Source organism: Capnocytophaga sp. oral taxon 324 str. F0483, assembly GCF_000318315.2.
Classification (GTDB): Bacteria; Bacteroidota; Bacteroidia; order Flavobacteriales; family Flavobacteriaceae; genus Capnocytophaga; species Capnocytophaga ochracea.
The window spans coordinates 1-41720 of the sequence record NZ_KB291499.1; the positions used below are offsets into that span (position 1 = coordinate 1).

Here is a 41720-nt window from a genome sequence, read left to right on the forward strand (position 1 = left end):
AACCGTTAGGTATGTTAAAGGTATCGTCTTGTACTACTAAAGGAGTTACTCCTAAATGAATAGTAGAAGTACCTGTTTTTGTGTTACCAAAAGTGTCTTTGGCTACAAAAGTAACTGTAATAATACCGCCAGGTACTGTACAAAGGTCAGCTGGAGCATTATAGTTATTTGTAATAGTAGCTATTGCACCACAAGCATCGGTGGCGGTAGTTGTGCCGAGCCAATTGTTGATAGCCGTAGTAGCCGTAGTTGAGTTGCACACTATATTTAAAGGAGTAGGTGCTGTGAAAGTAGGAGCAGTAGTATCGTCTACTGTTAAGGTAACGGTTACGATGCCGCTAGTACAGCCCGCAGTGCTAAGAGCGCGTACATAAGCCGTTTGGGTAGTGCGAGTGGTTACGTGAGTATTGATAACAGGTGCCGTAGTGCTTGAAACAGTAGCTGCAGGGGCAGTGTACCAAAGCAAGGTAGTACCCGTAGGGGCAGTTACATAGTTAGCAAACGATACTGTATTGTTAGTTGCTGTTGGACAAAGAGTTTTACTGCCGGTAATAAGGGTAGGTAAGGCTACAGAAGGCAATTTGGTAAGCGTTGCTTCTTGAGAAGTAGCTGTAACTACGATGCCTTGTGCAAACTGGTAACTATACACAACTCTATATTTATAGTTAGTAGTTCCAGCTATTGTTAAAGAGGCAGTTCCTCCACTTGCGATAGATCCCGTAGAAGCAGGGATATCTGTCCAAGTTGTTCCATTACTACTTTGTTGCCATTTGTACTGAATATCACCTGTAGTATCTTTCAATTGAGCTTTAGAAGTGAAAGTAGCCATCTTATCAGCACAAATAGTTTGGCTTTGTGGTTGTGTAGTGATACTAATAGTCTCGGCAGGTGTGATAGAAGCAGGACAAAGTTCTACTAATACCCCTGAAGAACCTGGGTGAATGTCTTCTACTATTAATTGAGTAAAAGGAGTATTAGAGGTTACGCGCACCGCCACATCGGTTATAATACGATCCTGTGAAGTAACTTCTCCAGTATTACTTAAGGTAGCTCCCGCTTGTCCCTTTCCTTCGGCACAATCGTACACTTTAGTAAAAGTAGGTGTACCATTGTTAATTGAAAGTTTTACTTTATCATATTTCGTATTTGAACTACCCATTACCATTAGCCATACCTCTGCGCTGGTAACCGGCTGACTAAAAGTGTAAATTACTTTAGGGCTAAAGTTAGGTTTCGTATGTATAATTGTATAATTGTGATAAGGAGTTCCACTGCAGTAACCATCATTATCTATAGTGCCATATACTAAAATAGTTGCTGAAGGTTTTGAATAGGTACGTGTTACCGTAACACCATTCATTACCGCTGTTCGTCCGTTAGGAGAAGAGGTAGGGAACTGAGGAGCAGGTTTAGTGGTACATTTAGCAGTAGTTGCTAATATACCGCCACTCTTGTCGGTATAGTTTTGCTCACAAGCGCCTAATTTTACTTTGGTAACATTGAGAATGGTTGTTTGGTTTACGGTGCGAGAAGGCAACGTATAGGTACCACTTGAGTTGAGCGTTACCACCTGTGTACCTGTACCATTGATATTGTAGGTTACTTGTGCATTAGGAGTACCTTTGATTGTAAATACTACTGAAGCACTTTCTCCTTGCTTAAATGTTGCAGGAGTTGCTGTGATTTGAGTAACTTCGGGGGGAAAAAGCACTTCTACTTTAGCCACGGTACTTGTAGCTACACCACAACCATTACTTACCACTGCATAATAATACTTAATACCCGCCACTGTAGTTTGTGGTTTATAGGTTTGAGTAGTTGCTACCTGATTGCCACCCGTAGTACTATTTGTAGTATTTTCAAACCATTTATAGGAAAGAGTACCGGTAGTAGTGGTAGCATTTATATTAAGAGCGTTGGCGATAGTTGTATTTTTACAATAAACGACAGAAGCTACCGGTTGAGTAGTGATAGTAGGGGGATTAGGATTTGCCTCTATAGTTATAGGAACTATCTGAGTAAAAGGGCAACTCTTAGAGGTTTGTGTTACTAAAATATTGTCTACACAAAGGTCATTTCCGCCACCTAAGATACGAATTACGAATATCAGTTCTGTATCCGAAGCTCCTAAGTTAGCAGTTACACTCATTTGATGCCAACCATTCAAATTAGTAGTTCTTAGAGCTTGGTATTCATTTGACTTATATGCTGGAGTTTTGGCATTAAATGTAGCTTCTGAACGATAAACTTCAAGTACTAATTTAGGTATATAGCCTGCAAGAGCCGATACAGAAGGATTGATAGGGTTGTATACATAAGCTGAAAACTCCACTGGTAAGCCAGGAGTTACTTTTACTTTGCGTTTATAAACCGTTTTTGTTTCTCCAGGTGATGTTTGAAAAAGGTCTACATTATACCACAGAAACCTACCATTAGCATCTCCATCTTTATCGTTAGGCAATACCCAAGAGCTACTATAAGGAGTAGTACCAGCCATCATATCTGTTCTATTACCTATGGCATAGTAAGAATCCGCTACAGTTTTACTACGTGTAGCCCCATCTGGTCTTACTTGGTCTGCCCCATTCATCGGGTCAAAATAAATATTTTGGTTTACATAGAGACTTTTTACAGATTTAACGTTTCCTGTTTTCTTTCCAAAATCATCATAGAAGATAATAGCTTTGGTAGTAGGAGGTACTGTATAAGTTACTGAAATACTATGAACTCCAGTGGTAAGATTTGAAAAATGTGGATCTGTTTTCGTAACTCCTTTATAAGTATAACTATGCTGATAAGTAGGCTGGTCGTTGGTAAGGGTTACATTTCCTGTTCCATTACAGTTATAAATAATTTTAGAATTATAGGTAGGTGCAGTAGCCTTAGTAGGTACTGTAATAGGTAACGTATGATAATACTCAGTTCCTTTTTTTACTTGAACAGTATAATTCCCTGCTATAAGCCAAGCTTTATTGGTATTTACCCAGCCTCCTCCAAAATTGTATTGGTAACCTGATAGACTTTCGTCTACACTTACAGTTACCTCTGCCTTATTAACATTATTACCTATACCACAGCCTATTAATTGAGTAATTCCCACTTTGGGAGTACTTTGCGCATTCAGGTGGTTTACAGCAAATAAAAATGCTACCACAAAAATAATCCTATAAGCCATTTTCGCTATTAAATTATTCATCTTCTCTGTAAAAAACATCGTTAGTGATTTATTTTGGGTGCAAAATTAGTAAAGATTTTTTACATCTCTCTACACTAAGACAATAATTAACACAGTTTTAACAAACTTAGAGCTAAAAACAACTGTTTTTAATCCTTTTTAAATCTCTTTTTCTTTACACTTCCTACTCTTTACCTTTCTTTACTTGTGTAAAAAATAACACTGTTATATCTTCTGTTTCTGCTGTAATCTGTTTTCTCTTTCAAAGGGAGGTAGGAGCTATAAGAAACGCACCTGCCGAGAGGAAAAAAGATAGCTTCGCTACAAAGAGTCTCGCACAGATTTCACGGAACACACGGATTTTTTCACAGACAAATTTTAGATGCTATTCATTTTATCCACAGAATTTAGCAACAAGTTGCTTAGATTTCACAGAAGTATACTGTAAAAAGGAATTGTAAATCAGAATTATATATTGAACGGACATTAACTCTTAATTTCGTGTGTTTGCTCTATTTGCTAATTGTTTTGCTTGTTGTGTTACGACTTTTTTGTATCTTTGTCCCCTCATTTCACTGTTAAAACTATGTTTCAAGGAGTACTTCAAAAAATGCTTACCGAATGGGCAGACCCCATACGGTATTACTTGCCAATGGAAGGCGATTTTGTACTGATGAACCAACTCATCGGAAAGGATATAACACTCCAATTTGTGCGCTTTCAGTGTATGAATTGTGGGGAAAATAAGCCTATTTTCCGTCAGGGTTATTGCAAAGAGTGCTTTTTTGAAGTCCCTCAAACCGCCGATTGGGTGATGCACCCCGAACTTAGCAAAGCGCATTTAAACATCGAAGAGCGCGATTTGGGTTATGAGCAACAAATGCAGTTGCAACCGCATTATGTGTATCTTGCCAATTCCAGCGACGTAAAAGTGGGGGTAACACGCAAATCACAAGCTCCAACACGCTGGATCGACCAAGGGGCGCACGAAGCCCTTATACTTGCCGAAGTACCCAATCGCTATTTGGCAGGCATCGCCGAAGTCGCTCTTAAAGCTCATATAGCCGATAAAACTAATTGGCGCAAAATGCTCACCAACCAAATAACTCCCGTAGATTTACTGCGAGTAAAATTAGAGGTGCACGACTTTGTACCCGACCAAGTACAGCCCTACATCACCGAAGATATCACCCCTTTGCACATTCATTTTCCCGTAGAAAAATACCCTACCCAAGTACGCTCTCTGCAACTGGTGCAAACCCCTACTTATAGTGGTAAACTAATGGGCATCAAAGGGCAATACCTCATTTTTAGCGACAACACCGTCTTTAATGTGCGAGGTAACGAAGGACTGGTGATTAATTTACAAATTAGCTGATTTTTCAATTAATTTTTATACCTTTGCAAAAAAAGAATAATTATGTGTGTATTAGTATATCCAAAAGATGAAACCCAAAAAGCAGTGCTAACTTCGTTTTTAGAAGAAAAAAATATAGATTTTGACTATAATATTTCAGATAGTGAGACTTCTAATGAGTATTTGCAAGTGCTTTTGAAACGAGCTAATGAAATTACAGAAAATCCTGAACAAGCAGGAAAGGCTTTTGATGAATTTGATAAAAAAATGAGAGCAAGATATGGATTTTGAGCCAATGATTCATCGTCAAGCCGAAATAGACTTGGAAGAAATTGTAGTTTACTACAATAAAATAAGAGAAAATTTAGGATTTGAAGTATATGAGGAGATTTATAGCTATATACAAGAAATAAAAAGTCGCCCCTTTTCTTTTAGAAAAGAAATAGAACAAGTGCGGGTTTGCTTTACCAAAAGATTTCACTTTGGTATTTATTTTCTTATTGTAGAAGAATTGTCAAAAATTTGGATTATAGGAGTTATAAATGCTAAAGAAGACCCTAATAAATTATTGAGAAGACTTACTATTATCAATATTCCCCAAAAATGATTGATATCATAGACTTTGCCAAAGGTTGTAGCACGACGTGCAATTAGAACCTTTGGCAAAGTTTTTTATCTAATAAAAACAAGTGTATTTCCTTCTGAAAACTTTTCTGAGAACGCATATCCATCAGCGTTAAACCCTTTCAAATCTTCTACTGAGCGAATCTCATTTTCTGCCAAAAAGCGTACCATACGACCCCTCGCTTTCTTCGCATAAAAACTAACAACTTTTAGTGTATCTCCTTTATAATCTTTGAAGATAGGTGTAATCACGGGCACTTTTAGCTTTGTGGTATCAATCGCCTTAAAATATTCTTCACTGGCGAGATTGATAAACAATTCTCCTTCTTGCAATTCGTCGTTCAATGCCTGAGTGATTTTGTCTTTCCATAAAGCATATAGATTTGTAGCCTTCCCTATGGGTAGTTTGATGCTCATTTCCAACCGATAAGGTGCAATAAGGTCTAAGGGTTTAAGCAGTCCGTATAATCCCGAGAGAATACGCAAAGACCTTTGTAACTTGTCAATTTGCGTTTCAGAGAGTGAATAGGCATCGAGTCCCTCATACACATCGCCATTGTAAGCAAAGAGCGCCGGACGCGCATTTTGTGGGGTAAAAGGCAATGAGAGCTGTTGGTGTCGTTGCCAATTCAGGTCAGCGAGCTTTTGGGAGATATGCATCAGGTTTATAAGTTGCTTTGGAGAGAGTGCTTTAAGGGCAGTGCTTACCTCGCCAATTTCCTTTGGGAAAATAGCCGAAGAGTGTACGGTAGTAGGTAGGGCTGATGTTTCGTTAATGGTTTTGGCGGGAGAGATAACGATTTTCATAGTGATATATAATTAACGGGGCAAAGTTACAAAACAATTGACAATTCACAATTGATAATTGACAATTGATAATTGACAATTGAATAGGGGAGAGGCATTAGATAGACTTTAAACGGAACTATGATGGCTTTATAGTGGGGCTTCAGTGGGGCTTCAGTGGGTCTTCAGTGGCTCTACAGTGGGTCTACAGTGGGTCTACAGTGGCTCTACAGTGGCTCTACAACGAAGACTAACCAAAGATTAATAGAATACTAATAGAACTTACAATGTTGTTGCAATCAACTGTATCTCTCGTTCTGTGGGGTCGAACTTGCCCGACCTAAAATAATTAACTACTATCTTTTATTGTTATTTAAAAAGAAATGCTTATCTTTGCGCGAATAAACACCCGTGTAACTTACACTATGAAATACATTATTACCCTTATGGGATTATTTACTTTTGGAATGACTCACGCTCAGATTCAGCGTGTAGAACCGCCTTTTTGGTGGGAAGGAATGCACTACAGCCAAGTGCAGGTATTGCTCTATGGCAAAAATATCGCTCAGTACAATGTGGAGAGCGATTTGCCTATTGTAAACATACTGAAAACAGAAAACCCTAACTATCTGTTTGTAACCGTCGATACCAAAGATAAAAAAGCGGGCAACTATACCATTTCGCTATTGCAAAAGAAAAAGAAAGTGGGCAGTGTTCGCTACGAATTAAAAGCGCGTCGTGAGGGCTCGGCTTACCGCAAGAGTTTCGACAGCAGCGATGTGGTTTACCTGATTATGCCCGACCGCTTTGCTAATGGTAAACCCGACAACGATTCGCACCCCGCACTTACTGATAAGCTCAACCGCTCAGATTCTTTCGGTCGTCACGGGGGGGACATTCAGGGGATTATCGACCATTTGGATTATATACAATCCTTAGGTGCTACGGCTATATGGAGTACGCCCTTATGTGAGGACAACGAACCACAACATTCTTATCACACTTATGCCCAAACCGATGTGTACAAAATAGACCCGCGTTATGGTACTAATGAAGAGTACCGACAGCTCTCAGCGGCTTTGCACAAGCGCGGTATGAAGCTCATCAAAGATTATGTAACCAACCACTGGGGCAGTCAGCATTGGATGCTGAAAGACCTGCCTTGCTACGACTGGTTACACCAATTTCCTGGTTATGGACAGAGCTCTTTTAGGATAACTACTCAGATGGACAGCAATGCCTCGGAATGGGACAAAAAGTACTGCGAAAAAGGTTGGTTTGCACGCTCTTTGTCTGACCTCAATCAAGCGAACCCATTGGTACTAAACTACCTCACCCAGAACGCGATTTGGTGGATAGAATACGCCGACCTCGACGGTTTGCGTGTGGATACTTATCCGTATAACGACAAAGCAGGCATTGCCCAATGGACGAAAGCTATTACTGATGAATATCCTTATTTCAACATTATGGGCGAGGTATGGCTTACTCAGAGCGCACAAGTGTCGTATTGGCAAAAGGATAGCCCTATCAGTGCGATACAAAGCTATAACACTTACTTGCCTACGGTAATGGACTTCCCGCTCTTCGATGCAATAGGTGAGGCTTTCCGTACCACACCTTCGTGGGACAAAGGTATGATGCAACTCTACGACAACTTTGCGAACGACTTTCTGTATAAAGACATCAACAATCTGCTTATCTTTGCAGAAAATCACGATACGGCACGTATCAATCACGTATATCCTAAGATAGAGGATTATAAGATGATTATTACCTTGCTAGCAACGGCGCGTGGTATTCCGCAATTGTACTACGGTAGCGAGATAGCAATGACAGGCGACAAGAGTAAGGGCGATGGCGATATACGACAGGATTTCCCTGGTGGCTGGGCAGGCGATACGCAGAACGCTTTTAGCGCTTCGGGGCGTACGGCTACTCAGAAAGAGTATTACGATTTTACGGCTAAACTCTTCAATTGGCGTAAGGACAAAGCCGTAATTCACTACGGGAAGACCAAACAATACTTGCCTGAAAATGAAGTGTATGTCTATTTCCGTTACAACGATACCGAGACCGTAATGGTTATCCTCAACAACAGCGAAAAGAGCCAAACGCTCCACCTAAACCGCTTTGCCGAGAGTTTGGCGGGATTTTTGAGGGGGAAAGATATTATCTCGGGAAAAGAGGTCTCTCTGAGCGGTGACACTTTAGAAATATCTGCTAAAACTCCTATGCTCATTGAATTAAAATAACAAAGGTATATGATGAAAGAACCTATTAGTTTAGATACAGCATTACAGATTGTAGGCTCATTAAAAGTAAGGGCTATTAAAGAAAAATCTACTTTAACTAATTTGGTAGAGAAGGATGCGTTAGACCAAAAAATTAAAATGTATTTAAAGGAAGAAAAAATGCTATATGGTACTGATGATATGGCAAGGCTTTCTGTTATGGATAAAGTAGTACATTATTATAGTCCGCTAATAAAACAAATGAATGGAGTACTATAAAGTTGAGGATATTTTTGAAAGAGAGAAAACAGACCTTTTATCAGGTTTAAAATCTCAAGAAAATCCTATTGCCTTTATATTAGGAGGACAGCCTGCATCAGGAAAGAGTGGGCTAGCAAAAGCTATCCTAAGACAATTTCCTGACAAAGATTTTCTTTTTGTAAATGGAGATATTTACAGAGAGTTTCATCCTAAGGCTAATGAGCTTATAAAATATCCTGAGAGATACTCAACAGAGACGCAAATATTCTCTAACTTTTTTACAGAATCACTTATACAAGAGGCTATTATCCATAAATACAATATCATTGTAGAGGGTACTATGCGCAATCCTGAAGTACCTTTGCGTACGGCATTGTCTTTTAGAAAAAACGGTTTTAATGTGGAAGCTTTTGCGACTGCAGCTCCTGCACTCTTTACCGAATTAGGTTTTTATTTGCGCTATCAAGAAGAAAAAGATTTTCAAGGATATGGGCGATTGTCAGATAAAAATTCCCACGACAGAGCAGTAGAAGGCTTACTTCACTCATTAGACCGTTTGTACAACGAAAAGGCAGTAGATAAAATACATCTTTACAATTATCAAGCTGAAAAACATTTAGAAACTTTCTCATTGAGGGAACAGCAATGGGATATAAATATTTTGCCTTCTACAGAAGTTATAAAAGCAAGGAGACAACAATTTCAGGATAAGACACTTCGTTTGCAACTGATAGCACGAGCTTACTCTGTTATACCGCGAATGTCCCCACCTATAAAAGCTATAGTAGAAGCACTTATAGAGCAGTTAAAAGACTAAAGAATGAAAAACATCATTACAATAGGATTACTAATAGGGTGTGTTTTCTTTGGGAAAGCACAGAGCGAGGCGGATAAATGGCTAAAAGCAGTATCGGCACAACAAGGTATTGCCATTGAGTGGCAGGAGCGCAAAACCTCTTTTACCTCAGAGGGTATTCGCTCTTTTGTGGGTTACTACCAAGACAATTTTGTAGCGACCCTTTCGGTAGGAGGACAGAGTGTGTCGGGGAGTTTTCACTACCGAGATACATCGTATGAGATAAACGAGCAAAAAGGACAATTGGTCTTTTCGCCTAATAAAGATTTCCGATGTGGCACTACCGATACGCCTCATCCGCACCCAAGCCGTTCGACAGCACGTCCTGCGATATTAGCCGAAGAAACCGCTCCTACCATTGCTAACACACAAACACTAAGGGTATACCGCTTGGCAATGCATATCCCTTATAGCACCTTCAGCACAGAACACTTAGAGAAAAACATACAAAAAGTAAAAACGTTTTGGGCAGATACTGAAAACTTCTTGAATGAAGTGTACCTACGCGATTTGGGAGTGCGTTTTGAATTGGTAAACGATGAGCGTCTCATCATCAAAGACGAAAGCAAAGAGACTTTTGCAAGCTTTCGCAATGCCGATTACGTTAAGGATCATTCAACAAAGGTTATCAATGAACTTATAGGAGAAAATAGTTATGACGTGGGTATCTCTCTTGCATATACCGCTTCCTTAAAAAAAGGAGTAAGAGGATTGGCTTATCTTAAAGGTGTTTATCAGGCTAATACCAAAGCTGATGCCGTAGCAGTACTTACCAAAGAAGTCATAGCTCACGAGATAGGACACTTATTCGGTGGTAAACACACTTTTGGTAGCTATAAGGGCTCAGAAGCCTACGATAGTGAAAAGACGGAGTATGACAGAGGTACTTCGGTGATGAGCTATGGCAGTCCGCGTGACTTTTTCTCGCTGTCGAGCATTCAGCGCATACGGGAACTATTGACGAAAGTACCCGTGAAAGCTCACGACAAGACTTTCACTACTCAAGCTCCTCGCATAGACCACAGCAAGATTAAAAGTCATTATACTATCCCCAAGGGTACTTTCTTTCAATTCTATATCCCTGCAATCGACCCCGATAGTGCAGAACTGCTATACGCCGTAAACCAACACGATGTACGCAATGGTGCTGAATCCCCTATAACGCAATACATTATCTACAAACCTACTCCTGCTAACCCTGTAACTATCAAAACAGAGTATCACAAAGACTCAGGTAGTGTAATAGCCAATAGTGGCTTGGCACAACAAACTACGGGTACTTTTACCTTTTGGTTGGGAGTAAGCGATGCCTCACTCCAACCGTCAGCCGACTATATAGTACAATACGATTTGGCTGAAACCAAAGTAACGGTAAAAGACGGTACCCCGTTCAAAATTACGACTACCCCAAAAAACGAATACAAAGGAGGCGCTCAACTCACCCTTAGTTGGAACGTAGATAATACTATTTTCAAAGACACCAAAGTGCGTATCCTGCTCTCAGATGATTTAGGTAAGACGTTTAAACATATGGTAGTAGCAGAAACTGATAACAACGGCAGTAAAGAAATTACCTTGCCTAATATCAGCACTACCCAAGCCGTCTTAAAAGTAGAAGTAATCGATGGTTTAGCCTTTGACCTTACTAACTACAACCCTAAAAGCAGTGGTTTTACCATTGAAAAGAACCTCGCCCTTCCCGAACCTCTCCTTTGGGCATCACTTCCTAATCATCTTACCCTTTCTTGTGAACAATCTATTCCAGCAGTAACACTTCCTACTGTTACAGGTGGTTGTACTCCTGTGGTTACTTTTCAAAAAGAAGAACGCATCAAAGGTAATTGTGACTATACTTATACTCTCAAACGCATTTTTATAGCTACCGACACTTGTAACCAAACGCTTACTTATACTCAAACTATTAACGTAATAGATAAAACTCGCCCTACTTTTGTAGAGGCTTTACCCCAAAATATGAGTATTAAAGAAGGCGAAACAATCCCTACCCAAGTAACGCTCACCGCTACTGATAATTGTGGCACCGCTATTGTTACACCTTCTCATAAAGAAGTAAAAACTAATGGGAAAGTCTCTCAGCTTATCTATATGTGGGAAGCTAAAGATGCTTGTGGCAATGTTACTACCCACCAGCAAATTATTACTATTGTACCTAAAACAACTCCTATACCTCTCACTTGGGCAACACTTCCTAACAATATAACTGTTGATTGTGCCAAAGCTATTCCAGCTGTGCAAACCCCTACAACACAAGGAGGCTGTGCTAAGGTAGTGATTACTTGCGCCGATAAAGAACTCAACAAGCGATGCCTTAATAACTTCACGTTAGAGCGTACTTTTACCGCTTCCGATGGTTGCACAACTCTTACCCATACCCAGCTTATTACCGTAGCCGATACCACCCCACCTACTTTTGTAGGGACTTTACCTCAAGACCTCACGATTAAAGAAGGAACACCTGTCCCTCAACAACAGAGTATTTCAGCAGAAGATACTTGTGCAGGACAACCTACCGTTACAATGTCTCCAAAAGAAGAAACCCTCACTAACGGAAAGCTCTCTAAAGTTGTCTATAAGTGGGTAGCTCGTGATGTGTGTGGCAATGAAAGAGAGCATACGCAAACTATTATCATTACCCCAGTAATACCACAACCACCTACACCGCCAATAGTTCCTTCTGTTAAAGAAGTGGTGATTTACAATGCCGTTTCTACTGAAAAAGGCTCTGATAACTATTTCAGAATAGAAAATACAGATGAAAACCGACCTATTACCTTACTTATTTTTGATGAAATGGGCTTGAAAGTATATGAAAGTAACCATTATCAACAAAAAGGTGAATATTTTAGAGGCTATCCTAATGTAAGAGGAGTGATAGGTAGCAAACGCTTAGCAGGTACTTATTTCTATGTGGTTACCTACTATTTCAAAGGACAGCAAGAAACAAAAAAGGGATTCCTATATGTAAGATGACTTGTTAAATTTTGCTTGCTATTTGTTAATTGTTTTGTACCTTTGCGCCGTTTTTTTAAGCCAAACTAATGAAACATATACTACACTACTTACTTTGGCTATGCCTAAGCATAGAGGTAGCCAATGCACAAACTAATATCCAAAGTGTTATAGCTCTTTTTGCTGAAAAACCTTCTGTAGAATGGGCACCCCCTATTCCTAACTCACCTTCTATGCTCGTACAATGGCAAGCGCGAACTACTTCTAAGGAATTTCGCTCGTTTGTAGGCTACTACCAAGACCATTTTATGGGCGTCATCAGCTTTGACAAACAGCAGTTAAGCGGTGAAGTGTTTTACAGAGGAAACTCCTATGTGTTGGGTACTTCCCCCCAAGGAATGCTTACTGTTGAGGCAGTAACCGATGAGCACGATTGTGGTGCGAGTTCTTTGGGAAAACAAGCACTCAGTGCACGCAATTTCTTTCCCGAAAGCGATGAAGATAAGAATGACCCTCCTATCGAGCAACCAGAGATTTACAATTCACTTTATCCTAAAGCGCTCATTCACACTGATGGGGTGTTTAGACATTACCGCTTGGCAATACCAGTAGATTATAGTTATTACAACTCTAAGCGTTTCAATAGAGAGATAAATAAAATCAAAACGTTTTGGTATGCTACTATTACCTTTTTGAATGAGTTATATCGGAATGATGTAGGTGTAGATTTCACCTTAGTAGACGATGAAGCGCTTATCATCACTACCCCCGAAAAAGAAATGTTCCGCCGAGGAACTCCTGCTAATGATGTGGTGAATGACGGTACTATCACTCTCAACAAACGTTACGATAAAAACAAATACGATATAGCGGTGATTATCACCGATTATCGCGAGAACTACAACGGTTTAGCAGCGGTTTATGCGGCTTATGAACAACACCAAAAAGCCAATGCGGCAGCACGCCCCATAAAGCCTTCTACCATTGCCCACGAAATAGGACATATGTTTGGTGCAGACCATACATTTTCTAACGGAGGACAGTATTCTAGCAAAACTGAAACTGGCTCGGGTCAATCGATTATGAGTTACGGTCACGAGCACCCTCGCGATTTCTTTTCGCTTATAAGTCTGCAAGAAATACGCAAATTCTTGGGTAACTCTATGGCTTATTACGCCGATGAAGCACGTACCCAAGAGGCAGGCAAGCGTGTAGAGGGAACAGGCTCTAATCTTGTTTATGGAGTAAAGAGTAACAACCGCCCCCCAGTGCTTGATAGAACGCACATTAAGAAAACCTATACTATCCCTGAAGAAACATATTTCCAATTCTACCTGAACGCTACCGACCCCGAAGGCGATGCGCTTACTTATATAGCTCACCCCGCTGATAGGCGTTTTCACTCTACCAAATCTAACGCTCGTTTTATGACCTACAAAGGAAAATCTGATGGTAATATATGCTTTGAAACCACTTGGTTTGAGAGTGAGCGCAATACCTTTGTACCTATAGGAGCTGCCGATTCTTACAAAAAAGGTACTTTCACCTTTTGGTTAGCTGCCGCCGATCATAACAAAGACAATAGCAACCACGTAGTGAAATACGATGTAGAAGAGGTACAAGTGAAAATAGTCAAAGGTAAACCTTTTGAAATACAAAATTTCGACAATGGTAGTTGGGAGCAGAACAAGACCTACAAAGGAGGTCAGACAATTTTGCTTCATTGGCAGGTAGACGAGGCTATTTTTACCAAAGATAGTAAGGTACGTATCCTTCTTTCAACCGACTTTGGTAAAACCTATAAGTATGTATTGAAAAAAGAAGTAGCTAATAATGGCACTTGCCAAGTAGAGCTTCCCAATATATCCGTAGGTACTACTCGCGGACATTTTGGCAAACAAAGAGGACAAGGCATCATCAAAATAGAAGTGATTGATGGCTTGGCTTATGCATTGTCTTGTACAAAGCCTTATCACGTAGGAGGTTTTATGATACAAAAAGACTCTACAAAACCTGAAACTACGCCAGAACCAGAACCTCAGCCCAACCCTCAGCCCAACCCTCAACCACAACCCAGTCCGTCAGACTCTTCTGACTCATCAATATTACCTAATGCAACAGCAATTATATACAATGCTGTCTCAACCACTAACCCCGAGAACTATTTTAAAATAGAAAATGCTGACGAAGATCGCCCTATCTCGGTGCTCATCTTCGATGAAATGGGACTCAAAGTATACGAGAACAATTATTACGGCAAAAACGGTGAAGTGTTTAGGGGCTACTCTAATCTAAAAACTATAAGTAACAAACCTCTTGCAGGTACTTATTTCTATATAGTTATTTATTATAAAGATGGTAACTTAGAAGAAAAGAAAGGATTCCTATATGTAAGATAATAGGAATTCTTACCTGTTAACTAATACTAACGACTAATAACTAACAACAAATGAAAATATCACGACTTTTACTACTCTGGTTCTTCGTAGCAGGAACCATAAATGCACAACAAAAAGCTACTGAGGTGATACGCCTTTTTGGTACAAACACCTCAGTACAATGGAATGTTCCTATCGAAGGAAAATCTATATCGCTCAACTGGCAAGCACGCCCCAATAGCCTTGCTCAAGAAGGTTTCCGCACTTTCGTTGCCTATCACAATGGCAATTTTGCAGGAACGCTCTCAATGAATAAAAATACCCTATCAGGTGAAGTATGGCACGATGGTCATTCTTATTTCATCAACACTGAAAACGGGATACTGAAAGTTACTACCGATAAAGAACACTTCACTTGTGGCACTTGCGCCGATGGGCAATGTTCTCAAGCTACAACGCCCACTTCCCAAAGACTACCTATGCAAATAGTACCTACTAATGCAATGACTGCACGTGGAGCAATTTTGCGCGAAGAGGCACTTCCGTCAGACGACAAAAGAGTGCTTTACAATACCAATGTACTCAGAACCTATCGTTTGGCAATGCTCATCGATTACAGTTTTTACAAGGAACGTTGTTATGGTGATATAAATAAGGTAAAAGAATTTATGACAAAAGTAGAGGCAGGGCTCAACGAGGTATGCGGTAGAGAGATTGGCTGTCAATTTGCTTTGGTGAATGACCCTCGTCTTATCATCACTACTAAAGACAAAGAAATATACGATCACCCTGTGGTGAGAGAGGTATTGAATAGAGCGACTTCAGATTTTAATAATCTTATAGGCGAAGAGAATTACGATGCAGGTATTGTCTTTTCTATATACAGTGATAACCGTGGTTTGGCGCATTTGGGTGAAATTACAGGAAAGCTAAAAGGAGGCTGTATCGCCAATCACGAGTTTTATATCATCCTTCACGAATTAGGACACTTATTAGGCTCCGCACACACTTTTACCATAGGAGGGGCAACAGCTTCTTCTCATACCGAGCCCGATAGAGGGAACTCTATTATGAGTTACATCAACGACCCTAATGGCACTTATTTCTCTCTTCCGTCTATATACACCATCCGCAACCGTACCAATTTGCACGATGCTTATTATAGCGATAAAGCTCGTACTCAGTTGGTAGGCTTGCCACAGGACAATATCCCTTACGGTGAAGTTTCTACTAACCGTGCCCCCGTGATCCAACGTTCTACATTAAAGAAGGAATACAAACTGCCCCCTAACACTTACTTTCAATTCAATATAGAAGCAACCGACCCCGATGGCGACCCCCTTCTCTATATGGCACATCAAGCCGATTTTAATCAATTTGGCAAAGCGCGTTTCCCTTCTAACCGTCCTACCGAGAGCAACCATATAGAGTTCTATCAACCCTATAGAAAAAATGGATACAATGAATGGGAACCTGTTCCTTATAAGTTCACAGATAAAAAAGAAACCGGAGTTTTTACCTTTTGGTTAGGCGTATGCGACGGTAAAATAGGAGCTTACAAAAACGGAAAACCTCACGTAGCGCTCTATGATGTCTATGAAACCAAAGTGAATATAGTAGGGGGAACGCCTTTCAAGATTACTTCTGTAAGCAAAAGTAGTGCGGGAAAATACAAACGAGGTAAAGAAGTAACCCTTCATTGGGATGTAGATAAAAATATTTTTGGCAACAATAGCAAAGTGCGTATACTCTTCTCTGAGGATAACGGCAAGACCTACAAATATGTATTAGCTGATGGAATATCTAACAACGGACAAGCTACGGTCATTTTTCCTACACAAGCTAAAGGGTGGAAAAATTATAATCTTTTTGTAGAAGGACTCTTTAAAATAGAAGTACTCAACCATATTGCCTATGCTGTGAGCACTGACACCCCAGGCACTTTGGATATGCACAGCCCTGACATTATTTTTAAAAATTTGCCTGAGCCTGTGATAACTGTTAAAAAGAATGCTATTCCCGAAAAACCTAACGTTACCGCCGAATCTCATTATTGTGGTGCTAATAAAGTCGCTCAGGTAACTTTTTCAGAAGAAGACCATACTACCTACTTGTTGCGCAAATGGGTAGCAACAGATAAATGTAGCCACTCCGCTACAGCACAGCAATTTATCTATTACGAAAAAGAACCACCTACTAAAACCTTACGATTTGTAGCTCCTCTTCCTGAGGATAAACACGTACAATGCAGAGGCGATATTCCTGCTAAAACTGAAGTAAAAGCAGAGGGTGCCGATAACATTCACATAGACTATGAAGAAGAGTTTAAAGAAGGTGACCGTAAGTCCTATAAACTCACTCGCTCTTGGATAGCCTATGCCGATGGAGCTTTGCCTATCCGTTATACCCAACAAATTTTCCTCAGGGACACTCAAAAACCAGTACTATCGTCTTACCCTCCAAGTATGACCGTAAAGAGCGACGCCGATGTACCTGTAAGAGAAAACCTCACAGCAACCGATAATTGCGATGGAACTTTACAAGTAGAGTCAAGCCAAAGCAATGAAACTAAAGACGGTAAAAAAATAATACGCTACGTGTGGTTTGTAGAAGATAGTGCTCATAACGAAAACCGTTATGAACAAGTAATCACTATTGACCCTAACGCTCAAAATCCTCAACCCCAACCCAACCCTCAACCACAACCTCAACCACAACCTCAACCACAACCACAACCACAACCCCAACCCAACCCCCAACCCAACCCCCAACCCAACCCCCAACCACAGCCTCAACCACAGCCTCAACCACAACCACAACCTAATCCGTCCGACCCGTCCAAATCACCCTCTGCGGCACTTATAATATATAATGCTGTCTCAACTACTAACCCCGAGAACTATTTCAAGGTAGAAAATGCCGATGAAGATCGCCCTATCTCATTACTTATTTTTGATGAAATGGGCTTAAAAGTATACGAAAATAACCACTATCAGCAAAATGGTGACTATTTCAGAGGCTACCCTAACGTAAAAGGAGTGGTAGGTAGCAAACGCTTAGCGGGTACTTATTTTTATGTGGTTACCTACTATTTTAAAGGACAACAACAAACCAAAAAAGGAATTTTATATGTAAAATGATACTACTAAAAATATAATTGATGAATGAATAAGATAGATATTTTATTACTGGTAATTCTGGCTTTCGGAGCTGTACGTGGCTTTATGCGAGGGGTTATCATCGAAATGGCATCGCTATTAGCTATTGTGATAGGTATCTATGGGGCGATACACTTTTCGTTCTTTACTGCCTCGTTGTTAGACAAGATTCTACCTGCCGAAAAGCAAACCTTAGAGATTTTTGCATTTGGTATTACCCTCATTGTATTAATGCTGGGGGTAATGCTCTTAGCTAAAGTCCTTACCCAGATGCTCAAAATTGCCGAACTCGGTCTCCTGAACCGTTTAGCAGGAGCCTTGTTTGGTTTACTCAAAGTGGCTGTAATTGCAGGGTCGATGTTCTTGTTTTTAGAGCGTACCTTTCAAACCGAAAAGTGGCTCTCAGTCTCCGCTTTGAGTGAATCTCTTCTGTACAAACCCGTAAAGAGTATCAGTCAAGTAGTATACGCCAATGTATTTCCCGAGAAAGAGAAAAAAGAACAGAAAAGTGAATAGTAAATGGAAGGGTTAGTCTATAAATCTACAGGAAGCTGGTACACAGTGAAGGACGTCGCTATGGGGCAATTCTACGAGTGTCGCATCAAAGGCAAATTCCGCTTAAAAGGCATTAAGAACACAAACCCCATAGCCGTGGGCGACCGCGTGCTCTTTCGTTTGGAAGAGAGCAACAGAGGCGTCATTACCGAGATAAAAGAACGCGATAACTACATCATTCGTAAATCAGTAAACCTCTCTAAGCAAACTCATATCATCGCTTCCAATATCAACCTCGCTTTCTTGGTAGTAACCCTCAACAATCCGCCTACCTCTACTACTTTCATCGACCGTTTTTTGGTAACTGCCGAAGCCTATGGTATCAAAACCGTATTGCTTTTCAACAAAGTAGATACTTATACAGAAGACGAGCTCTCCGAAGTGAAATACCTCGCTTCAATATACCGCAAGGCAGGTTATGAATGTATAGGTATTTCGGCTACTACGGGCAAAAATATCGATAAGGTAAAAGCTACTATGGAAGGAAAAACCTGCGTGGTATCAGGGCATTCTGGTGCGGGCAAGTCTACTCTCATCAATGCCATAGCTCCCAATTTACATCTCAAAACTGCCGAAATCTCTCAGCAACATCAGCAAGGTCAGCACACTACCACTTTTGCCGAGATGTTCGATTTGCCTTTTGGGGCACGCATTATCGATACTCCAGGTATCAAAGGCTTTGGTATGGTAGAAATCGAAAAAGAAGAACTCACCGACTATTTTCCCGAGTTTTTCGCTCTCAAACACCAATGTAAGTTCAATAATTGTCTCCATACCGATGAACCCCAATGCGCTGTAAAAGCCGCCTTAGACCGCGATGAAATCGCTTGGTCGCGCTACAAAAGCTATCTCCAAATCCTAAAAGGCGAAGAAAGCGTATACCGAGAAGGCGAAGGAGAGTAACGCAAAAAACAATATTAAATTAAAACACCTTCCTCTTACAAGCAACAGACCTCCGATAGGAGGTCTGTTTTCTTTCGTTTTATTTCTGTGTAAATATCCTTTATAGCAGTTTGAAAATCAAATCTTTATATAGCTATCCTATACCAATCGTCCAAGATTCGTATAAGCTTCCTATAAGCTACCTATAAGCTCCCTACTACTAAAAAAGAGGTTATTTAAAGAATAAATGTGGGAAAAGAGTTTCGATTGATTTCTTAACGAAAGCTATTTTTAATGTTGCTCTGAGAAATCCCCAACCATAACTAAAAAACTGTACCAAAAGCGCCCAAACCGATAAAAATCCTATCTTCACACTGCGGTTCTCTCGGGCACTGTCCCACCCTATCAATATAAAATAAGAAACGTATACAAGCAAGGGAGCGATGTGTCCAAAAAAGACTAACAGTATAGCGCCACAAAGTCCCAAGGCAAAGCAAGTAGGCAACCAAAAAGTCAGCTTGCGCGTTTGTGGGTGCCAATGGTTAAGGATAGCCCGCGTTTGTCCAAATTTACTCACTTGGGTACGGAATTTCGCCCACGAAATGCGCCGTTTGTGAAACACAAAAGCGGTAGGAATAAAAGCCGAATCAAAACCCTTTTCCCAAAGGCGTATCACTAAATCAGGGTCTTCACCAGGGTGTATTTTCCCAAAACCTCCCGTCGCCTCAAAAGCTTTACGCGATAAACCCATATTAAAACTGCGAGGTTCAAACCGCTGAATACGCTTTTGGCTACCGCGAATGCCCCCCGTAGTCAGCAAAGAAGTCATCGTATAGTTAATAGCTTTCTGAATATTGGTAAAGTCATCAGTAGCAGTATCCGAGCCCCCAAAACAATCTACGTAATGGGCTTGCAAGAAGTCATCTACTGCTTCCAAATAATGAGAAGGCAAAATGCAATCGGAATCTAAAATGAGAAAATAATCGTGCTGAGCGCGTTGCATACCGTAATTGCGCGAGTCGCCCGGACCTGTATTAGGCTTAGAAAGATAAGTAATCGATAAATCGTTTTGGTATTTTTTACATATCTGCTCTGAGGTAATAGTAGAGCCGTCCTCTATCACTACTACTTCAAAATCACCTTCGTAAGTTTGTGATACAAGGCTGTTTAGCAGTTCGTCAAGTTCCTCAGGACGATTGTATATAGGGATAATAAAACTATATTTCATCTGTTAAAGTAATGTTAAAATTAAAAGATTTTGTAACATCTCTATAATACCATACGTATAATATGCGTATAAGAATCGACAAAATTAAGGATTTTTTCTGAATGAGACAACTAAAAATTACCAAACAGGTAACCAACCGTGAAACCGCGTCTCTTGATAAGTATTTGCAAGAGATTGGTCGTGTAGATTTGATTACTGCTGATGAAGAGGTAGAATTGGCACAACGCATTAAGGCAGGCGATGTAGCCGCCTTAGAAAAACTCACCAAAGCCAATTTGCGCTTCGTGGTATCAGTAGCTAAACAATACCAAAACCAAGGGCTTACCCTGCCCGACCTTATCAACGAAGGAAACTTAGGGCTCATTAAAGCAGCACAACGCTTCGACGAAACCCGTGGATTCAAATTCATTTCCTACGCCGTATGGTGGATTCGCCAATCTATTCTCCAAGCCTTAGCCGAACAATCGCGTATTGTGCGCTTACCGCTGAATAAAATAGGTTCTATCAACAAAATTAACAAGATGTATGCTTACCTCGAGCAAGCCAATGAACGCGTACCTTCAGCCGAAGAGATTGCGCGCGAACTTGATATGTCAGTAAATGATGTGAAGGAATCTATGAAGAATGCAGGTCGCCACATCTCTATGGACGCACCTTTGGTAGAAGGAGAAGACTCTAACCTTTACGACGTGATTCGCAGTAATGAGTCACCTAACCCCGATAAGGCTTTAATATTAGATTCTTTGCGCACCGAAATTGAGCGTGCGCTCGAAACGCTTACCCCTCGCGAAGCCGATGTAGTTCGTTTGTATTTCGGTCTTTCCGACCAGCACGCAATGACCCTCGAAGAAATAGGTGAAACCTTCGACCTCACTCGCGAACGTGTACGTCAAATCAAAGAAAAAGCAATACGTCGCCTTAAACACACTTCCCGTAGTAAAATTCTAAAAACATATTTAGGATAATGATTAATGGTTAGAGGATAATGATAAATTAACCACTAACCATTAATCATTAATCATTATCAAATGGACTACACTTGGAACTTTAAACCACTCCCACCGCAAGCCATTGTCGCTACTTTGCAACAAGAGCTCAACATCAGTGAGCCTTTGGCGATTCTTTTAGCACAACGAGGCGTGACTACCTTTCAGCAAGCAAAAGATTTCTTCCGTCCTACACTCTCACAATTACATAATCCTTTCCTGATGAAAGGAATGAAAGAAGCCGTTGCTCGTTTAGATCGAGCCTTAAAAAGTAACGAAACAATCCTTATCTATGGCGATTACGATGTCGATGGTACTAGCGCCGTTTCTTTAATGGAGCGCTATCTTAGCAACTTCACTTCTAAATTGCACACCTACGTCCCTGACCGATATACCGAAGGCTATGGTATTTCTTTTCAAGGAATAGACTATGCCGAGGCGCAAGGTTGTACCCTCATCATTGCGCTCGACTGCGGTATCAAAGCCATTGATAAAGTAGAATATGCCAAAGGAAAAGTCATTGACTTTATTATTGCCGACCACCACCGTCCTTCGGAACAAGTGCCCGATGCTATTGCCGTGCTCGACCCCCAGCAAGCTGATTGTCCTTACCCATATAAAGAACTCTGTGGTTGTGGTTTAGGGTTTAAATTAGCCCAAGCTTATCACGAGTATTTACAACGCCCGTTCAGCGAACTCATTCCTCTTTTAGACTTAGTAGCCGTCGCTACTGCTGCCGATATCGTACCAATGAACGGCGAGAACCGTTGCTTGACGTACTTTGGTTTAGAAGTACTCAATAATAATCCGTCGGCAGGCGTAAAAGCGCTTTTTGGTGAGCACCAAGGTAAAATTACCATAACCGATGTAGTGTTCAAAGCAGCACCTCGTGTGAATGCAGCAGGACGTATAGAACACGGCAAATACGCCGTTGCTCTCCTCACCGAAACTGATGAAGAACAAGCTGTACTTAAAGCTAAGGAGATAGACGCACTTAATACACATAGGAAAGAGCTGGACAGCAGTATCGCCACCGAAGCTCTCAACCAAATAGAGGCAAATGGCGAGCAAGAACACTATACGTCGGTAGTGTTTAATGAAGAATGGCATAAAGGGGTGATAGGTATTGTCGCCTCTCGCCTTATAGAGCATTATTATCGTCCTACGGTAGTCTTTACTAAGAGCGGTAATAAATATGCTGCTTCAGCGCGTTCGGTACAAGGATTTGATATTTACGAAGCTTTGGAAAAATGCAGTGAGTATTTGGAGCAGTTTGGTGGTCATAAATACGCTGCCGGACTCACTTTACTCCCTGAACAGTATCCGCTTTTCAAAAATGCCTTTGAAGAAGTAGTAAAGCAAACCATAGACTCTTCGCTTCGCATTCCCAAACTCTTTATAGATACCGCTTTGCCATTGAGCAAACTTACCCCAAAGTTGTATAACGTACTCAAACAGTTTGAGCCTTTCGGTCCTCTGAATCTCCCTCCGCTTTTCTATGCCGAAAACGTAATAGATACCGGCTTTGCCAAACGTATCGGTAAAGATGAAGAACACTTAAAACTCACTTTAAAAGAAGTAGGCACTACCTCGTATTACGATGCAGTAGGCTTTGGCTTAGCACATAAACTCCCCATAGTAACCTCTGGCAGACCTTTCAGCATAGTATATTCAATAGAAGAAAATGAGTGGAATGGCAGAGTAAGTTTGCAGTTACAAATAAGAGATATAAAATAAAAAAGAGGTTATCAGAATACTTTCTAATAACCTCTTTTTTATTTGTTTCCTTACCTATTTCAAAGCCTCTAACGCTTTAACGTAGTTAGGTTCGTCTGTGGTTTCAGCTACTTGTTCTGTATAAACCACTTTCCCTTGCTCATCTAAAACTATTACACAACGTGATAATAACCCTTTTAAGGGAGTATCAGTAAAGACAATAGGGTAATGCTTTGCAAAATCACCTCTAAAGTCTGAAAGCATAGTGAGATTATCTATTCCTTCAGCAGCACAAAAACGAGTAAGTGCAAAAGGAAGGTCTTTGGATACACAAAGGATAGCTACATTACTGAGTTTAGAAGCTTCCACGTGAAATTTGCGCACAGAAGCTGCACATACCCCCGTATCTACACTCGGAAAAATATTTAGTACAACTTTCTTCCCTTGAAAGTCTTTGAGTGTTACTTCAGCTAAATCATTCCTTACAGCTGAAAAATTAGGAGCTATAGTACCCACTTTGGGAAGTTCTCCAACAGTATGAGCTGGTTGTTCGTGAAACGTAATATTTGCCATAAAATATAGTTATTATTAATAATATGAAAATCAACAAAAATAGTGCCAAGTATTAAGTTTATAATAGGATTATTATTGAATACTTTCTGCAATGATATATCCACCCGTCCACGCATTTTGGAAGTTAAACCCTCCAGTAATAGCATCAATATCTAGTACTTCTCCTGCTAAATAGAGCTGAGGGTGTAGCTTGCTCTCATAAGTTTTAAAGTTGATTTCAGAGAGTTTTACACCACCTGCTGTTACAAATTCTTCTTTGAAGATAGCTTTGCCCTCTATGGGAAAACGATATTGGGTAAGAACTTCTGCCAGCCGACGCAATTGTGTTTTGTTGAGCTCTGCCCACACTTGTTCAGGGGCGATACCAGCATTTTCTAAAAGAGCAGACCATAAGCGTTTGGGGAGTTCAAAAAGTGAGAAGCTTTGCATTGTTTTGCGTCCGTTGTGTTGTTTAAACTCTTGGAGAACAGAGAGCGTTTCGTCATAAGAAAGCGCCTCTGTGAGGTTAGCGGTGAAATTTACTTCCATTAAGCATTGGTAGTTACATTCAGCTAGCGCACGAGCCCCCCAAGCCGAAGTGCGCAATACCGCAGGTCCGCTAAAACCCGTATGGGTGAAGAGTAGCGGAGCAGTCTCAGTTATTTTTAGTGATTTTCCTTCTTTGCTAAGCAAACGTACAGAAGCATTTACAGCAATACCCGATAGTTCTTTTGTCCATTGGGTGGAAGTATGAAAGGTAAACAACGAGGGGACTGGTGGTATGATAGTATGCCCCAAATTAGCTAACAATTGCCATATTTTAGGATTACTGCCAGTGGTAATGACTACATTTCGAGCAATGTAGGTCTGCTTGGGCGTACTTACTTGCCAACCTTCGGGAGTAGGAGAGAAGGCTTGTACATTTTGCTCAGCGAAGAGCTTTATATGATGTTTTTTTATTTCGTTGAGGAAGCAATTTACAATGCTCTCCGAAGTATTAGAAATAGGAAATACACGACCATCAGCTTCAGTTTTGAGAGGGACACCGTGAGCTTCAAACCAGTCCATTGTATCACCACACATAAAACGGAGGAAGGGACTGAGGAGTTCCTTACTACCACGAGGATAGTTCTTTACAAGTTCTTGAGGAGTAAAAGTAGCGTTGGTGAGGTTACAGCGTCCTCCGCCCGAAATGCGCACTTTGTGGAGTACTTCTTTGCTTTTTTCGAGGATAGCAATATTAAAGTTAGGGTGTTTTTCAGCAGTATTAATAGCGGTGAAGAAGCCAGCAGCTCCTCCACCGATAATAAGAAGGTCGTACATAGTTATTTTACCCCAATAAAATTGAACTTATCGTCAAATTTAAGTTCTTGATCGTCGGTAAGTTCTGCTTCATATTTCTTTTTACTAAGGTTGCGCGATACTTCTTTGATAGATTCAAAAGGGAAAGTGGCACGTACGTGTGCTAATATTCTTTCGGGTACTACGTGATCAGGCACTTTACCGTGACGAGCTTTAAGCTCTTTCCAATCGCCATCGCCGTTAAACTCTATTTCAAGTCCATCGCGAAAGATGACGGTGTACTCTTCGTCCTTGTAATCGGTGTCTTTCCATACCGAAGCGATGTGGTCTACCAAAAAATGCTCGCGCACAAAGTTGATAGCATCAGCAGGGAGGTCGTTAAAAGTTACTTTTTTGTCTTGTGCTGAGGCTACGCTGAAGGTAAGTGTAGCAGCAATGAGTAATAAAAAATGTTTCATTTTAGTCGTCTATTTTTAAGAATTTACCATTTAAGTTAAAAATGAGTTCTACTCCGTTAGAAAGGTCTACTTCGTATTTAGTACGCCCTTTTTTAATTTCTTTAACGATTACATTAGGGTAGTTTTTGTGCACGTACTTAGTAATTTTTGTAGGAACGATCTTGGGTGAAACTTGTCCGTTGCGTGATTTCACTTCTTTCCAATTGCCATCAGCACGAAACTCTATTTCTGTGCCATCAGCAAAGAGCACGGTGTAGTCCTCTACTTTGCCTTTCTCGGTATCTTGCCATACCGAAACGATGCTATTAGCAGAAAAATGTTGCTTAATAAAACTTTGTGCACTGGCAGGCAAAGTACTTATAGGTACGAGGCCTTCGTCTTGAGCGGTAGCCACTCCAAAAGCAAGTAAAGAGAAGACCACTGTTGATAATGTTTTGAATGTATTCATCTTTTTATAATTGATATGTTTAAGGCGACAAAGGTAGCTAAAAATAAAAAAAGTACCAAATGAATGGTACTTTTTATTAGTCGTCTATTCTTAAAAATTGTCCTTTAGCATTGAATTCCAAATCGAGTCCGTTAGCGAGTTCTACCTCATAGCCATAGCGTTTCTTTTGGATTTTGTAGATATCCGTTTGAGGGTAGGTTTTCTTTACGTACTGAGCGATACCATTAGGAATAAGTTTTGCAGGTATAGCCTGAGTGCGAGTTTTCACTTCTTCCCAGTCTCCATTGCTATAGAATTCAATTTGAGTACCATCGTTAAAATACACTTTGTAATCTTGGTCGTGGAAATCGTCGTCTTTCCATACCGATGCGATATCATTTACTTTAAAGTGTTGTTTCACGAAAGCTTGCGCCTTAGCTGGTAATTGTTCAAAAGTAATAGGAGTGTCTTTAGCTGATACATCTTGTACTGCTATTACAGTCAATAAAAAAGTGGCAATAATTGATACTAATTTTTTCATCGTTTAATCTGTTTTTAAGTTTAACGGGGCAAAGATACTACCTAATTTTGGAAAGAATTGGGAATAATTATCCTTCCGTCTACCATCACTAGCTTTCTATCTGCCATAGTAGCCAATTCTTCGTTATGGGTGACGATTACAAATGTCTGCTGGAACTCATTACGCAGTTGGAAAAAGAGTTGGTGTAGTTTTTCAGCACTTTCGGAATCGAGGTTCCCACTGGGTTCATCGGCAAATACTACCGAAGGGTGGTTCATCAGGGCGCGTGCTACCGACACTCGTTGTTGTTCGCCTCCTGAAAGGGCATTGGGCTTATGGTCGGCACGCGAGGTGAGGTGCAAAAAGTCTAAGAGCTCCATCGCGCGCTTTTCGGCTTCTTTCTTACTTATCCCTTTGATGAGTGCAGGAATACATATATTCTCCAAAGCAGTGAACTCGGGCAACAACTGGTGAAATTGAAAGATAAAGCCTATGTGTTCATTGCGGAATTTTGCTAAGGCTTTGGAGGATAACGACAATATATCCGTACCATTAATCACCAACGATGATGGTTTATTGGTGTCTGGACTGTCCAAAGTACCTAAGATGTGTAACAGGGTGGTTTTTCCTGCTCCTGAAGCTCCTACTATCGATACAATTTCGCCTTTGGAAACGTTCACCGATACGCCTTTGAGCACTTCTAAATCTTTATAAGTTTTATGAATATTGGTAGCTTGAATCATTTATTTGGCATTTTGATAGATATATACTTCGGTAGCGCCTATGCCGTATTTGGCATATTCGGCATCGTAGAAAGTAACGTTAGAATAACGTCCTAACAGGAATTCTAATTCGGTGCGCAACACGCCTTCGCCTACTCCGTGAATAAACACTACGCGTTGGATACGCTGTGCAATGGCAAACTCTAACTGCCGGCGAGCGGTTTCGAGTTGTAGGGTAAGCTTATCGTAGTTGGTCATATTCCTAGTAGAATTGACCAGTTGCTCAATGTGCAAATCTACTTCCATTGGAGGGATATTACGCTCTTTTTTAGTGAGAGGCGATTTGTTCTTGCGCTTGCTCACCACATCTTTGCGCAAACTCTCTTCATCTATATTCGTAAAAGCACCTTTTAAAGGCGCTTTCTCTTCAATAACTATTATTTCCTCAGGGCGGTAAGTTAATTCAAACCCCTCAGTAGTAAGCACTGTTACCTGCTGAGGCGTAAGGCGCACGATGTGTCCTTTAATGGTATCGTCTAATACTTCTATGTAATCTCCTATGTTCACAGTGCGAGGTGCGAGGTGCGAGCCGCACGGGCAGTTAATTTGCTAATTATCTTCTCGGTTTCTTATTTTCGTCGCTGGGTCTTGAAAATCTTCCTCATTTTTAGAGGGTAGGTTGCGCGAAATGCGATAGATACCTATCATCAGTAGGCTTATGCCTATGATGAGTAACGCTTGGTCGTATTTTGGGAAAAGATAACGCGACAGTGCTATCAATATCCCTAAAATCATTAATATATAATTCATAAATTCGATTTATCAATTTGTTAATTTGCTCATTGGCTAATTAGCTAATTGCCAATATTCCTTTTGCGAGTTCAATCATTCTTGGGTCGCCCGTGTGTTTGTTAGGCTCGTCTGAAAGTTTTACAGTAGGCACCCACTCATTGTCGCTAGTGAGTACTTCGGTGAGCTTCATTACTATGTTCATCGGGCGTAAGCCTACATCATTAGTGAGGTCGGTGCCTATACCAAATGAAATTCCTATGGTACCTTTACAAGCCTCAGTAATAGCCTGTACTTTCTTAGGGTTAAGTCCGTCAGAGAAGATAATGTATTTTGATAGTGGGTCTATACCCATTTTCTTGTAGTGTGCTATTGTCTTTTCAGCAAAAACGATAGGGTCGCCACTATCGTGACGCACACCGTCGAACAACTTGCTGAACTTCTTGTCGAATTGCTTGAAAAACACATCGGTAGTATACGTATCGGATAGTGCTACCCCAAGGTCGCCTCGGTACACATCTACCCAGTGTTCGAGAGAGAGTGCATTAGCCATTTTATAGCTGTACTCAGCTGCGTGGAACATAAACCACTCGTGAGCGTGAGTACCTATGGGTTTTACCTTGTATTTCATCGCAAAATGCACGTTGCTAGAACCTATAAAGGTTTGGTTGTAGCCTTCCATTAAAGTGTGCATCACGATGTCGTGCACGTGATACGAATGGCGACGGCGGGTACCAAACTCGGCAAATACCACTCCTAATTCTTTGTATAACAGTTCTTTTTCACGAGTATTAGCTATCACCTGCTCGTCTGTCCAAGCGGTCGCTTTGGTGAGTTTATAGAAGAGCTCGCTAATTATAGAAAGTAGGGGCACTTCCCAAAGTATCGTGCGATACCAGTAGCCCTCAACAGTTACCTGCAAGTCGCTACCGTTTTGTTCGATATGCACTTCCGAAGGGTCATAGCGATACCCTTCCAAAAAGTCTAAATACAGCGGACTCAAATAGGGGCAGTTATCTATCAAAAACTGCTTTTCGGCTTTGGTGAGTTTCAGTTTTGCCATATTGTTCACCTCTTCTCTCAAAGCCTCAGCAAAGCCATCGGGGAATTCGTGTTTGCCACGGTTGATAAAAGTGTAACGTGCCTTGTTTTTAGGAAATAACTGCACTACGCCACATTGCATAGTGAATTTGTAAAAATCGTTGTCTAATAATGAGTTTAGGATTGCAGACATATATTTTCAATTAACAATTTACAATGGATAATTAGTAAGTTCAAAAAACTTATTTTGGGCAAAGATAATAAATAAATTGCAATTATAACCGATTGCTTCCTAATTCTATTCCACCTATTTTTCGTCTTAACTTCGGTTTAGATTCGTCTTAGGTTCGCTTTAGCTTCGATTAAAAAGGAATTAAATGTAGATAGTAATCATTTAGAATGATTTCTCTACCTGATTCAATGCATCTAAGATAATATCACAGCCTTCTTTTATTTCTTCATCGGTGAGGGTAAGTGGAGGAGAAAGTCGTACGGCGCGGTGTTCAAACAACAGCCAATACACGATGAGTCCCCTATCCTGACAGTAATTCACTACAAAATCGGCGATTTCGGCAGTCTTAACAATAACTGCTAACATCAGTCCTTTACCGTTCACGCTTTCAATGAGTGGGTGTTGCAAATACTTGCGGAAGAGTTTTTCTTTCTCCAAGGTTTGAGCCATTAGGTCGGTAGTGAGTAGCTGGTTGAGGGTTGCCAACGAGGCTGCTGCTATCACGGGGTTACCTCCAAAGGTAGTGATATGCCCCATTTTAGGACTGTTTGCCAACAGCTGCATACGCTCATACGACGACACGAATGCCCCTACCGGCATACCGCTTGCCATACCCTTGCCTATTGCGATAATATCGGGGGTAAAGCCATAGTTTTGGAAACCGAAGAGCTTGCCGGTACGTCCGAAACCTGGTTGTATCTCGTCGATGATAAGCAGGGCTCCCACTTCTTCACAACGGCGTTTTACCTTGATAAGATAGTCGTTTTGGGGTTCGATAAATCCTGCTCCTCCTTGGATACTTTCCAAGACTACCCCTGCGGTACGTTCGGTGATTTTGAGGATATCGGCTTCGTTGTTAAACTCTATAAAATCTACATCAGGAATAAGCGGACGATAAGCGCGTTTGCGTTCTTCATAGCCCATTAGGCTCATCGAACCTTGTGTATTGCCGTGATAAGCGTTTTTGGCAGCGATGAGTTGAGTTCTTCCCGTAGCGCGTTTGGCTAATTTCACCGAGCCCTCAATAGCTTCCGTACCGGAGTTTACCAAATAGGTAGTATTGAGCTCTGGTGGTAACTGCTCAGCGAGAAGTTTGCAGAAATCTACCGCCGGTTTTTGTACATACTCGCCGTATACCATCACGTGCATATAGGTAGCGCACTGCTCTTGGATAGCCTTCACTACCGCAGGGTGACAATGCCCCAAAGTGCAAGCCGATACGCCTGCCACAAAATCTAAATAACGCTTGCCATCGGTAGTATAGATATAACTACCTTCGGCGCGTTCTACCTCCAACAATCGCGGATAAGGTGAGGTGGGGGCTTGATATTTTAAAAAATCTTGTTGTTGATTCATTATTTTTTTCACTATTTACTCTCCAAGAGTCTTAATTATTATCTAACATTTTTATTATCTGGCATTTCTTCCATCATTGTCTTTGTAAGTTCTTCTGCTTCTATCCAGTGAATTGTTAAATCAATAAGTTGTTTCAGAAAAGACAAGTCCTTATCTTCCCAAACTCTTATATAATGAGTTTCATCATTTCCCAACCATACAGCACGTTTTGCAACATTTTTAATATTAGTATCACTAATATGTTTATTGATAACCTGCATTAAAGGTGTTTTTTTTATACTTTGTTCTTCTGAAGGATTATTTTTTATAGCATAATCCTTTATGAGAAACTCTAATGCTTTTCTATATCCAACGCCTGTAATTTGATCAAGTTTATTTTGCTCAGCAGAATTTGCTTGGTTATAGATAATAGAGAATTGAGGAGATATTGTTTTTATAATCTCGCTAAATTCTTTTTCTAAAAAAGTCCCTATAGATATTTCTCTTAGAACGCCTTTGTAATAATAAGCTATAAAACCTTTATTACAATCACTATTAGTACATTGAAAAAAAGCTTCAATTTTTTTCGTTCCAAAATAATAATATTCTAACCCACTTATATATTTAGGTATTTGATGCTTATGACAATGAGGACAAATATCCGGATATTTATCTATATTTTCAGCATATTCATTATGTGTTATAATTTCCATATTTACAAATTCTAATATTTTTTCACTTTGTCAAAATCCTTAAGTATAACAAAGTATGCGGTGTATGCATTGTCAGTTGCTAATTTCAACTTTGCCAAAGTGTGAAACTTTGCCAGAGTATGCGACGCAACCATTGTCAATTGTCAATTATCAATTGTTAATTGTCAGAAAGCAATCTATCCAAGCTTACAATGTCTTGAATGAGCACTTGTCTTGCCTTACTGCCTTCAAACGGACCTACTACACCTGCGTGTTCTAATTGGTCGATGAGGCGACCCGCGCGGTTGTAACCTAATTTCAGTTTGCGTTGCAAGAGGGAAGCCGAACCTTGTTGCGCATTCACTACCACTTCGGCAGCTTCACGGAACATAGGGTCACGCTCCGAGGGGTCGAAGTCTAAATCTACACCCTCTCCCTCAGGTCCTACATACTCAGGAAGCAAGTACGCATCGGGGTAAGCGCGCTGTGCCCCAATGAAGTCGGTAATGTGTTTTATTTCGGGGGTATCTACAAAAGCACATTGTATACGTACGGGTTCATTCCCTTGCGAGTAGAGCATATCACCTCGTCCAATGAGCTGTTCTGCTCCTGAGCCGTCCAAGATGATTTTAGAGTCTATTTTAGAGCTTACCTTAAAGGCAATACGCGTAGGGAAGTTGGCTTTAATAATACCAGTAATCACGTTGGTCGATGGGCGTTGAGTAGCGATAATCAAGTGAATACCAATGGCTCGGGCAAGCTGTGCCAATCGTGCAATAGGAAGTTCTACCTCCTTGCCTGCTGTCATTATCAAGTCGGCAAACTCATCTACTACCAATACGATGTAAGGTAAGAAGCGGTGTCCCTCGTTAGGGTTTAGCTGTCGCGCTTTAAACTTAGCGTTGTACTCTTTGATGTTCCGCACTTGGGCATTTTTCAGCAGTTCGTAGCGGTTGTCCATCTCTATACAGAGGGAGTTCAGCGTGTTCACCACCTTTTTGTTATCGGTAATAATTGCTTCTTCACTATCGGGTAATTTAGCGAGGAAGTGACGTTCTATACGCTCAAATATCGAGAGCTCTACCTTTTTAGGGTCTACTAACACAAACTTCACTTCGGCTGGGTGCTTCTTGTAGAGTAGCGAACTGAGCACTACATTTATCCCTACCGATTTACCTTGTCCGGTTGCCCCCGCCATCAGTAAGTGAGGCATTTTGGTAAGGTCGGCTACAAAAGTTTCGTTGCTAATTGTTTTTCCGAAGGCGATAGGAAGTTCCATTTCGGCGTGTTGGAATCGCGGTGCGGTAATCATCGTGCGCATATACACCATTGTAGGCTTCTTGTTTGGTACTTCAATACCTATCGTACCTTTCCCTGGAATAGGTGCGATAATACGAATACCAAGTGCTGCCAATGAAAGAGCTATGTCGTCTTCTAAGTTCTTGATTTTTGCAATACGTGTCCCCGCTTCGGGTACAATCTCGTAAAGAGTAACAGTAGGACCTATGGTCGCCTTTATCTTCTCTATTTTAATTTTGTAATCGTTCAGCGTTTGTACGATTGTATTCTTGTTTTCCTCCAATTCTTCTTGGTTAATAACAATACCACTGTCTTTGGGGTCGTCTAAGAGGTCGAGTGTAGGGAAACGGTAATCGCTAAGTTCTAACGTTGGGTCATACTCTCCATAGTTCTCTACCAATTGCTTAGCCAGAGCCTCGGGGTCTATTGCCTCTGTTGGCTGAGTAGGCGTTACTGTAAAATCAGGTTGTTCCTCTTCGGGAATATTAGTGATTTCCAATCCTCCCTCTTGCCCATCAAGGCGCGGAATTTCCTTTTTATGGGTAAAAGGGTCTAACTTTTCGTTTTCACCTTGTGGAATGATAAAGTCTAAATCACCCTCATCAGTAGTAAATTCTATGGAGTTAGGCTCTTTTTCTATACTTTCAAAGCTGTTTTCCTCCTCATCGCCTTGCTCCTGTTCTTCTTCTCCTTCGCGTTTCAGTTTAGAGAATGTATTTTGGAAGAAAGCAACAGCCTTTTCAGTAGTGAGATTTAGTTTGAAAATGCCATAGAGTACCACAATAAGTACCAAGAGGAGTATAGTGCCTAATTTGCCCAAATAGTCTTGTAGAAAATGGTTTAGTTCATAGCCCGAAACACCTGCTAATATGGTAGCTTTCCCTCCCAAAAATCCTAAGGCGGTTGAAGTGAATACCATTAACAGAATCCCCCAGAACCAGCGGTTTAGCAATGGCTTTTTCATATTCAGGATAAGTTTCATCCCTGAGAGAAATAGAAGCCACACAGGAAAGATAACTGCCAGCCCAAAACCTTTATATACAAATAACTGCCCCAAATAGGCTCCTATCTTACTGCCTATATTGTCAGCAATTTCTTCCCGATTGCTCAAATCTGCCCATCCACTTTGGTCAGTCTGCCACGAGAAGAAGAATGACGAAAAGGTAAATACCAAATACAGCGATAGCAGTACTAAAAATACGCCAAAAGCCAATTTGCGCTGTTGAGGTTTATTAGTATCCTTCTTCTTCTTTTGTGTTTCTTGTGGTTGTTTCTTTTTAGCCATTTATAGTTAAGCGTTTTTTCAATTAAATTTTATGTAACGTCAGTTCAATTGCGTTTTATCTACTTGATTCTGAACCTCATTTATGCTAATTTCTGAGACGCAGTCTCACTCCTTGTATTTCACTTCTTCCAAAAACTGCACCTCATACAAGTTGCGGTAATAGCCGTTTTCTATTTGTAACAACTCCTCGTGATTGCCTATTTCCACTATCTTCCCTTTGTCTAATACTATTATTCTATCAGCTTTTTTCACGGTGGTAAGGCGGTGCGCAATGATGATGGACGTGCGCCCTTCGGTCATCTTATCGGTAGCCTCTTGTATGAGCTTTTCCGAATGCGAATCTACTGAAGATGTTGCCTCGTCCAAAATAAGAATTTGTGGTTTGTGTACATAGGCGCGCAAGAAAGCTATCAGCTGGCGTTGTCCTGCCGAAAGCATAACCCCACGCTCTTTCACGTTGTAATGATATCCCTCTGGCAAACTCATCAAAAAGTTGTGAACTCCTATACTCTTAGCAGCCGCAATCACTTCCTCTTCGGTGATAGCAGGATTTTTCAAGGTGATATTGTTGTAAATACTATCGGCAAATAGGAATACGTCTTGCAACACGGTAGCAATGTGCTCTCGTAGCGAACTGAGAGTATACTCCTCAATGTTCACCCCATCGATGTAAATCGCCCCCGAAGTCAAGTCGTAAAAACGGTTTAGCAAATTAGTGATAGTGGTCTTCCCTGCACCCGTTGCCCCTACAATCGCAATGGTTTCGCCTTCTTTTACCTCAAAACTAATGCCGTGCAAGATTTCTTCTCCTGCTACGTATTCAAAACGGACGTCTTCAAACTTAATATTACCTTTCACTTCCTTCAACTCTTTCTCACCTCCAGTTTCAGTATCTGTTTCAGTATCCAAAATAGCAAATACGCGGTCAGAAGCGATAATGCCCATCTGCAAAGTGTTGAACTTATCGGCTATATGCCTAATAGGTCGGAATAACTGTTGTGAAAGCTGTATAAAAAGGAAGATATTCCCTAAGTCGTACACGTTATCTCCTATAATTTGCCGACCGCCAAACCACACAATCAGCGCAATGGTAATCGATACACACAAGTCGCCAATCGGAAAGAAAATAGAGTTATACCATATCGTTTTCAGCCACGCCTGTTTGTGTTTCTCGTTTATCTTTTTGAAATTCTCCAATTCTTCACGCTCTTGCGCAAAAAGTTGTAATACTTTAATACCCGAAATGCGCTCTTGTACAAAGGCGTTTAGGTTTGCCACTTGGTGACGTACCTCCACAAAAGCAGCGTTCATTGAACGTTGAAACCAACGCGTAAAGTACAAAATAAGAGGCATCGTAGCATAGCTGATAAGCGCCAATTTCCAATCAATTACAAACATTACAATCGTGATAACAAACATTTTCAGTATATCGCTTGCCATCTCAAAAAGCCCCGAACTGAAAATTTCGCCTATCCGTTCCATATCGTTCACCGCACGCGTTACCAATACCCCTATGGACGATTTGTCAAAATACCGCATCTTAAAGCGCAACAAGTGCGCAAAAAGCTTTTCGCGTACATCACGTATTACCGTTTGTCCCAGCCAGTTAGAGTAATAAGAAAACAGAAACTGCATCGTTACTTCCGCGCATAGCAAAGCTATGAGTATGTACACAATGCGCACTAAACCCTCGTAATCCTTAGGAGTGATATAATTGTCAATCGCTACTTTTATCAAGTAAGGTTGTGCGGTCGAAAAGATAGACGATAGCACCGCAAAGAGAGCTACGGCTATAAATACCCCACGATAAGGTTTTACAAAGTGCGACAGCTGACGAAAAGTATGTTTAGTGCGAGATGTTTTTTCTGACATTGTTTTCTTTTAAGGTGGCAAAATTACGAACTAATTCCCAAATCCCCAAATTTAACACTCGTCATTTATTCCTCGTTTCTTCTATCTCACCCCAGTTCTACCTCGTCCCACCAGTTCTCATTTGCTAATTTCCAAATCTGCTAATTAAATTGTCTTTCGTGCTACGACTATATAGAAAAATCGCTACAACCTGTGTAGCGATTTTCCTTATAAAAATTTAATAACCAAGTTACTTAGTAACGTTTGTTACTTCTACTGTCCACTCAGCGGTATTGCCATTAGCTGCCTCAATCTTGTATTTATGTGGGTTCGTCCAGTCTCCTGGAGTACCCAATCGCGGTGCATCGCCTATCGGGAATACACGAGCAGCGGTGGAAACCGATAGAATAACAGTGAGATTAGCTTTGCTTACTTTATCTCTTTCCACGATCGGGAAATCGCTATTGGCAGCAGGTACTGTTACTTCTATTTTTACAGTTTTATCGGTCTTGTTAATCTCCTTCTTGTTCACTGTTAAATTGATGAATTTCACAATCTTTTGGTTACTTGCCTTCGATATTTCATCGCTGATAAACCGATATTCCACTCTGTCTACATTGGTAACATCATTTTCTTCAAAGGCAGGCAACTCTTCCAAATTGCTTTTCAAACAACTGTTAAAGCCTATCGCTAAGATAGCAAAAAGTGCATATAATATATATCTTTTCATTTTTCTTTCGTTTTTAAGTTATTACCAACCTGGGTTTTGTGCGTCGTTTATACCACTTGCCGAGCGCTGGTCTAAAGTACCTTGTGGGATAGGCATCAAGTAGCGTTTAGTAGTAAAAGTGCGTTCCCACGCCCCGTTGCGGGTAATTTGGGCTACCATAAACTGCTTGCGGTCTTTGGTGATTTGTATTTTGTGCACAGGGGTGTTAAGTGCGTTTATCACTGCTCCTGCTGCGGCTCCGTCATTAGCATCGCCTCCGTATTGTCCCCAGCGCAAGAAACTCCAGTATAGGTCACCTTCGTAAGCCATTTCCACACGGCGTTCGCGTATGTAATCTTTCCAAGCATCGGCTAAGGTGGCTGCTGTCGAAGCAGGTAAGTTTCCGTGGGTTACGCGTGTTCTGTTAAGAGCGGTAACCGCTTGTGTCACATCACCTTTTAGCAAATAGGCTTCTGCCAAGTTCATATACATTTCACCCAATCGCGCTATTACAAAATGGTAATCTGTATTATTGCTTACGTACACGCGGGGTTCAACTTGCACCACAGCTTTGCGCCAGTAGTACCCCGAAGCGGTAGTATACCAAGAGTCCGATTGCCCTTCACGCACTCCTGCCCATAGGTTACCGCAAATATTGGTTTCCACCTCTTCTTTTAGCCAATTACTTTGGTCGTATACAACGGTTTGATAGAAACGGGCATCGCGGTGCTGATACATTAGCTTGCTGATGTTAGTCTCTGTGGCACTACTTTTTATCTTCCCGTAACGGGTGATGATATTTCCTTTGGCATTGGTTCCTAAATCGGCAGCCTCAGGTACATTGTGCCGTACGGTGTTTAAAGCGCCTTCAGTAAGCGATGAAATATCTCCGTTTTCCACATTGTTGAGGAACTGTGAAGTTTCATACCAAGGTTTAGCCGTGTGGTCTGCTTGGTCTACCACCAAATATTGGTCTATTAAATCTTGTGTAGGGAAGTAACTTGCCCAACCTTCAAACGAACGTCCTTTGGCATCGGCAAATTCTTTACCGCCTACAAATTTTACTTCGTTATTGTTGATGTTCGGTACAACTCTTATCATCTCGTTAAAATTACCTACCGTTGTATTAAGGCTCAAGCGATAATGAGCTAAGATAATCTCCTTGTCATACTTGCCTGCCTCTACAAACATATTGCCGAAGTTTTCTGCCGAAGTAAGGGCGTATTTGCCTGAGTTAATCACTGCTTTTGCCGATTCAATAGCGATATCTAAATAATGAGCGTCTTTGGTATAAGCGTAGGCTTGCAAGGCAGCACGGCTTCTAAAAGCGTGAGCTGCGTACTTGTTGGCTCTCCCTGGTGCCGAAGTCTCTGGCATTCCTTGGGTGGCTTTGGTCAAATCGTCCATTATATATTTGTAGCTCTCGGTAGGATTTTTGGTGTAGAGTGTCCTAAAAGCCTCTTTGTCTTTGGTGTTGAGCACCCTTAAAATGGGTACAAAACGTCCTTGCCAACGTGTTTGGTGGAAAAACAATACCCCTCTCAGCAAATAACCTTCGGCTTTTAACGCCTCAGTAGGAGCTTTCTCTATGATCATATTGCACTCGCGCAAATTGGCAAAAAAGTCATCAAGCCCTTGTGCCGAACCTGTAAATCTATCAAATCGCTCCACAGGAAACGCATCTAAGTTGTTTAAATCGCTGTGGATACCATTAGGCGTAATACTTTCTGAATAAGCATAACCCGTAAAGTTGGTAATAGTGCCGTTATAAGAGTTGATTACAAACGACTCAGCCGACTCTTTACTGCCCCAAACCGTCTCGTCGTCATAACTCTCAAATGGTTTGGTATCAAGTTCATTACAAGCAGTGAGCCCTGTTAGAACTACCGCTATACTGATATATTCGATATATTTTTTCATATACTCTTGTTTTTATAGTGCGACATTTAAACCTAATGAAAACATTCGCTCATTAGGATATCCAAAGAAATCACTGTTCACTATTTCAGGATCCATACCGTACTTAGTGGCTTCCGAAATAGTAAATACATTTTGTCCGCTAAGGGTAAGCTTCATAGCGTATATCCACTTGTAGTCCTTCAAAGCGGCTTTCTTCAAATCATAAGAAATTGAAAAGTCTTTCAATCGCAAATAAGCCCCATTGATGAGCCAATGGTCACTACTTGCCACGTTATTATTGCCGTTTACTGAATGCGAGGATACTAATCGTGGAAACTTAGCTCCTGTATTGTCGGGGCGCCAGTAATCCAATTGGAACTCGTAGAAAGGCGTAGTACCCGCATTAGCACTTTGTCCCAAAATAGTACTACCTAAATAAATATCAAAACGTGTAGCCCCTTGTAAAAGCATATTAAACGAAAAAGCTTTATAGCTCACTCCTAAATTGATTCCATAGTTAGCTCGTGGGAAACCGTTTTTACCGATACGTGCAAAATCAGCTCCATCAATCTTACCGTCTCCGTTGAAGTCTTCGTATTTGATGTCTCCTCCTGTTAAGTGATGTGAGTTCACGCGCTTAGGATTGTTGTACACATCGTTAGCGTCTTGGTAATACCCCAAGGTGCGATAACCTGTACCGTAGTAACCTACTTGTTGAGTGGTACGCAAATACGGATTTTTACGGTTTTCTAAGCTCTCATCAGGGTTATTAGCCCATAATTGGTCAAAGAAAGTAGTGTTCACCGAAACACTGTATTTCAGTTCGCCTATGTTGTCTTTCCAACCCAATTGCACTTCGTAACCCGCACGACGGTGTTCTTTGTTAGAGAGTACTTTAGGTAACGACTTTCCAAGAGGGGCGGTATACCCTACTTCCAATGGGTCTGGTGCGGTAAGATAACCAGTAGTTTTGTAGAAAAAGTAGTCAAACGAACCGTACAAGCGATTGCTGAGCGACTCAAAATCAAAACCTATGTCGGTTTGTTTGGTGGTATACCACGTAATATCGGACGAAGGAATATCGCCTTCCGAAAAACCTTGATAAAACTTGCCGTCAATCACATAACTTGTATTATTCAGGTTATAAGAGGGCAAATAAGCAAAACGCCCTACACCACTGTCCAAACCCACTTCTCCATAAGAACCGCGTAGTTTAAGCAAGTCGAAAATATGGCGCTCTTTAAGCGTTTTCATAAACACCTCATCCGAGAGTATCCAGCCGAATGAACCTGAGAAGAAGGTACCCCAACGCCTATCCTTAGGAAAGAGGTCTGACGCATCGTGGCGCATACTGCCTTCCACAAAATAGCGTTTGGCATAATTGTATTTCACTTGTCCCACAACACCAGCTCTACCGTTTTCGCTCTCTCCACCGCCTCCGTCCATACCTTCTTTAGGCCCTGGATTAAATTGGTCGATAGGAAAATTGTAGTTAATTCGCTTATGCCATAGGTTATTGTTAAAACCATAAGAGGCTTCATAACCCGCAAGAGCTGAAATGCCGTGCTTGTTAAAATCCTTAACGTACTCAGCAAAAGCTTGATAAGTATACGTATATGCATTGCCAACCGATTTGTTGAGTTGCGGTTTGGCTACAGCTGCGGGCGTAGTGCTATCCCAGTCGTACTGTTTAGCATCTTTACGCCAAGACTTATCTTCTGAGCTCATATAACGATAGTTGAAGTTACCTCTCACTTTCAAACCGCTTACCCAAGGCAATGCCCATTGCAAGCCTATCTGTCCGTTAATATGTTTGTAGTTTTGGCGTGAATACCCTGCATCTCTCGAAGTCTCGGCTACAGGGTTATCGGTAGTGTTTACATAAGGAAGTCCGTATTTATTCACCGCAGGAGTCAGCGGATTGTGGTTTACCAAGGTATGGCTAAACACTTGGTAATAGCCACTTGCAGTCGATGAATAAGGGTGTTCGTTTTCTTTTAAATAACCGTCGATAGAAGTATTACCTGAAAGTCCCGTACCGGGTATGTCGAACTCTTGGTTCACACGGAAGTTAATCGTCTCCATATGGTGCGTACCACTGCGGTAGAGTGAACCTTTATGCAAATAACCTAACGAAGCCAAATACTTGTTGTGTTCTTTACCTCCTGTTATTTGCAAATTGTGTCGATATTGCTGTGCAAATTCTTTTAAGATAAGTTTTTGCCAATCGGTATTGGGGTAATTCAGCTGGTCGCTACCGTCTAAAATCTTTTGCAATTTGTCATCGGTATAGGTAATGGGCAAATTGTCGTTCTGTTTAGCGATATTGTTTTGCACCGCCCACTGATAGGCATCTAAGCGTTTAGGAAGAAACGAAGGCTGTGAAATGGTTACAGAGTGATTGTACTCAATGGTAGTGATCCCCTCTTTACCACGCATAGTGGTCACTTGCAAAATACCATTAGCAGCACGCGCTCCATACACCGCCGTCGCCGAAGCGTCTTTCAATACCGAAATAGATGCGATGTCCTCGGGAAGCAGATTTACAAAATCGTCGTAATCGCGTATAATGCCATCAATTACTACCAATGGCGTACCTCCCCCGCGAATAGAAATCGTACTGCGGTTGTCAAGCCCAGCCGAGCCTTTCACTATCAACCCTGGTGAACGCCCTGCCAATCCTTGCGTGATATTAGTTACAGGAATTTCTTTTAACTCCTCTGTCTTAACAGAAGATACTGCAGAAACAAGAGATCTTTTAGTAGATGTGGTATAACCTACCACCACCACATCGCCCAACTCTTGTACTTGAGATTTTAGTAAAGCGTTGATTGTAAGGGATTTACCCCCCCCATTTACGGCTACTTTCTTAGTCTGTGTTTCGTAACCTACTGAACTAAACTCCAATACAGCATTATTAGGTACATCAATGCTGTAATTACCGTCAAAGTCCGTTGCTACCCCGTGAGTAGTCCCTTTTATCAGTACACTTACTCCAGGCAGTGGACTTTTATGCTCATCGGTAACAACACCGGTTACCTTTATTTGAGCCCTACCTACTTGTGTACAGAAGACCAGCACAAGCAGTAACAAACAATAAATGCATTTGTTCATATAACAAGAAAAATTTTGGTTAACTAAATCAGGAAAATTTCAACGCTACAAAAGTATAACACTTTTTTAACACGCACAAGTTTTTTACCAAATATTTTTACGAAAACTTTCTCTATTCTTTCCTTATTGTTCATTTATAAGCAATTATACGAACGCTTTTCTTCTTATTTATCTAAAAACAACCACTACCAAAAATCCTTTTTCCCGTCGCTATACCCCCATATTAGGTTCGCCTTACCGTCACCTCATCGACGAGGTTTTCACCACATTACCCTCGACTTTCCCGTCGCTATATTCCCCCTTTGAAGGTAGCCAGCGACAGCTGGG

Annotated in this window: 32 protein-coding genes; 13 read left to right on the forward strand and 19 right to left on the reverse strand. The window is 41.0% G+C overall.

Features of this window, described 5'->3' with window-relative positions; translation table 11 throughout:
- A partial coding sequence (locus HMPREF9072_RS02780; protein WP_157236440.1) for a hypothetical protein occupies nucleotides 1-3196 on the reverse strand: 3196 nt, incomplete at its 3' end.
- 565 nt (nucleotides 3197-3761) lie between these two features.
- Here HMPREF9072_RS02780 and HMPREF9072_RS02785 point away from each other — a divergent pair.
- The 3 genes from HMPREF9072_RS02785 to HMPREF9072_RS02795 are packed head-to-tail and all read left to right on the forward strand — an operon-like array spanning nucleotide 3762 to nucleotide 5139.
- Nucleotides 3762-4553, forward strand: a complete 792-nt coding sequence (locus tag HMPREF9072_RS02785) for a DUF2797 domain-containing protein (RefSeq protein ID WP_009410426.1) — start codon at nucleotides 3762-3764, stop codon at nucleotides 4551-4553.
- 42 nt (nucleotides 4554-4595) lie between these two features.
- A complete protein-coding gene (locus HMPREF9072_RS02790; RefSeq protein WP_009410427.1) occupies nucleotides 4596-4823 on the forward strand; it encodes a hypothetical protein in 228 nt (75 codons plus the stop codon).
- The gene (locus tag HMPREF9072_RS02795; protein WP_009410428.1) at nucleotides 4813-5139 is read left to right on the forward strand and encodes a hypothetical protein; all 327 of its coding nucleotides are present in this window, start codon (nucleotides 4813-4815) and stop codon (nucleotides 5137-5139) included. The genes HMPREF9072_RS02790 and HMPREF9072_RS02795 overlap by 11 nt, the downstream gene beginning before the upstream one ends.
- 65 nt (nucleotides 5140-5204) lie before the next feature.
- Here the strand turns inward: HMPREF9072_RS02795 and yaaA are convergent, their stop codons facing one another.
- Nucleotides 5205-5963, reverse strand: coding sequence for a peroxide stress protein YaaA (gene yaaA / locus HMPREF9072_RS02800; protein WP_009410429.1), 759 nt, complete (start codon nucleotides 5961-5963; stop codon nucleotides 5205-5207).
- 362 nt (nucleotides 5964-6325) lie between these two features.
- Here yaaA and HMPREF9072_RS02805 point away from each other — a divergent pair, with 362 nt between their 5' ends.
- From HMPREF9072_RS02805 to rsgA, 8 genes are all read left to right on the forward strand, one after another.
- On the forward strand, nucleotides 6326-8197 hold the full coding sequence (locus HMPREF9072_RS02805) for a glycoside hydrolase family 13 protein (protein WP_051032647.1): 1872 nt from the start codon (nucleotides 6326-6328) through the stop codon (nucleotides 8195-8197).
- Nucleotides 8198-8209: 12 nt separating this feature from the next.
- Nucleotides 8210-8455: a hypothetical protein gene (locus HMPREF9072_RS02810; protein ID WP_009417563.1), complete on the forward strand. Its 246-nt coding sequence runs from the start codon at nucleotides 8210-8212 to the stop codon at nucleotides 8453-8455.
- Nucleotides 8442-9254, forward strand: coding sequence for a zeta toxin family protein (locus HMPREF9072_RS02815; RefSeq protein WP_009410432.1), 813 nt, complete (start codon nucleotides 8442-8444; stop codon nucleotides 9252-9254). The genes HMPREF9072_RS02810 and HMPREF9072_RS02815 overlap by 14 nt, the downstream gene beginning before the upstream one ends.
- Before the next feature lie 3 nt (nucleotides 9255-9257).
- Nucleotides 9258-12284 (forward strand): reprolysin-like metallopeptidase, encoded by a 3027-nt coding sequence (locus HMPREF9072_RS02820; protein WP_009410433.1) that lies wholly within the window; start codon nucleotides 9258-9260, stop codon nucleotides 12282-12284.
- Between the two features lie 68 nt (nucleotides 12285-12352).
- Nucleotides 12353-14662, forward strand: a complete 2310-nt coding sequence (locus HMPREF9072_RS02825; protein WP_009410434.1) for a reprolysin-like metallopeptidase — start codon at nucleotides 12353-12355, stop codon at nucleotides 14660-14662.
- A gap of 50 nt (nucleotides 14663-14712) precedes the next feature.
- Entirely contained in the window at nucleotides 14713-17781 is a 3069-nt protein-coding gene (locus tag HMPREF9072_RS02830) for a reprolysin-like metallopeptidase (protein ID WP_009410435.1), read from the forward strand.
- Nucleotides 17782-17805: 24 nt separating this feature from the next.
- Nucleotides 17806-18315, forward strand: a complete 510-nt coding sequence (locus HMPREF9072_RS02835) for a CvpA family protein (RefSeq protein ID WP_009410436.1) — start codon at nucleotides 17806-17808, stop codon at nucleotides 18313-18315.
- A gap of 3 nt (nucleotides 18316-18318) precedes the next feature.
- Nucleotides 18319-19257 carry a ribosome small subunit-dependent GTPase A gene (gene rsgA / locus HMPREF9072_RS02840; RefSeq protein WP_009410437.1) on the forward strand — a complete coding sequence of 313 codons (939 nt, stop codon included), beginning with the start codon at nucleotides 18319-18321 and terminating at the stop codon, nucleotides 19255-19257.
- A 211-nt stretch (nucleotides 19258-19468) separates the two neighbouring features.
- Here the strand turns inward: rsgA and HMPREF9072_RS02845 are convergent, their stop codons facing one another.
- Nucleotides 19469-20464: a glycosyltransferase family 2 protein gene (locus HMPREF9072_RS02845; protein ID WP_009410438.1), complete on the reverse strand. Its 996-nt coding sequence runs from the start codon at nucleotides 20462-20464 to the stop codon at nucleotides 19469-19471.
- Nucleotides 20465-20565: 101 nt separating this feature from the next.
- On the opposite strand from HMPREF9072_RS02845, the gene HMPREF9072_RS02850 reads away from it, so the two are divergent.
- Both HMPREF9072_RS02850 and recJ read left to right on the forward strand, forming a co-directional pair.
- Entirely contained in the window at nucleotides 20566-21429 is an 864-nt protein-coding gene (locus HMPREF9072_RS02850) for an RNA polymerase sigma factor RpoD/SigA (protein ID WP_002673542.1), read from the forward strand.
- Nucleotides 21430-21492: 63 nt separating this feature from the next.
- Nucleotides 21493-23187: a single-stranded-DNA-specific exonuclease RecJ gene (gene recJ, locus HMPREF9072_RS02855; RefSeq protein ID WP_009410439.1), complete on the forward strand. Its 1695-nt coding sequence runs from the start codon at nucleotides 21493-21495 to the stop codon at nucleotides 23185-23187.
- Between the two features lie 54 nt (nucleotides 23188-23241).
- Here the strand turns inward: recJ and tpx are convergent, their stop codons facing one another.
- The 16 genes from tpx to HMPREF9072_RS02935 all read right to left on the reverse strand — a co-directional run bounded on the left by tpx (nucleotide 23242) and on the right by HMPREF9072_RS02935 (nucleotide 41393).
- A complete protein-coding gene (tpx, locus tag HMPREF9072_RS02860) occupies nucleotides 23242-23739 on the reverse strand; it encodes a thiol peroxidase (RefSeq protein ID WP_002673532.1) in 498 nt (165 codons plus the stop codon).
- A 72-nt stretch (nucleotides 23740-23811) separates the two neighbouring features.
- Nucleotides 23812-25041, reverse strand: a complete 1230-nt coding sequence (locus HMPREF9072_RS02865) for an NAD(P)/FAD-dependent oxidoreductase (protein WP_009410440.1) — start codon at nucleotides 25039-25041, stop codon at nucleotides 23812-23814.
- Between the two features lie 2 nt (nucleotides 25042-25043).
- On the reverse strand, nucleotides 25044-25478 hold the full coding sequence (locus HMPREF9072_RS02870; RefSeq protein ID WP_009410441.1) for a PepSY-like domain-containing protein: 435 nt from the start codon (nucleotides 25476-25478) through the stop codon (nucleotides 25044-25046).
- A gap of 1 nt (nucleotide 25479) precedes the next feature.
- The gene (locus HMPREF9072_RS02875) at nucleotides 25480-25926 is read right to left on the reverse strand and encodes a PepSY-like domain-containing protein (RefSeq protein WP_009410442.1); all 447 of its coding nucleotides are present in this window, start codon (nucleotides 25924-25926) and stop codon (nucleotides 25480-25482) included.
- 76 nt (nucleotides 25927-26002) lie between these two features.
- Nucleotides 26003-26446, reverse strand: a complete 444-nt coding sequence (locus tag HMPREF9072_RS02880) for a PepSY-like domain-containing protein (RefSeq protein ID WP_009410443.1) — start codon at nucleotides 26444-26446, stop codon at nucleotides 26003-26005.
- A 41-nt stretch (nucleotides 26447-26487) separates the two neighbouring features.
- A complete protein-coding gene (locus HMPREF9072_RS02885; RefSeq protein WP_009410444.1) occupies nucleotides 26488-27168 on the reverse strand; it encodes an ABC transporter ATP-binding protein in 681 nt (226 codons plus the stop codon).
- Nucleotides 27169-27714 carry a Smr/MutS family protein gene (locus HMPREF9072_RS02890; protein WP_009410445.1) on the reverse strand — a complete coding sequence of 182 codons (546 nt, stop codon included), beginning with the start codon at nucleotides 27712-27714 and terminating at the stop codon, nucleotides 27169-27171.
- Nucleotides 27715-27756: 42 nt separating this feature from the next.
- Nucleotides 27757-27957: a hypothetical protein gene (locus HMPREF9072_RS02895; protein WP_009410446.1), complete on the reverse strand. Its 201-nt coding sequence runs from the start codon at nucleotides 27955-27957 to the stop codon at nucleotides 27757-27759.
- 40 nt (nucleotides 27958-27997) lie between these two features.
- Entirely contained in the window at nucleotides 27998-29170 is a 1173-nt protein-coding gene (gene pncB, locus HMPREF9072_RS02900; protein WP_009410447.1) for a nicotinate phosphoribosyltransferase, read from the reverse strand.
- A gap of 201 nt (nucleotides 29171-29371) precedes the next feature.
- Nucleotides 29372-30565: an aspartate aminotransferase family protein gene (locus HMPREF9072_RS02905; RefSeq protein WP_009410448.1), complete on the reverse strand. Its 1194-nt coding sequence runs from the start codon at nucleotides 30563-30565 to the stop codon at nucleotides 29372-29374.
- 38 nt (nucleotides 30566-30603) lie between these two features.
- On the reverse strand, nucleotides 30604-31257 hold the full coding sequence (locus HMPREF9072_RS02910) for a DUF4145 domain-containing protein (RefSeq protein ID WP_009410449.1): 654 nt from the start codon (nucleotides 31255-31257) through the stop codon (nucleotides 30604-30606).
- A 157-nt stretch (nucleotides 31258-31414) separates the two neighbouring features.
- Nucleotides 31415-33820: a DNA translocase FtsK gene (locus HMPREF9072_RS02915; RefSeq protein WP_009410451.1), complete on the reverse strand. Its 2406-nt coding sequence runs from the start codon at nucleotides 33818-33820 to the stop codon at nucleotides 31415-31417.
- A 105-nt stretch (nucleotides 33821-33925) separates the two neighbouring features.
- Nucleotides 33926-35692: an ABC transporter ATP-binding protein gene (locus HMPREF9072_RS02920; RefSeq protein WP_009410452.1), complete on the reverse strand. Its 1767-nt coding sequence runs from the start codon at nucleotides 35690-35692 to the stop codon at nucleotides 33926-33928.
- A gap of 229 nt (nucleotides 35693-35921) precedes the next feature.
- Complete coding sequence (locus tag HMPREF9072_RS02925) at nucleotides 35922-36401, reverse strand: hypothetical protein (RefSeq protein ID WP_009410453.1); 480 nt, start codon at nucleotides 36399-36401, stop codon at nucleotides 35922-35924.
- A 21-nt stretch (nucleotides 36402-36422) separates the two neighbouring features.
- Nucleotides 36423-38300, reverse strand: a complete 1878-nt coding sequence (locus HMPREF9072_RS02930; protein WP_009410454.1) for a RagB/SusD family nutrient uptake outer membrane protein — start codon at nucleotides 38298-38300, stop codon at nucleotides 36423-36425.
- Between the two features lie 12 nt (nucleotides 38301-38312).
- On the reverse strand, nucleotides 38313-41393 hold the full coding sequence (locus HMPREF9072_RS02935) for a TonB-dependent receptor (protein WP_009410455.1): 3081 nt from the start codon (nucleotides 41391-41393) through the stop codon (nucleotides 38313-38315).
- Nucleotides 41394-41720 lie beyond the last annotated feature (327 nt).

Excerpts from the sequence above, each read along its gene's own strand:
- rsgA (WP_009410437.1), top strand. The coding sequence starts at position 18,319 with ATGGAAGGGTTAGTCTATAAATCTACAGGAAGCTGGTACACAGTGAAG.
- HMPREF9072_RS02805 (WP_051032647.1), top strand. The coding sequence starts at position 6,326 with ATGCTTATCTTTGCGCGAATAAACACCCGTGTAACTTACACTATGAAA.
- HMPREF9072_RS02825 (WP_009410434.1), top strand. The coding sequence starts at position 12,353 with ATGAAACATATACTACACTACTTACTTTGGCTATGCCTAAGCATAGAG.
- HMPREF9072_RS02895 (WP_009410446.1), bottom strand. The coding sequence starts at position 27,957 with ATGAATTATATATTAATGATTTTAGGGATATTGATAGCACTGTCGCGT.
- HMPREF9072_RS02795 (WP_009410428.1), top strand. The coding sequence starts at position 4,813 with ATGGATTTTGAGCCAATGATTCATCGTCAAGCCGAAATAGACTTGGAA.
- HMPREF9072_RS02865 (WP_009410440.1), bottom strand. The coding sequence starts at position 25,041 with ATGTACGACCTTCTTATTATCGGTGGAGGAGCTGCTGGCTTCTTCACC.
- recJ (WP_009410439.1), top strand. The coding sequence starts at position 21,493 with ATGGACTACACTTGGAACTTTAAACCACTCCCACCGCAAGCCATTGTC.
- HMPREF9072_RS02830 (WP_009410435.1), top strand. The coding sequence starts at position 14,713 with ATGAAAATATCACGACTTTTACTACTCTGGTTCTTCGTAGCAGGAACC.
- yaaA (WP_009410429.1), bottom strand. The coding sequence starts at position 5,963 with ATGAAAATCGTTATCTCTCCCGCCAAAACCATTAACGAAACATCAGCC.
- HMPREF9072_RS02790 (WP_009410427.1), top strand. The coding sequence starts at position 4,596 with ATGTGTGTATTAGTATATCCAAAAGATGAAACCCAAAAAGCAGTGCTA.
- HMPREF9072_RS02910 (WP_009410449.1), bottom strand. The coding sequence starts at position 31,257 with ATGGAAATTATAACACATAATGAATATGCTGAAAATATAGATAAATAT.
- HMPREF9072_RS02845 (WP_009410438.1), bottom strand. The coding sequence starts at position 20,464 with ATGAAATATAGTTTTATTATCCCTATATACAATCGTCCTGAGGAACTT.
- HMPREF9072_RS02920 (WP_009410452.1), bottom strand. The coding sequence starts at position 35,692 with ATGTCAGAAAAAACATCTCGCACTAAACATACTTTTCGTCAGCTGTCG.
- tpx (WP_002673532.1), bottom strand. The coding sequence starts at position 23,739 with ATGGCAAATATTACGTTTCACGAACAACCAGCTCATACTGTTGGAGAA.
- HMPREF9072_RS02905 (WP_009410448.1), bottom strand. The coding sequence starts at position 30,565 with ATGAATCAACAACAAGATTTTTTAAAATATCAAGCCCCCACCTCACCT.
- HMPREF9072_RS02835 (WP_009410436.1), top strand. The coding sequence starts at position 17,806 with ATGAATAAGATAGATATTTTATTACTGGTAATTCTGGCTTTCGGAGCT.
- HMPREF9072_RS02925 (WP_009410453.1), bottom strand. The coding sequence starts at position 36,401 with ATGAAAAGATATATATTATATGCACTTTTTGCTATCTTAGCGATAGGC.
- HMPREF9072_RS02850 (WP_002673542.1), top strand. The coding sequence starts at position 20,566 with ATGAGACAACTAAAAATTACCAAACAGGTAACCAACCGTGAAACCGCG.
- HMPREF9072_RS02880 (WP_009410443.1), bottom strand. The coding sequence starts at position 26,446 with ATGAAAAAATTAGTATCAATTATTGCCACTTTTTTATTGACTGTAATA.
- HMPREF9072_RS02870 (WP_009410441.1), bottom strand. The coding sequence starts at position 25,478 with ATGAAACATTTTTTATTACTCATTGCTGCTACACTTACCTTCAGCGTA.
- HMPREF9072_RS02930 (WP_009410454.1), bottom strand. The coding sequence starts at position 38,300 with ATGAAAAAATATATCGAATATATCAGTATAGCGGTAGTTCTAACAGGG.
- HMPREF9072_RS02810 (WP_009417563.1), top strand. The coding sequence starts at position 8,210 with ATGAAAGAACCTATTAGTTTAGATACAGCATTACAGATTGTAGGCTCA.
- HMPREF9072_RS02935 (WP_009410455.1), bottom strand. The coding sequence starts at position 41,393 with ATGAACAAATGCATTTATTGTTTGTTACTGCTTGTGCTGGTCTTCTGT.
- HMPREF9072_RS02915 (WP_009410451.1), bottom strand. The coding sequence starts at position 33,820 with ATGGCTAAAAAGAAACAACCACAAGAAACACAAAAGAAGAAGAAGGAT.
- HMPREF9072_RS02875 (WP_009410442.1), bottom strand. The coding sequence starts at position 25,926 with ATGAATACATTCAAAACATTATCAACAGTGGTCTTCTCTTTACTTGCT.
- HMPREF9072_RS02815 (WP_009410432.1), top strand. The coding sequence starts at position 8,442 with ATGGAGTACTATAAAGTTGAGGATATTTTTGAAAGAGAGAAAACAGAC.
- HMPREF9072_RS02785 (WP_009410426.1), top strand. The coding sequence starts at position 3,762 with ATGTTTCAAGGAGTACTTCAAAAAATGCTTACCGAATGGGCAGACCCC.
- HMPREF9072_RS02885 (WP_009410444.1), bottom strand. The coding sequence starts at position 27,168 with ATGATTCAAGCTACCAATATTCATAAAACTTATAAAGATTTAGAAGTG.
- pncB (WP_009410447.1), bottom strand. The coding sequence starts at position 29,170 with ATGTCTGCAATCCTAAACTCATTATTAGACAACGATTTTTACAAATTC.
- HMPREF9072_RS02820 (WP_009410433.1), top strand. The coding sequence starts at position 9,258 with ATGAAAAACATCATTACAATAGGATTACTAATAGGGTGTGTTTTCTTT.